The 56756-nt window shown below is 35.4% G+C and carries 36 protein-coding genes and 1 CRISPR repeat array (1 of these 37 only partly in view); of the genes, 22 read left to right on the forward strand and 14 right to left on the reverse strand.

What is annotated here, in order from left to right:
* The 3 genes from V7P73_RS03780 to V7P73_RS03790 all read right to left on the reverse strand — a co-directional run.
* Nucleotides 1–2289, reverse strand: the 5' portion of a protein-coding gene (locus V7P73_RS03780; RefSeq protein ID WP_333851631.1) for an efflux RND transporter permease subunit. The gene continues 903 nt to the left of window position 1, outside the view; the window shows 2289 of its 3192 coding nt (coding positions 1–2289); its start codon is at nt 2287–2289; the stop codon falls past the left edge of the window.
* 91 nt (nt 2290–2380) lie between these two features.
* A complete protein-coding gene (locus V7P73_RS03785) occupies nt 2381–3466 on the reverse strand; it encodes an efflux RND transporter periplasmic adaptor subunit (RefSeq protein WP_333851632.1) in 1086 nt (361 codons plus the stop codon).
* A 233-nt stretch (nt 3467–3699) separates the two neighbouring features.
* On the reverse strand, nt 3700–4077 hold the full coding sequence (locus V7P73_RS03790; RefSeq protein WP_333851633.1) for a hypothetical protein: 378 nt from the start codon (nt 4075–4077) through the stop codon (nt 3700–3702).
* A gap of 145 nt (nt 4078–4222) precedes the next feature.
* On the opposite strand from V7P73_RS03790, the gene V7P73_RS03795 reads away from it, so the two are divergent.
* Nucleotides 4223–4834 (forward strand): 4'-phosphopantetheinyl transferase family protein, encoded by a 612-nt coding sequence (locus tag V7P73_RS03795; RefSeq protein WP_313100869.1) that lies wholly within the window; start codon nt 4223–4225, stop codon nt 4832–4834.
* Here the strand turns inward: V7P73_RS03795 and V7P73_RS03800 are convergent.
* The 3 genes from V7P73_RS03800 to porU form a co-directional block, all read right to left on the reverse strand.
* Complete coding sequence (locus tag V7P73_RS03800; protein WP_333851634.1) at nt 4810–7068, reverse strand: FUSC family protein; 2259 nt, start codon at nt 7066–7068, stop codon at nt 4810–4812. The two genes, V7P73_RS03795 and V7P73_RS03800, sit on opposite strands and share 25 nt — an antisense overlap.
* Nucleotides 7069–7210: 142 nt before the next feature.
* Nucleotides 7211–8341 carry a type IX secretion system outer membrane channel protein PorV gene (gene porV / locus V7P73_RS03805; protein ID WP_333851635.1) on the reverse strand — a complete coding sequence of 377 codons (1131 nt, stop codon included), beginning with the start codon at nt 8339–8341 and terminating at the stop codon, nt 7211–7213.
* Between the two features lie 44 nt (nt 8342–8385).
* A complete protein-coding gene (gene porU / locus V7P73_RS03810; RefSeq protein WP_333851636.1) occupies nt 8386–12408 on the reverse strand; it encodes a type IX secretion system sortase PorU in 4023 nt (1340 codons plus the stop codon).
* 159 nt (nt 12409–12567) lie between these two features.
* Here porU and gldJ point away from each other — a divergent pair, with 159 nt between their 5' ends.
* Nucleotides 12568–14175 carry a gliding motility lipoprotein GldJ gene (gene gldJ, locus V7P73_RS03815; RefSeq protein ID WP_333851637.1) on the forward strand — a complete coding sequence of 536 codons (1608 nt, stop codon included), beginning with the start codon at nt 12568–12570 and terminating at the stop codon, nt 14173–14175.
* A gap of 85 nt (nt 14176–14260) precedes the next feature.
* Complete coding sequence (locus V7P73_RS03820; protein ID WP_333851638.1) at nt 14261–15532, forward strand: UDP-N-acetylmuramoyl-tripeptide--D-alanyl-D-alanine ligase; 1272 nt, start codon at nt 14261–14263, stop codon at nt 15530–15532.
* Between the two features lie 15 nt (nt 15533–15547).
* On the opposite strand, the gene V7P73_RS03825 is transcribed toward V7P73_RS03820, so the two are convergent.
* Nucleotides 15548–16159, reverse strand: coding sequence for an NUDIX hydrolase (locus V7P73_RS03825; RefSeq protein WP_333851639.1), 612 nt, complete (start codon nt 16157–16159; stop codon nt 15548–15550).
* Between the two features lie 36 nt (nt 16160–16195).
* Between V7P73_RS03825 and V7P73_RS03830 the strand changes: the two genes are divergently transcribed.
* On the forward strand, nt 16196–16582 hold the full coding sequence (locus tag V7P73_RS03830) for an SRPBCC family protein (RefSeq protein ID WP_312751150.1): 387 nt from the start codon (nt 16196–16198) through the stop codon (nt 16580–16582).
* A 1-nt stretch (nt 16583) separates the two neighbouring features.
* Here the strand turns inward: V7P73_RS03830 and V7P73_RS03835 are convergent, their stop codons facing one another.
* From V7P73_RS03835 to V7P73_RS03845, 3 genes are all read right to left on the reverse strand, one after another.
* A complete protein-coding gene (locus tag V7P73_RS03835) occupies nt 16584–17630 on the reverse strand; it encodes an anhydro-N-acetylmuramic acid kinase (RefSeq protein ID WP_333852119.1) in 1047 nt (348 codons plus the stop codon).
* 65 nt (nt 17631–17695) lie between these two features.
* Nucleotides 17696–18292, reverse strand: a complete 597-nt coding sequence (lptC, locus tag V7P73_RS03840; protein ID WP_442896956.1) for an LPS export ABC transporter periplasmic protein LptC — start codon at nt 18290–18292, stop codon at nt 17696–17698.
* 20 nt (nt 18293–18312) lie between these two features.
* The gene (locus V7P73_RS03845; protein WP_333851641.1) at nt 18313–19590 is read right to left on the reverse strand and encodes a hypothetical protein; all 1278 of its coding nucleotides are present in this window, start codon (nt 19588–19590) and stop codon (nt 18313–18315) included.
* 209 nt (nt 19591–19799) lie between these two features.
* On the opposite strand from V7P73_RS03845, the gene V7P73_RS03850 reads away from it, so the two are divergent.
* From V7P73_RS03850 to V7P73_RS03875, 6 genes are all read left to right on the forward strand, one after another.
* Nucleotides 19800–20906, forward strand: coding sequence for a DNA polymerase III subunit (locus tag V7P73_RS03850; RefSeq protein WP_333851642.1), 1107 nt, complete (start codon nt 19800–19802; stop codon nt 20904–20906).
* A 214-nt stretch (nt 20907–21120) separates the two neighbouring features.
* Nucleotides 21121–21750, forward strand: a complete 630-nt coding sequence (locus tag V7P73_RS03855; RefSeq protein WP_313101752.1) for a TetR/AcrR family transcriptional regulator — start codon at nt 21121–21123, stop codon at nt 21748–21750.
* Between the two features lie 31 nt (nt 21751–21781).
* On the forward strand, nt 21782–23080 hold the full coding sequence (locus V7P73_RS03860) for a TolC family protein (protein ID WP_333851643.1): 1299 nt from the start codon (nt 21782–21784) through the stop codon (nt 23078–23080).
* A gap of 22 nt (nt 23081–23102) precedes the next feature.
* Complete coding sequence (locus V7P73_RS03865) at nt 23103–24218, forward strand: HlyD family secretion protein (protein WP_333851644.1); 1116 nt, start codon at nt 23103–23105, stop codon at nt 24216–24218.
* A 78-nt stretch (nt 24219–24296) separates the two neighbouring features.
* Complete coding sequence (locus V7P73_RS03870) at nt 24297–25877, forward strand: DHA2 family efflux MFS transporter permease subunit (RefSeq protein WP_333851645.1); 1581 nt, start codon at nt 24297–24299, stop codon at nt 25875–25877.
* A 110-nt stretch (nt 25878–25987) separates the two neighbouring features.
* Nucleotides 25988–26389 carry a hypothetical protein gene (locus V7P73_RS03875; protein ID WP_333851646.1) on the forward strand — a complete coding sequence of 134 codons (402 nt, stop codon included), beginning with the start codon at nt 25988–25990 and terminating at the stop codon, nt 26387–26389.
* A 66-nt stretch (nt 26390–26455) separates the two neighbouring features.
* On the opposite strand, the gene V7P73_RS03880 is transcribed toward V7P73_RS03875, so the two are convergent.
* On the reverse strand, nt 26456–27562 hold the full coding sequence (locus V7P73_RS03880; RefSeq protein WP_333851647.1) for a leucine-rich repeat domain-containing protein: 1107 nt from the start codon (nt 27560–27562) through the stop codon (nt 26456–26458).
* Nucleotides 27563–27650: 88 nt separating this feature from the next.
* Between V7P73_RS03880 and V7P73_RS03885 the strand changes: the two genes are divergently transcribed.
* The gene (locus V7P73_RS03885) at nt 27651–28211 is read left to right on the forward strand and encodes a sugar O-acetyltransferase (protein ID WP_333851648.1); all 561 of its coding nucleotides are present in this window, start codon (nt 27651–27653) and stop codon (nt 28209–28211) included.
* 149 nt (nt 28212–28360) lie between these two features.
* Here the strand turns inward: V7P73_RS03885 and ligA are convergent, their stop codons facing one another.
* A complete protein-coding gene (gene ligA, locus V7P73_RS03890) occupies nt 28361–30364 on the reverse strand; it encodes an NAD-dependent DNA ligase LigA (protein ID WP_333851649.1) in 2004 nt (667 codons plus the stop codon).
* Nucleotides 30365–30566: 202 nt separating this feature from the next.
* On the opposite strand from ligA, the gene V7P73_RS03895 reads away from it, so the two are divergent.
* From V7P73_RS03895 to V7P73_RS03920, 6 genes are all read left to right on the forward strand, one after another.
* Nucleotides 30567–31313 carry a glycerophosphodiester phosphodiesterase family protein gene (locus tag V7P73_RS03895; RefSeq protein ID WP_333851650.1) on the forward strand — a complete coding sequence of 249 codons (747 nt, stop codon included), beginning with the start codon at nt 30567–30569 and terminating at the stop codon, nt 31311–31313.
* Nucleotides 31314–31637: 324 nt separating this feature from the next.
* Nucleotides 31638–34616 (forward strand): SusC/RagA family TonB-linked outer membrane protein, encoded by a 2979-nt coding sequence (locus V7P73_RS03900; protein ID WP_333851651.1) that lies wholly within the window; start codon nt 31638–31640, stop codon nt 34614–34616.
* Nucleotides 34617–34627: 11 nt separating this feature from the next.
* The gene (locus V7P73_RS03905) at nt 34628–36082 is read left to right on the forward strand and encodes a SusD/RagB family nutrient-binding outer membrane lipoprotein (protein WP_333851652.1); all 1455 of its coding nucleotides are present in this window, start codon (nt 34628–34630) and stop codon (nt 36080–36082) included.
* A gap of 24 nt (nt 36083–36106) precedes the next feature.
* Nucleotides 36107–37690 (forward strand): calcineurin-like phosphoesterase C-terminal domain-containing protein, encoded by a 1584-nt coding sequence (locus tag V7P73_RS03910; RefSeq protein WP_333851653.1) that lies wholly within the window; start codon nt 36107–36109, stop codon nt 37688–37690.
* 162 nt (nt 37691–37852) lie between these two features.
* Nucleotides 37853–38566: a 3-ketoacyl-ACP reductase gene (locus V7P73_RS03915; RefSeq protein ID WP_312763167.1), complete on the forward strand. Its 714-nt coding sequence runs from the start codon at nt 37853–37855 to the stop codon at nt 38564–38566.
* A gap of 512 nt (nt 38567–39078) precedes the next feature.
* Entirely contained in the window at nt 39079–40647 is a 1569-nt protein-coding gene (locus tag V7P73_RS03920; protein ID WP_333852120.1) for a M20/M25/M40 family metallo-hydrolase, read from the forward strand.
* 448 nt (nt 40648–41095) lie between these two features.
* On the opposite strand, the gene V7P73_RS03925 is transcribed toward V7P73_RS03920, so the two are convergent.
* Nucleotides 41096–42550, reverse strand: coding sequence for an FAD-dependent oxidoreductase (locus tag V7P73_RS03925; protein ID WP_333851654.1), 1455 nt, complete (start codon nt 42548–42550; stop codon nt 41096–41098).
* 424 nt (nt 42551–42974) lie between these two features.
* Complete coding sequence (locus V7P73_RS03930) at nt 42975–45098, reverse strand: Tex family protein (RefSeq protein WP_333851655.1); 2124 nt, start codon at nt 45096–45098, stop codon at nt 42975–42977.
* Between the two features lie 427 nt (nt 45099–45525).
* Between V7P73_RS03930 and V7P73_RS03935 the strand changes: the two genes are divergently transcribed.
* The 5 genes from V7P73_RS03935 to cas2 all read left to right on the forward strand — a co-directional run bounded on the left by V7P73_RS03935 (nt 45526) and on the right by cas2 (nt 52640).
* Nucleotides 45526–45795, forward strand: a complete 270-nt coding sequence (locus V7P73_RS03935) for a hypothetical protein (RefSeq protein ID WP_333851656.1) — start codon at nt 45526–45528, stop codon at nt 45793–45795.
* 331 nt (nt 45796–46126) lie between these two features.
* Entirely contained in the window at nt 46127–46768 is a 642-nt protein-coding gene (locus V7P73_RS03940) for a DUF6266 family protein (RefSeq protein ID WP_333851657.1), read from the forward strand.
* Nucleotides 46769–47079: 311 nt separating this feature from the next.
* Nucleotides 47080–51360 carry a type II CRISPR RNA-guided endonuclease Cas9 gene (cas9, locus tag V7P73_RS03945; protein ID WP_333851658.1) on the forward strand — a complete coding sequence of 1427 codons (4281 nt, stop codon included), beginning with the start codon at nt 47080–47082 and terminating at the stop codon, nt 51358–51360.
* Nucleotides 51357–52250, forward strand: coding sequence for a type II CRISPR-associated endonuclease Cas1 (gene cas1, locus V7P73_RS03950; protein ID WP_333851659.1), 894 nt, complete (start codon nt 51357–51359; stop codon nt 52248–52250). The genes cas9 and cas1 overlap by 4 nt, the downstream gene beginning before the upstream one ends.
* A 51-nt stretch (nt 52251–52301) precedes the next feature.
* Nucleotides 52302–52640 carry a CRISPR-associated endonuclease Cas2 gene (gene cas2 / locus V7P73_RS03955; protein ID WP_333851660.1) on the forward strand — a complete coding sequence of 113 codons (339 nt, stop codon included), beginning with the start codon at nt 52302–52304 and terminating at the stop codon, nt 52638–52640.
* A gap of 57 nt (nt 52641–52697) precedes the next feature.
* Nucleotides 52698–56748: direct repeats of the CRISPR family, unit length 47 nt; unit sequence GTTGTGTTATATCTCAAAGATACTCAAAAATGAAAGCAATTCACAAC.
* Nucleotides 56749–56756 lie beyond the last annotated feature (8 nt).

Here is a 56756-nt window from a genome sequence, read left to right on the forward strand (position 1 = left end):
TCTAATGAAACTCGTTTCGTAATTGGATCCAATCAAAGTCGAAAGATTGTCCATTGCTTTTTCTATCGTTACACCTTTTTGTTCTGCCAAATCATTATCAACTTTCAACATATATTGAGGAAAACTCGCAGAATAGAATGTGAAAGCTGAACCTAGTTCCGGACGTTTTTTTAATTGTTTTACAAAATCATTGCTGACTTGTTCCATTTTGTGATAATCTCCACTTCCAGCTTTGTCCAAAAGTCTTAATTCAAATCCTCCTGCGGCACCATAACCAGGGATTGACGGTGGTTGGAAGAATTCGATATTCGCACCAGGAATTTCTTTGGCTTTTTGTTCCAATTGTTCTATGATTTCCGTAGCTGATTCTTTTCTTTCATCCCAGTTTTTAAGATTAATCAAACAAGTTCCAGAGTTAGAACCCGTTCCTTCTGTCAAAATCTCATAACCTGCTAAAGATGAAACAGACGAAACACCATCAATATCTTCAGAAGCTTTTTGAAGCTGCAAAGCAATTTGATTCGTTCTTTCCAATGTTGAACCTGGTGGCGTTTGGATAATTGCGTAAATCATCCCTTGGTCTTCACTTGGAATAAATCCAGAAGGCAATTTGTTACTCAAGAAAAAAGTTCCTATACAGAAAAGGACTAATAACGGAAGTGTTACCATTTTTCTCGTTACAACTTTAGTTAGTAAATTATGGTATTTTCCAGCTCCAACTGTAAATAAGTTGTTGAAACCATCCAAAAATCTCGTAACAGGAGTTTTCTTTTTCTCTTTTCCGTAATTGTTTTTCAGAATGATTGCACATAAAGCCGGTGTCAATGTCAAAGCCACAACTCCCGATAATATGATTGAAGAAACCATCGTAATTGAAAACTGACGATAGAAAACCCCAACCGGACCAGACATAAACGCAACTGGAATGAAAACCGAAGCCATTACCAAAGTGATTGCGATAATCGCTCCGCTGATTTCGTGCATTGCTTCTTCCGTTGCTTTGAGTGGCGACAGATGTTTTTCTTCCATCTTGGCGTGGACGGCTTCTATCACGACAATCGCATCATCGACGACAATACCAATTGCCATTACCAACGCAAAGAGTGAAATCAAGTTTAAAGTAATTCCAAAAGCGGACATTATTGCAAATGTTCCTATTAATGAAACCGGAACCGCAATTGTTGGAATCAATGTAGAACGCCAGTCTCCTAAGAATAGAAAAACTACGATTGCTACTAATATAAACGCTTCAAATAATGTATGAACAACTTTTTCAATTGATGCATCCAAGAATCTTGAAACGTCATAACTGATTTCATAATGCATTCCTTTTGGGAAGGTTTTTTGCAAATCAGACATCAACACTTTTACATTCTTGATAACGTCACTTGCATTAGAACCATAAGATTGTTTCAAAGTAATTGCGGCAGACGGTTTTCCATTTAAAGTAGAGTAGATGTCATACATAGATGAACCGAATTCTATATCCGCCACATCTTTCAGTCTTACAAATTCGCCATCAGTTTTAGCTTTTAGAATGATATTTCCATAGTCTTTTTCATTATTGAAACGACCTGGATATTTCAAAATATATTCGAATGACTGAGAACGTTTTCCGGAACTTTCACCTGTTTTTCCTGGAGAAGCTTCCAAACTTTGGGCATTCAAAGATTCCATCACTTCATCAGCAGAAATTCCGTAAGCTGTCATTCTATCAGGCTTCAACCAAATACGCATCGCATATTCGCGGGTTCCTAAGATATCAGCAAAACCAACTCCACTTACCCTTCTCAATTCTGACATTACATTAATATCAGCATAATTGAAAAGGAATTTTTGGTCCGCTTTCGGGTCATCACTGTAAAGGTTGATATACATTAGCATATTTGGTTCTTCACGAGTGATTTTCACCCCTTCACGAACTACCAACGGAGGTAATTTGTTAACAACAGACGACACACGGTTTTGAACGTTCACAGCAGCAACATTCGGGTCTGTTCCTAAATCAAAAACGATTTGGATGGAACACTCACCGTCGTTTCCAGCATCAGAAGTCATATATTTCATTCCTGGAACACCATTTAATCCGCGTTCCAACGGAATTACGACAGATTTAATAAGCAATTCGTTATTAGCTCCAGGATATTCCGCCGTGATGTTCACTTTTGGCGGAGAAATAGCAGGGAATTGTGTGATAGGAAGTTTTACCAAAGACAAGACTCCCATAAATACGATAATCAAAGAGATTACTATAGACAGAACTGGTCTGCGAATGAATTTCTTAAACATAAAAAATTATTTTTTGAGATAATAGATAATAGACGAATAGATAATAGACAAAGAATTAGAATCATTTATCAATCATCACTTATCATATATCTTAGTTGGCTTGTAATTTTAATGAGCTCAAGACTTTTTTCGGATCTTGGAATTTGGTTTCCACTTTCTGGTCGTCTTTCACTTTTTGAACCCCTTCTAACAAGATTTTGTCATTAGAATTAAGCCCTTCGGAAACAACATATATGTCGGGAAGTTCGTAAGCAACCTTGATATTTTTTGATCTGGCAACGCCGTCTTTTCCAACCACGAAAACATATTTCTGATCCTGGATCTCGTAAGTCGCTTTTTGAGGAATGATCAAGGCATTTTTAAGAGGAAGCGTCATTTGGATTTTTCCTGTTTCTCCATTTCTTAATAATTGATTTGAATTCGGGAATTTTGCTCGGAAAGCGATATTTCCAGTTTCATTATCGAATTCACCTTCAATGGTTTGGATGATTCCTTTATTTGGGAAAGTTTCTCCATTCGCCATTATCAAAGAAACTTGATTGTTTCCACGTTCTGCAGAATGCGTCTGATAATTAAGATATTCTGGTTCAGAAACATTGAAGTAAGCGAAGATTCCACCGTTGTCGGAAAGGCTTGTCAAAAGATCTCCTTCATCTACCAAACTTCCCAATTTAAGAGGAAGACGGTCGATAATTCCTGAGAAAGGTGCTTTGATTGTAGTGAAAGATAAATGTGTTTGAGCTAAGTTCAATTCAGCTTTTGCAGCGTCTAATTTAGCTTTCGCCATTCTTTTTTCATTAATGGAAACAACATTGCTCTTTGCCAAAGTACTTGCATTCTGTAATTCAATTTCAGCCTGTGCCACTTCTGCTTTAGCTTTCAAAACATCAGCCTGATAAAGTTGTGGCATAATTCTGAACAAAACTTGTCCGGCTTGTACGTGCTGACCTTCATCAACATATATTTTTTCTAAGAATCCTTTTTCCTGAGCTCGGATTTCGATATTCCTTTCGGATCTGATTTGGGAAACAAATTCTTTGTTGATCACAGTGTCCATTTTTACTGGAGACGTTGTTGGGTAAACGACAGATTCTTCTTTTTCTTCTTTTTTGTCTTTGCAGCTTAAAATCATCAATAATGTGCTGAAAATAAGAGTAAGTGTGACTCTTTTGTTCATAATCTAATATTTTTTTAGAGGAATTAACAAACCTTGCGGTTTCATTTTAAATAATTTTTTTTTGATTGTGTGTTGAAAGAATAATCGTTTTAAAACTGGACTTTAGAATCTAATTTTAGAATTAAAACCGTAGCAAATGATTATTCGAAATATTGAATAGGGAAGTTTTCAAAAACAACAGAGATTGTTACCACTTTGGAATAAGGGTAATTCTGTTTTCGAAAAAGTAAATTTTAAATTCGGATAGAACGCAGCAGAATAAATCTTTTGACCGAAGAAAGAATAAGTTTCGGCTCGTGAAAAGTTGGTGTTCTTTGTCTGAAATATAAATGTAGAAGATAACCAAACCCGAATGTCGCTACAATTGCAACAAAATTAAGAGCATCGGAAAAATTCAGATTACTTTCTTCGGGAGAATCTAGAGAATCATTGATTTGTTGTAAAGATGTTTTCTCTAATGAATGATTCTTGTGGTGTTTTTTAGCAAAAGAAAGAACTTGCAACGAGATATTCTGATTTCCAAAATCTTGTTGGAAATCAAGAGTTTGCTTGTTTTCTGCTGTAAATAACAGAAACACAAACATTAGAATATATACGATTGAATTTTTCATTTTGATACTGCAAATTTACATCACATAATTGTTAAAATAATCTTAAAGCCTCATTTTTAAGGCATTTTTAAGTTCTGACAATCAGGATTGTAATTTTTGAAGTCGTCTTTTTTTATTAATTTTAAGCATTCAAAAAAAATAATTGATGCCACTTTACAAAGATCTTTCCGATGATATTGCTCAAATTCTGATTTGGGAATTTGATGAAAATGAAGAATTGGACTCTGATCTTTTGCTGGAACCAGAAAATCAGGCTAAAATTCTTGGCTATCATCCGAACAAAATCTCGGAGTTTTTGATGGTGAGGAAAATGTTGAAAGTATTGCTTCCTAATCACAAAATTCTTTATCGAGAAAATGGCGAGCCTTATCTTTTTCCGCAGGATTTTCATATTTCAATCAGTCATTCTTATCCGTTGGCGGCTTTGGCTATTTCTAAAAAGAGAGTGGGAATAGACCTTGAAAAACGTAAAGAAAAGATCAAAAATATTCGGCACAAATTTATTCTTCACGAAGATGCTTATATTGATAATTCTGAGGAAGTTGATTTTTTAACGGCAATCTGGTGTGTGAAAGAGGCGCTTTACAAAATCCATCACAGCAAACATTGGTCTTTGAAAAAGCATTATGATGTTTTACCTTTTGAATTACAAGAGGAACTGATTGTGAAAAGCAGAGTTTATGATTTGGAGAATGAAGATTTTTACAAGGCCAAAATTTCTTTCTTTGATAACTATTGTTTCGCAGTTGTAGATTGATGAATCAAATATTCCTCTATAATTTTCCGTTGATCTTTTGCAACATCATAGATCAATTCCAGTAATTCTTTGATGTTTTTGATCTCTGTCAAATGACTTACAGTAAAGGTTTTTCTCTCATCGAAAAAAACTTGATTTTCTAATTCTGCTTTTCTTTTTTCTAATAAATCAAACACCTGATCTTCCGGTTTTATGTGACTTTCGGAACGTATTTGTTCATCCAGATCTTGTTGATAGAGTAGGGAAGATGTTCGCAATAATTCTGCAGAGATTTTGATTTTCCAATTTTGAAAATCGATTTCCGGAAACTCGTGACCAGATTTGGCGTATTGTGATAAAGAAGCTGTGTAAGCTGTAATCAAATGTGATGTGGTTACAAATTGATGAACTGCTTCCAGTTTTCTTTGTTGATTTTTTGGGTCAGAAATCATCCTTTGAAAGTTATCAGAAAGATTCGCCAAATCGATGATTGCGTTTTTTCTTTTCAGTCGGAAATCCTGATCTTCCGGCTCATTTTTCAAGAAATGATCCATTACCAATCGGAAATAATCGAGATTGCTTTTGGAAGATTTTTTCATCAAAGCCAGATTCTGAGTATGTTCCCAAACTGGTAAAATAAAGTAAGCGACCAAGAAAGTTACAATTCCTCCAATCGCTGTATCCAGCAATCTGTCTTTGAAGATGAGGTTGATATTTCCGGGTCTTAAGAAATTGAAAGACAAGAAAATATAAATCGTCATAAACAAAACTGCCCAAAAATAATTGGACTTCAATAAACTAAAACAGATAATCATACTGACTAAAAGTATCATCAGCAAAGTCGTGGGCTCATCAACAAAATGTAAAATGATATAAGCGATGGTCGCACCAGCCAAAGTTCCGAAGAATCGCAGAAGATTCCTGTGTTTTGTGGTTGAATAAGCTGGTTTCAGAATGGCAATAATGGTAATCAATATCCAATAAGAATGTCCAATCCCGAGAATCTCAAATCTGGAAACAATATAACCAATCAGCAAAGCGATTGTTACTCTTACAGCGTGTCGAAAATGTCCAGAATTAAGAGAGAAATTGGAGAATAAAACTTTGAGATTCAGTTTTTCTTCTTTCGGTAAAAATTGAGAATAATCTAATCCTGAGGATAAACTTTTTGCCAATTTCTTATCCTGAGAATTGACTTTCAAAATAGTTGTCACTTCATCCGTGATCTCAGTAATTCTCATCAGAACCAGACGCAACATCATAAAATCTTCTAATGTTTCGGAAGAAAATTTCTTGGAACGATGATCGAAAAATTCATCGTAGATTTTCTTCAGTTCATTATCAAAATTAGTCACTTCTTTATAAGGTAAACCACTTTGTAGAGAAATTCCGAGATTGGTAATTTCGTCCGCCATTACCAAAAGATAATCGTGGATATTTTGAAGAAGTTTTGTTTTCCCAAAAACCTGATTCATTCTTTTGTAATCGTTTTCTGAGGTTAGAAGCTTATCATAAAGGTCAATGGAATTGAGAAACATCAACATTAGAATTCTACTTTGTGTGGTAGATTCGTTGACGATTTGTCTGGTTTTGAAGACAATTTCTCTGGTATCTTCCTGAAGGTTTTTAATCTTAACTTGCTGAGAAATTAATTGATTTAATAATGAATCAAAATCTGGATTTTTGGTATAATGTCTGGCTTTGATTCTTAGATAATCTGCCAACTCCAAATAGTTCTCCCCAACAACCTGACTGGCTAATTTGTAGGGCTGTAACTTGGAAACAACCAAAAAAACGATAAAAAACCAGAGACAACCAAGGAAGAATATGAACGAACTTTTAAAAATATCATCTCCTGTCAAATGTCCATCAATAAAGATACTTAAAACAACAAGGGCGATGGAACCAAAGGTTGCCAATCTCATCCCATAAACGCCAATCATCGAAAAGAAAAATCCGAAAATGATGATTTGTAAATAAACTGCAATGGGGAATCCTTTGAGTAAACTTGCCAAAAGTGCAATCAGAAAGAAGGAAAAAACAGAAAGTATTAGTGTGTTTCTTCTTCTTATGAAAGGTCCTTGTTGATCCGTTAGTCCTACGAAACTTGTTCCGAGTGGGAACAGAAAATATTCCTTAAGCAAACCAAAATGCGCCAAGATGATACTTGGAATCACTATCGCTAGAGCAATGCGAGCTCCGGAATAGATGTATTGGCTGGTTAAGAATTTTTTGAGTTCGGAACTGTAGTTCATTTTGCAAATTTACAGAAAGTAATGATTTAATCGGATGATCAGGATGAGATTAAACGTAAAGTTAATTTTAAATTTAATCAAAAAAAAATGCCAAAGCAGAAAGCTCTGGCAAAATTTTATAATTATTTATTAATTCAGAAAATTAATAATCTTGAGCGTTATAAGTTTCGCTACCAATGTTCCAAGTCAATCCAAATCTCAAAGTATTATCTAAAGCTGAATTGATTTTTGAAGTATTGATTAAATAAGAAAGATCTAAACCGAAAGAAGCATATTTGAAACCAACACCAACAGTTGCATATTGTCTAGCTCCTTGCTCTGGTGCTTCTGTGAAATATCCAGCTCTAAGAGCGAACGTCTCGTCATAAGAATATTCTGCAGCTCCACTGAACATAATACTTTTCTTGTTGCTGAATGATTTTCCAATTCCTTCCATTACTCCAACATTTGGAACGTTACCCGTTGCATCTGGACCAGGAACTAAGATTTTGGAAGCTTCACCGCTTAAACTGAAACGGTTTTGATCATCAATTAATAAATCATAACCCAAACCTAATCTTGCCATTGTAGGAAGGTAAGATCTAGATTCTTCATCTCCTGTATAATCTAGTCTAGGACCTAGATTTTGAACAGCCCAACCAGCTTTTACACGCCCTTCATATCCACTGATGCTTTCGTGTTTCGGAGACATATAGTAACCGGAAACATCTACTGCAAAAGTGTTAGCCGGCTTCAAAGTACTGTTTGAGTTGAAACCTCCACCAATATCAGATCTAATGAATCTACCAGTAACCGCCATAGAGTAGTTATCACTCAATTTCAAACCGTATGCAACGTCAATTGAGAATTCATTAGGTTTTGCTGTTCCACCTTGGATAACCTCATTACCTACGAAATCTGTTAAATCTACATCACCCATGTTGAAGTAATAGATACTCGCACTCAAAGTAGAACGCTCATCATCCCCTAAAAAAGTATAGTAAGAACCGTAAAGCAAGAACACATCATTTGTAAGCTTACTCATATATGGTGTATAGTTAACCCCAAATCCTGAAGAAACTTTTGCAAAAGGATATTTTGCAGCATTCCAAAACTGTGAAAAAACATCCGTAGATGTCACAACCCCCTGATCTCCCATACCACCAGCTCTTGCATCTGGAGATATTCTCAAGAATGGAGCGCCCGTCAATACTGGCTGAACATTGCTTTGAGAAAAGGCAAAGGCACTAACGCCGATTCCTAATCCTAAAAATAATCTTTTTGTTAAATTCATTTTTTTTCTTTTAAGGTAAAAGTTTTACCGATATATTATTTTTTTTATTTTAATAACACCATTTTTTCTACAGCAGTTGCGCTTCCTGAACATTTTTCCTGATTCTGACTGCGTGCAAATATCTTAAAAATATATGTACCTTTTGCAACCGTATCTCCAAAATCATCTTTTCCGTCCCATTCTATGGCTTGTCTTGGCGTTCTGAAGCCTTGTAGAAATGGTTCCGCAGAAATACTGGTAGATAATGTTCTAACAATTTTCCCTGTAATTGTATAGATCTGAACATTGACGTCCAAGATATCATCACAATTATGCTCAAACTGAACATAAGTTTTATTAGTAAATGGATTTGGCCAATTAAGAAGTCTATTAACAGTCAGTTTCTTTTCAGATTCATCTTTTACTACAAAGTTTAACGTAGAAGACGTCGAATTATTATTAATATCCCAAACTTTAAAAACTAATTGATGTTCGCCAGGAGTTAAATTTCTGAAAGGGAACGTTACATATCCTTTTTGATAATCTTGTAAATCTCCAAAGCTACAACCATTGCCATCACCGGAAGAGAAATAATCATTAAGAGCAGTGGTGTTGACAATATCTCCATCCAGCACTACAGTAATATCATGTCCGATACCTGCTCCGGTTGAGTTGATTCCTGTATTATCTTTGACACAAGCTAAAAGCATCGGGTTTTGATCTGTAATACCACCATTGGCAAAATTGGTGTTGTTCATATAAAGATTAGCAACAGGAGGTTCTGCATCATTTATACCATCTGGGTTAATGTCTCCTACAACCTGTGTTTGATTATTAAATACATCGAACGCCACCGTGCCTTTCTTTTTAGCATCTTCGAAGTTTTCAGCATATGCAAGAATCCTTCCTTTTACAGGTTGATTTGTATCAGGGTCAATTGGAATTTCATAGTTGATATCTTTCGGGACATAAAATTCTACCGTGTAAACACCATTTTCAACTTTACCAGAAGTTTTAACAATGGCGCTAGGTTCTTCCTTATATTTCATCACCTCTGCCAATGTAGGAAGATTGTCATTGTTCAAAGTTGTTTTTTGAATCTTTTTATCAAAAACATTAATTACTGCACGACCATTATAAGTGTTATCTAGATTTCCATCAGCCTTTAGAACTCGTCCCTGAACTTTAACAAAATCTAAAGCTCTGATTTTATTAGGAACTGGTGTAATGATATTATCTATTGTTAATAATTTCTTTGGACGGCTCATTTTCATTGCTGGATCACCAAGAAAATTTACCTTGAAAGGTTCAGACGAAGCTCCATAGGCAGCGGTGATGTAATATTCTTTTCTTGCAGCCAAGTGTGCATCGCCTATTGTATTAAAATCATTTGCAGAATTCAGTGTGAATAAGTTTTTCGTGAAGATAGGCGTGAATTTTCTTCCGTAGTCCACAGAAATTGCACGACTTGAGGTAATCATTGTAGAAGCACCGCCTGTCGCAAGTTTTATTAATTGTTCACCTACAGAGTTCGTGTTAGGCTCATCCCATAATGTAAATTCACAAGTAATTGTAGATACAAACGGAAATCGGCTATAAACTGCAGTATAATTGTTGAAACCCTGAACTTCTGTCGACGTTAAAACTCTTTCCTGTGCCCATCCATTGATTCCCCCATGTCCAAAATAAAACAAATACAAAGAATTTCCCACATCATTGGTTATCGCCTGGTTGATTTGCGGATATCTTTGCCCTCCGGCGCTTGTTACTGCAGGGAAAGCATCCAGATAAAGTTTTCTTATGTTGTACTCTGGCTTTTTGCTGTCAGAAAAATTTTCGGTTATTGCATAGTCCACAAGATAATGAAAAGGGCCTTTGATTCCTAGAGGTATATTGGCACCTTCAAAATCATCATCAGCAACAAAATCAAGTTTCATTCTCCATTCTCCAAAGGGATTGGATTGATTAGGCAAACCATTATTATACGCAAGGGTTTTGTCAATCATTATTTTTGCTTCCTGAGTATTGTCAGCAGGTAATCTGCCAATAGGAATATCTGGCAAAATACTGGCAAGGCTTGTAGTGGTTTGAGGTTTAGTCATTACAAAGTAATCATCTGTAACGTAAGATGATTTTACATCAGCACTATATTCACTTTGATAACTTGGGATGATATCTGTGTTATTAGCTATTCTGTTCTTGAAATCGTAAGAAGTATCTCCCAATAAAAAAACATATTTTAAATTACCATTAGTTGTATTAAGTCTTGTAATAAAATCTCTGATTGCTGTGATATCTTTACTCCCACTACTGAACTCGTTATAGATCTTGTTTACATCGACAACTTGAACATTATAGCCATTCGTGCTTCTATGATATGCTGCTAATCTTTCGGCTTGGGACATGTATGCAGGCTGAGTAATCATCAGATAATCAACATCTCTAAGTGATGCCAAGTCTTGATTTTCGATTCGTCCAACAAAACTTGGTTCAAATGCTGCCGAGCTTTTGAATGCCGTGAATTCATTATTAAAATATGGATTGTTAGCCGGATATCCAAAATTAAACGTAGAGCTTTCTGTATTTTTGTTGGTTAGCTTTTTAGCATTGGTAATATCAGAAACATCCCATATTTGTTCAATTTCCGATGCATTCTTTACAGAAAAACCATATAAATCTCCTGAACCAGTTGCGATATCAAAGTCCCGAAAATTCATTTGCGAATTGTTGAAATTCAAATCCTCTTTATATTGTACTTCTGCATAATCAAAATAGTACAGACCGTTGGGATTAGAACTTGTGTTTGGTGTGTAAGTGAATTTTATGCTGTTTCCAGTTTGATCGAGTAAAAATCCTTCTTGTCCCAAATGCTCATAAAATGTTTCCGCATTTGTATTTGTGGTTCCACTATATTGAGCATTATTAATATCAAATTTTATACTAGTAGATTGTGCATTGAAAGCAACAACCTTCGTTTTGAAACGAATAACATCATCGGCATGTATAGGTGATTTTGTGTTGAACGTTACTTCTTTGCTTCCAGAAATCACATCCCCAGTCCATATTCTTCCTAATTTTACAAGATTAAATTTTTCTTCGTTAATGAATTGGTAATCATCATAACGGGTTATTAATTCAGAGGGTAAATTATTATCTACAGTTTGTACTCTTTTTCCTTCGCCCAAATCAAAATTGATAAAGTAATAGGAATAATCTTCATATATATTCACTACGTTATTAGGTGTATCAGATCTTGTCTCTACCCTTTTTTTTCCATTTCCATTATTATTGTTATAAAGATTATAACCATTTGGCCCCTGAGCATAGAATAGTGCATAATCATTCTCATTCCAAACTCCATCTTCTTCTCCGATGATTTGGATTGCATTTTCTTGCAGCGCACTATATTTTAAATTAATATAGTTGGCTCCGTTACCTGGATTGGTATAATTCTCTTGATTGAACTCCGGCAACATGACACCACCATTTCCGTAAATTCTAAAATTTTTCGGATTGACGTTTGATGGATTAATTCCGTTTTGTTGCAGGAATTGTTTTGTAATTTTAAAAATACCGGATTTGTCCACTTTTATTTTGTAAAAGGTTCCGGATTTTAGAGGATTGTCAGTAGTTCCAATTTTGTTACTGCCTTTATATAAAGAAGATATTTTAGCTGTATTTTGGGAAATAGTAAATGATACTAGTTTGTATATTTTATTATTTTCAACCTTCAAAGCTTCAACACTGATATTAGCATTTTGAGCGCCTTCTGATTCATTTAAAAAATAATTAACATTGGCGTCCGGCGTGGCTGAAAGTGCGTTCATTTTTAAACCGTGAACATCCTTTGCAGGCAATATTTCCCATTGAAACTGCTCCAGTTTTATCTGATTATCCGTTTTTATATTTAGATTAATAAAAATGGAATTGGTATCTATAAGATAACTATGATTTGTAAAGAAAGGATAGGTAATTTTCTCTGTACCATAATCCATTTCTTTTGTGCCTTCCCAGTTTAGATTAATCCTTTGCGCAAATCCAAAAACAGACATAAAAAAGAAAACGAAAGTATAAAATTTGAATTTCATCAATGTTATTTATTAAGATTACAAAATAAACGATTTTTTTAAAAAAATGGTATATAATAAAATTAATTTAATTGCGTTCTATCAAAAAAAAGGAAACAATATTTGATTAATTAAAGAATTTCCTTTTTCTTTGTACTTTGAAAATTTCTATATCAGATTATGAAAAAAATAAGGTTGTTTTCGATCATTACTTTAAGCTCAACATTACTATTGGTAGGTTGTGGAGGCGGAGGGAACTCGAAGAAAGGTGGTGGTACTAAAGGTTTTGTGAGCAAAACCGGATGGAAGCCCAACGAAAAAGACGGGTGGTTCTTCTCAGGTAAACAGCAAAAGCCTAAAGCTTGGCCAGGAATGGTCTATGTAGAAGGTGGAACTTTTACAATGGGGCTTGTGGAAGATAATGTAATGCATGATTGGAATAACACACCAAGAAGAATGCAGGTCAGTTCTTTCTTTATTGGTGATACAGAAATTACCAACTCAGAATATAGAGAATATACAACTTGGCTTAAGTTTGTTTTCCCTTCTTCTGATCCTAGCTTCAAACATATCTATACAGGTGCTTTACCAGATACTTTGGTATGGAACAACAAGTTGTCGCGTAACGACTATGCGGAGACTTATTTCAGATCTCCAGAATATGATTATTATCCGGTTGTAGGTGTTTCTTGGTTACAGGCAACAAAATATTGTGACTGGTTAACTGATAGAGCGAATGAGAAAGCGTTGATGAGACAAGGTGTAATATCGAAAGATGTTTATACTGCTGACAAAGCTTCTACTGCTGGTACAACGTTCAATATGGACAAATTCAAATCCAATGATGCGGAAATGGATGCTTATATTGATAAGAAAAAACTACAACAAAGAAGCGGAATCAAAACTTCTAACGAAAAAATTGCTGCTGCTAACAGAAATGCCGCATCAGGTGTAGTTGAGAAATTCAGACTTCCGACAGAAGTTGAGTGGGAATTTGCAGCTTTGGGACTTCAAAAAGAAAGAGAGTATAATAATTACTTAGGTAAGAATACTCAAATGGATAAAATTAAAGGTAAAAAGGGTAGAAACCGCGGGATGTACCTAGAAAACTTCAAACAAGGTAGAGGTGATTACTCTGGTGTAGCCGGTTGGAAAAATGATGGATCTCCCACAACTGCAGATGTGAAACAATATCCATCTAACGATCTTGGTATCTACGGAATGTATGGTAACGTTGCAGAATGGGTAGCTGATATCTACAGACCAATGATTGATGAGGAATTTAGCGACTTCAACTATTTCAGAGGAAATGTTGTAGTAGAAGCGGTTAAAAATGAAGACGGATCTTATAAAAAAGTGGGTAATATGGAGATCAAGTACGATACATTAGCAGATGGTCGTTTGGTTTACAAAGGTTTACCTGGTGAGTTTGAAAGAAAAGTAGTAGAAGATAACAGAAACTACAGAGATGGTGATTATCAATCTTCATTAGACGCGGGCGGAACGCCTCCAAGTGATAGTTCTGAGTATAATATGTACAACTCTGTAAAACCAACTTTCGTAGTTAACCAAAATGGAACTGTAGCTCTACAAAAAGATAAAAAGAAAGCAACTTCTCAAATCAATGATTACAGTAGAGTTGTAAAAGGAGGTTCTTGGTTAGATTCTGCTTATTGGTTGGATCCGGGACAAAGAAGATTTAAAAATCAGATGAAAGGTTATGGCTGGATTGGTTTCCGTGTTGCACAGGATGCTAAAAACGCCAAGACAGGACGTACAAAAAGATAATATCAAACTATTATGATATAAAAAAACAGCAGAATTTTCTGCTGTTTTTTGTTTTTATATAGAAGCATTTTAATATTTTTGAATTATGAATATCAGTGAGTTTTACCCAATTTTCTTGCAAAGCAGAAATGTCGTTATAGATAGTAGAAAAATAGAGGATAGAAGTGTTTTCTTTGCCTTCTCTGGAGAAACTTATAATGCGGCGGAAAAAGCCAACGAAGCAATTGAAAAAGGAGCTTTAGCTGTAATTATAGAAGATGAGGAATATTCCAAGCCGGAAAATAATATATTTTATGTTCCTTCTACATTGATGTTTTTACAACATTTAGCAATATTTCACAGAAATCAATTGGATATTCCATTTATTGGGTTGACCGGTAGTAATGGTAAAACGACCACCAAAGAATTAATCAGCAACGTTCTAGCTGAGAAATTTAAAGTTCAATATACTTTCGGAAATCTTAACAATCATATTGGAGTTCCTTTGACTATTCTGTCCATCAGACAAGAACACGAGGTTGCTGTCATAGAAATGGGCGCCAACCATCAGAAAGAAATTGAATTCTTATGTGAAATTGCAAAACCCAATATCGGTTACATTACCAATTTTGGAAAAGCTCACCTCGAAGGTTTTGGCGGTTATGAAGGCGTAATCAAAGGAAAATCTGAGTTGTATGATTATCTTAAAAATCATCAACAAAAAATTCTGGTTAATCAGAATGATGAGATTCAGGAAAAGAAAACGGCTGATTATTCACCGAAAATTACGTTTGGAAAATCAGATTCAGATTATTATTTTTCGCCGGTTTACAAAGACCATTTTGTGGGATTGGATTATCAAAGAACTGAGATTTTTTCTAATCTTACTGGGAAATATAATTATGATAATATCTCTGCAGCGGTTGCTTTAGGTTTACATTTTGGGCTCGATATTTCTGTAATTAAAAACGCAATAGAAAATTATGTTCCGTCTAATATGCGTTCGCAAATCCAAAAGAAAGACGATAAAACATTAGTTTTAGATACTTACAATGCCAATCCAAGCAGTATGCAGGTTTCATTAGAAAACTTCAAAACTTTTGAAGGAACTAAGACGATTATCATTGGCGATATGTTGGAACTTGGAGAAGAAAGTTTGAAAGAACATCAGACCATTTTAGACTTCGCAAAATCTTGTGGATTCGATGAAATAATTACAGTTGGTCCGAATTTTAAATTAGTTAATCATTCAGATAACGCTTTCGAAAATACTTCAGAATTGATTGAAAGATTAAAAGCTAATCCAGTTAAGAGTGAGAATGTCTTATTAAAAGCTTCACGCGGAATTGCTCTCGAAAAAATTATTGATTTTATATAAAAGAAAAACCTCAAATTATTGAGGTTTTCTATTTTTGAAATCGTTCAAAATTAATTTAATATTTTGAAATGTAGAAGGCAGAATTTGCGATTCGATTTCTACATCATTTTTCCAGCCAACTTCATTGATGCCTTCCTCTATTTGTGGTTTCGGCTTTTCATTTCCTGCATAAAACATCTCAAACCAATAAGTTGTTTTAAGGATTTTTTTTCCGTCTCTTTCCGTATAAATATGATAAGTAGAATTGATAAAATCCTTCAGTTCGAGATTGAAAATGCCACATTCTTCTTCTACTTCGCGTACTGCAGCCACTTCTCTGGATTCGCCTTTTTCAATTTTACCTTTGGGCAAATCCCACTTTCCTAATCGATGGATAAAGAGAATTTTATTTTCTGGATTGATGACAACGCCGCCGGCAGCTTCTATATTTTTGAAGTAATTTCTGAAATCGGCCCAGAGTTCTTCTACATTATTATGATAAATATTAAGGCCTTGCGACGCAGTATTTTCTAACAAGTCAATAGCAAAGTCAAAACTATGCGACCCATCGTAATTCAGTGTTTTAGGACTATCTTGAGGCTCAGAACTCAAAATTAATCTTTTCTCATTGATAAAAACTTTATACATTTGTAAGGCTATTAATATTAATACAAAAATATAAAAATGAATTTAGAAGGACGAAAAATTGTTGTAAATAAATCTTCATCAGAATTGGCGGGAATGCTTAAAAATCCTGAGGATTACAAAGATTTGATGCCAGAAGGTCTGCAAAGTTTCGAAGCTAGAGAAAACGGTTTCAAATTCGGGTTGAAGGGTATGCCGGAAATTGCTTTGAAAATTGATAATGTTTCTGATAAAGAAGTAGTTCTGAAATCTGCAAGTTCAAGTTTGGATTTCGCTTTGACAGGCGCAATGAATCCTCTTAACGAAAATCAAACAGAAGTTCAGTTATTATTCGAAGGGAAATTCAATCCATTTATCAAAATGATGGTAGAAAAACCACTTCAAAATTTTATCAATTCTTTGACGGATAAAATCGAACAACTTTAATCTAGCAAACCAAACCAGAAGAATGGTCGTACAAACTTCCAGTTGCGGATGACAAAACATTATTGAGATTCTGTAATCTCAAAACGCTCATAAAAGCAAAAATCAAAGCTTCTTTGTATTCAATAATTTCCTTTTTTGGAATTTGGATTTCGGTTTTGGTCTTTGCTTTTATCTTTTCAATAAGATAACTATTGTAAGTTCCACCTCCTGTAATTAAGATTTTTTTTACCTCAAATTCATCCAATATTTTAGCAATTTGAACAGCAGAATGTTCTGTGAAGCTTGCCAAAAGATCTTCTGTTTTTTGAGTTTTTATTAATGGTAAAACTTGTTCGTTAATCCATTCTATTCCCAAAGATTTTGGTGCTTTTTCCTGATAGAATTTGAGTTGATTTAATTGATCAAGAAGTTCATAATCAATTAATCCATTTCTTGCCAGATCTCCATTGTCGTCAAATTTTTTCCCGAGTTTCAAAGCCAAATCATTCAGAATAATATTGACGGGACAAATATCGAAAGCGATTCGTTTTCCATTTCGTTTCAAAGAAATATTAGAAAATCCGCCAAGATTAAGACAAGCATCAAATTCCGAAAACAACAGTTCATCACCAATTGGAACCAAAGGCGCTCCATTTCCTCCCAGAATCACATCTTGACTTCGGAAATCATAGACAACCGTTTTATTGGTTTTTGATTTAATAGCTCTTCCATCTCCAATTTGTAAAGTGAATTTGTTTTTTGGCTGATGAAAAACCGTGTGACCGTGTGAAGCAATCAAATCAAGATTGATGATTTTATGTTTTGAAATGAATTCTGAAGTTTTTTCTCCAAGATAAAATCCATAATCAACATTCAATTTTAGAACTTCCTCGCTGGAGAGATTCACGGCATTTCTCAAAGATTGTTCCCAATCAGAAGAATAAGGAAGTGTTTCACAATTCAGAATTTCGAAGTTCCAGGCAGAATCTGTTTGAGTAAATTTTGCATAACAAATATCCAATCCATCCAAACTAGTTCCAGACATTAAACCAATGGCGTAAAAATTCAGTTGTTCCAAATTTGTATAGATTTATGGTGAAAGCTATCGACAAAATGCCATCAGCTAATCGCAATTTACTTGCTGGCTGCAGGCAAATTCGAAGAGGTGAAACTTCCGGAATTGTTGAAAAAAGTATATTCGGAGAAGTCATCTTTAGCAACCATTCCGTGAGCGCCAACAAGAATGTTTCCGTCTTTATCCGAAACAAAAACAGTGTCTTTGGTGTACATCGTATGTTTGTTTTGATCCCAGTTAATGGTTTCTGTCACAAAAGTTTGACCTTCAGTTGTTATGATTTTCACTCGTCCTTTTGCGAAATAGAAATTCTTTTTGATATCGTTTCTGGCATATTTTGCCCAAATTTTTCCTGGCTCTTTTGACTTTTTATCAAAAAATTCCAGATAAATTCCTTTTTTAGCTTCTACATAAGGCGAGTCTATCAACTCATATTTTTCTATCAAAGGCGCACGGAAGTTAACCTTAACTTGCCCAGAATCTTTCTGGATAATATTGCCGTTGTAGATAACCTGAGATGCAAAATTGGTCTTTTTCTTTTCGTTACTAACCTTCGCAATATCTTCTTCGCAAGACTGAATAAGAAAAAACATCAGCAACAAAATGAATCGTTGTGATGTTTTAAGTTTAAATATTTTTGAATAATAATCCTTCATAGATTATCAAAGTACTTTCATTAGTTGTATAGGCGCTTCGCAAACCACTTGTCTGCAAAGTTGATCCCAATCCTCAAATTTATGAAATTTTGTCGAATTAAATTGTTATCCAGAGTTCCTCTTTTTCCAACCTCAATTCCAAGATCGATGCTATTCATACGGTTGATAGTACTTTTCTGGAAAGGAAGTGTAACACCCGCAGTGATCGCATATTTGTTGATGTTGGTTCCGTTCAACTGTAAACCTCCTTTTTCATAGTAAGCACCGTAGCGGTAGATAACTCTTGAGAAATATGAACGGAAGTTATTATAATTTGGTAAATACCAACCTCCGACAGAATATCTGTAAGAGTCCTGATAGAAAATTGGTGAACCAAGGAAGTTGATGCTTTCACCTTTTTTATAGTCTAGCTGTGCACTCAAAAACCATTTGGTATCTTTACCATAACCTAAACCAAGAGAAGCTTCTTGAGGAAGGAATTTCTTGTCATAATTAACCTGTTCATCTATAATAGTTTCACCAGCTTTGGTTTCTCCAAGTAGATAATAATAGGTACTGTTAGTATAAGTGTTTTTCAAAGTTCCACTGTTACCAATAGTATAAGTGGCACCAACCGTCAGCTTATGATTGTTTTCCAGCTTTTTCTGGTAAGTTGTTCCCAATGTAAAATTGAACGCACTCACTCTATAGCTATTAGAATAACCACTGATTAATTCTGCTCCAGTAAAAGCAGATTCTTCTATATCATACAACTTTCCGAAATAGAAATTAGATCTAAGACCTAACGCAAATTCTGAGTTGATTTGATAAGAAAGTGCTGCCTGAATAGTATTCAAAGAACCTTCTCCGTGGAAATTGGTCACTTGTGTTACTTCGCTATTTGGTAAAGCTTGGCTTTTTACGATATCATAACTTTTAGAGCTAAAAGGCTGGAAACCCATCCCGAATTTCACCTTTCTGGAAATAGGGAAAGCTATCGATATATTAGATAGATATGTCGAATGTTTGTTCGATTTTATATTATTAAAGTCAGATCTGTAATAATTATTTTCGTTTGTGCCCTCTACTTTCAAAGTGGTAAGTTCCAAGTTGGTATTCGCAGCTGGGTTTCGGAAATTAAAATTATTATTAAAGTCCCAAATGTAAGCCGTGGAAATGCCTCCCATTGAACTAATATCGACTGTGTTATCATATTTTACATCTCCAATTCCGTAAGCTCCGTATGGCGAATTACCTATACTTTGAGCGTTTAGGAAATATCCAGCTACCAATGATGATAAAACAAAAATTCTCTTCATCCTTTAAAATTTCAATGCGCAAATATCTTAATTAATAATGAATTGCAAAAATATATTTGGGTTAAAGTTTGTTAAGTACCTTCGATAGATTAATGTTATTTTCCGATAGTTGGTAAAGATTATTAGATTACCTCGTTTTTTAACAGATTTGCCGAAAAACTTCTGACATCTGGCACCCGACTTCTAACGAAAATATTATCTTTGCTCGTATGAAATGGGAACAAGTTATCGGTCAGCAAACTATAAAGAATCTACTAAAAGATAGTATTCAGGATTCTAGAGTAGGGCACGCACAGCTTTTCGTAGGAGAAGAAGGTTTTGGTGTTTTACCTTTGGCTTTGGCAATGGCTCAGGAGATTTTTGAAAAAGAAAATCCAGCATCTGTTCATAAGGTTGAGAATCTTAACCATCTCGATCTGCATTTCAGTTTTCCGGTTTTTACAGAAAATAAAAACTCTCTTAGCAAAAGACTTTTTGATCAATGGAGAGAATTTATTTTAGAAAATCCTTATTCATCTTTTGATGATTGGACAAGTTTTTTGGAATCAGAGAACAAACAGTTTTTTATTTCTGCAGACGAAGCGGAAGAAATTGGACAAAGATTCAACCTGAAAAGTTTTGAAGGTGGAAGTAAAATCCTGATTGTCTGGAGAGCGGACAAAATGAACGATGCTGCTGCTAATAAAATTCTGAAATTCTTGGAGGAACCTCCAAAAAATACATTTATCATTCTTTGCGCACCAAGTACCAATGATATCTTACCAACGATTTTATCAAGATGTCAAATCGTCAATATTCCAAGAATTAATGATGAAGATATTTTAGAAAAACTTAGAAGTCATAATTCTGCAAAAGAAATTGCTTATCAGGCACAAGGCGACTGGAATTTGGCTAAATCATTGTCAGAAAATAACGAAGGCGCGTCGGAATTCGAAACTTTATTTATCCAATGGGTTAGGAATGCTTTTCAGGCAAAAAAGAAACCCGAAGTTCTACGCGAAATTGTAAAATGGGCGCGCCAAATCTCCGAATGGAACCGGGAAAAACAAATGAAATTCCTCAGTTATTGTATTGAGGTTTTTCGTCTGGCGATGCTTCAAAATTACGGAAATGATAATCTAGTTTATAAAAAATTGAATAAAGGAAACTTCAATTGGCAATCTTTTTCCAAGTTCATTCACGGTGCTAATATCGTTTCGATTGTCGAAGAAATCACAGATGCATCTTACCATATTTCCAGAAATGCCAATTCTAAAATTGTGTTAACGGATATGGGGATTAAATTGACTCGATACATTCATAAAACTGCTTCTTAACCGAACTGATTTTTTTTCACATTTCTTATCAATCATAATTGATGATATGTTTTCTTGTACAAATATTTTCTTTTAAAATATAGTTGTAATCTGCCTCTATTCAATGTTTTGAGATTATAGACAAATTCAATAAACTTTTAATGAAAAATTAATCAAACAAATGTTTGATTGAATATATTTTTTGATTTAACTTTGCCCTGTCAAAAAATCAATTATGCCAACAAAAGAAGAACATATTATGATGGTTGCGGAGAAACTCTTCGCTGCCAATGGTTATAATGGGACTTCGGTGAGGGATATTGCAGCCAAAGCAAAGGTCAATGTTTCTATGATTTCTTATTATTTTGGGTCAAAAGAAAATCTGTTAGAAGAACTTTTCAAATGGAGAATGGATGAAGGATTAAATTTTGCTAAAAATATTTTAGAAAATGATGAACTGAGCGAAATCCAGAAACTTGAAAGTTTTGTAGATAATTTTGTGAGCCGCGTTCAGAGGCTCAGAGATTTTTTTCTTCTGGTACATACTCAGCAGGTTATTAGCCATAATAAAAGCATTCAGAATTTTTTGAAGGATTATAAAATCAATTATATAGAAATCAATCAAAAGATTATTGAACAAGGTCTGGAAAAAGGGATTTTTACAAAAAAACCTTCTTATCATCTTTTACAATGTACCATTTCGGGAACTATTTTCAATGCGATGCACGGGATGAAGATGTATAAAGAATATCTAAAGAAACAGAAGTCTGATTTTGACGAGAAACATTACGAGAATCAATATTTCCAAGAAGCATCTGACCACGTAAAAACGATTATCAGAGCGCTGGTTGGTTATCAAGGATAATAATTACACAACTATAACAATAATTACTAAAGTGAATAAATTTTTTGCAACAGTATTCTTAATAATGACTTTCGCCTCAGTTTCTGCACAGGAAAAAAGAGTTTTGAGTCTGGAAGAAGCTGTGAAATTAGGAATAGCGAATAGCAAAAATCTAAAAATAGATCAAGCTAAAATAGAAGAATCTACGGCCAATCTATTGGCAGCGAAAAATAGACAGTTACCGGAACTGACGGTTTCTGGAAGTTATTTGTATTTGCCTTTTGAACCGAATGTAGATTTGAAAATTGCAGGAATGTCTGGAGGCGGACCAAAAGTGAGCAATGTGCTTTATGGTTCTGCTAATCTATCGGTGCCAATCTATTCTGGAGGAAGAATCAAGTACGGAATCCAGTCTGCGGAATACCTTGTTGAAGCTTCGAAACTAACTTCTGAAAACGACAAGAACGCGATTGCGTACAATATTTCTCAGGCTTACAATAATCTTTTCAAAGCAAATGAAGTGGTGAAATTGTTGAAGGAAAACTTGGCGTCTTCACAGAAAAGAGACCAATCTTTCTTCAAATTAGAAAACAATGGCGTGATTGCAAGAAATGACCGTTTGAAAGCACAGCTTCAGACTTCTAACATCGAATTACAATTGATGGAAGCAGAGAACAATTACAACATTGCCAATATCAATATGGATTTGCTTCTTGGACTTCCTGACAATACAGAAATCGAGGTTGATTCTAATTATATCGGAGCAGATGACCTTGGGAAACCGGATGATTATTATTTGAATTTAGCCAGAGAAAACAGAAATGATTTGAAAGCAATAGATTATCAAAGAAAAGCAGCGGCGCTTGGAACCAAATCTGCAAAAGCAGAAAACCTTCCTTCGTTAGCTTTCACAGGTGGTTACGTTGCAGCGGATATTCCTAAACTTTTGACAATCACAAATGCCGTGAACGTGGGTGTTGGAATTCAATATAATCTTTCTAATATTTGGAAAAAGAATTCGAGTTATGTTCAATCGAAAGCCAAAGAACAGGAATTGGCAGCAACGAATGATTTGCTAAATGATAATGTAACATTAGAAGTAAAACGTGATTATCAGAATGACTTGTATGCACACAAGAAAATCGATGTTTATCAAAGAGCATTGGAGCAGGCGGAAGAAAATTACAGAATCACGCTTAATAAATATAACAATGGTTTAGAAACCATTACCAATCTTTTGGATGCTGATACTGCGAGAATCACAGCAAACGTTAATGTGGTTACTTCTAAAGCGGATGCAGCGCTGGCTCACAAAAAATTATTACAAACTACTGGAATTATCAATAACTAATTATATATAAACTATAAATAAAATGGCACAAGACAATATAAAATTCGAACAAGGAGAAATCCCTGTTAAAAAGAAAAAGAGCCCTGTATTCTACGTTGTAGTTGCGGTTGCGGTTTTAGGAGCTGCTTTCTTTGGTGTTAGAGAATACCAATATAGTCAGACTCACGAAGAAACTGATGATGCTCAAATCGCAGCAGATGTAAGCCCAGTGATTTCTAAAATCTCTGGTTATATCTCAGAAGTTAAAGTTAAAGACAATCAATTTGTTAAAAAAGGAGATACATTAATTATCCTTGATAACAGAGATCAATCTATGGCGTTATCTCAGGCAGAAGCAGCTTTGGGAACAGCTCAGAGTAACGTTTCTTCAGCTCAGGCAGGTTCAGAAGCTGCAAAATCAGGAATTGGTAATTCCAGAGCGGCTGTTCAGACTGCTAATGCACAAATCGAAGCAGCAAAAGTAAACGTTTGGAGAACAGAGCAGGATATGAAAAGATATTCAGAATTGGTAAAAGACCATTCTATCACTCAACAACAATATGAGCAAGCAGTTGCTGCTTATCAAACAGCTCAAAAACAATTACAAGTTTTAGCTGACCAGAAGAATCAAGCGAGTGTTCAGACAGGCGTTGTGACTTCTCAATCTAACGCAACTTATCAAAATATCGGCGTTGCCAATTCTCAATTGAAGCAAAGACAAGTAGATGTAGAAAATGCAAAATTGAATCTTTCTTATACTGTGATTACAGCTAAAGAAAATGGTTATGTTTCTAAAATCCCTGTGCAGGTAGGTCAGTTTATCCAAGCTGGTTCACAATTGTTCAGTATTGTGTTGAGTAACCAAAAATGGGTTGTTGCGAATTATAAAGAAACTCAGGTTGAGAAAATGGTTGAAGGTCAGAAAGTAGAAATCGAGATTGATGCTTATCCGGGACAGAAATTCCAAGGGACAATCAGTTCATTCTCTCCGGCTACTGGTTCTGCGTTTGCATTGCTTCCTCCGGATAACGCTAGTGGTAACTTCGTAAAAGTAGTTCAGAGATTGCCTATCAAGATTACGTTTGACAACCTTAATGAAGATATTATGAAGAAACTTCGCGTAGGAATGAACGTTCAAACTGTAGTTTCATTAAAATAAAAATAAGGAAGCTGGAAGTCGGAAATGTGAAGTTTTAAAACCTCCATCCTCCAACTTCCATCTCCCAAATCAGAAATTATGCAAGACGATTCATTAGTAGAATATGGATTTCGCAGGGTAATTGTTACCATTACCGCTATCGTTTGTGCGCTTCTGGAAATTGTGGATTCCACGATTGTGAATGTAGCACTGAACGAAATGAAAGGTAATCTGGGGGCAACGTTGTCCGAAGTAGGCTGGGTAATTACCGCTTACGCCATCGGAAACGTGATTATTGTTCCGATGACGAGCTGGCTGTCTCAGCAGTTTGGACGCCGAAATTACTTTGCTGCATCCATCATTATATTCACAGTTTTCTCTTTTCTCTGCGGTAATGCGACCAACATTTGGGAACTCGTATTTTTCAGATTGATGCAAGGGATTGGTGGTGGAGCACTTTTGGTAACTTCACAAACCATTATTACAGAATCTTACCCTATCGAGAAAAGAAGTATGGCTCAGGCTATCTATGGTTTGGGTGTTATTATTGGTCCAACTTTGGGGCCGCCGTTGGGTGGTTACATTGTAGATAACTACAGCTGGCCGTTTATTTTTTACATCAATATTCCGTTGGGGATTATCGCTACATTACTGACTTTGCAGTTTGTCAAAAGTCCGCGTTATGCAGAAAAAAGGTCAGCATCCGATGTCGATTGGCTCGGGATTGCGCTGTTGGCAGCGTTTGTAGGATCTTTACAATATATTTTGGAAAGAGGTCACGAAGACGATTGGTTTGACAGCAAAGCGATTGTTGTGCTAACCATCACTGCCGTTGTAGGTTTTATACTCTTTATCTGGCGGGAACTAACCTTCAAATATCCTATTGTGGAACTTCGGGTTCTCAAAAATGGTAATTTGAGAATTGGTACGGTGATGTCCTTTATTTTAGGCTTTGGTTTGTATGGCTCTACCTTTATTGTTCCGCTTTACACGCAGAGTATTCTGGGGTGGACGGCTTTACAGTCCGGTGCATTGATGATTCCTGCTGCGTTGACCACTGCTTTTATGATGCCAATCATCGGAAAACTTTTGACCAAAGGTGTTAAGCAACAGTTGTTGGTAGCATTAGGATTATTAATATTCTTCATTTATAGTTTCTGGGGTTACAAAATCATCACGCCGGACACCGGGAAAGATGCTTTCTTCTGGATGCTGATTGTTAGAGGTATGGGACTCGGGTTATTATTCATCCCGATTACATCACTATCATTGAGTACACTGAAAGGCCCTGAGATTGGACAAGGTGCAGCATTCACTGGGATGATGCGTCAGTTGGGTGGTTCATTTGGTATCGCAGCAATTACAACGTTCATTGCCAATAGAAGTCAACTTTACAGAAGTAATCTTGTCGCGCATTTGGATGTTAACGATTTGGACGTTCAGCAGCGTATCGCAGGACTCAAAGCCAGCTTTATGGCAAAAGGGATGTCAGCGGACAAAGCACTTCAATCAGCTTATAAAATCCTTGATTATGGCGTAACAAAACAGGCAACAGTATTATCATATATGGATGTTTTTCTCTATTTGGGATTGATGTTCCTGATATGTATTCCGTTTGTATTGTTCGTGAGAGAAAGAAAAGGCAAAGGCGAGAAAATCGACCTAAGCTCAGTACATTAATATTTATTTTATAGTTATTTGTGGAAACTCAGAACCTTTATTGGTTCTGAGTTTTTTTTTGGCATCGATTTTATTGTTTACTGCTAAACAATCCACTAAAAATCAAACTTATGCTACCATTGTTATCCCAAATAATTCATTTGTTTCTCATTGCCATTCCAGTGGCGTGTATTGCCTGGACGGTCACACACGAAGAAATATTTCGCGAGCCTAGAGAATATTGTCAGAAAATATGTACCAATACACCATCTATCGCAAAAAGAAAATTCTTTTACCTTTTCACTTGTGAATATTGCTTCAGTCATTATATCAGTATCCTCTTTTTGATGATAACCAATTTCCAGCTCTTGTATGATGGATGGCGTGGCTATTTATTGGCGTTTTTTTCAATCGTGTGGATTGCCAATTGGTATATGAGCCTGTTCGGTTACCTGAGACAAAGCTTGAAAGTAGAGAAAATTGAGGCAAAGATGAAGGACAAAGATCTGAAAGAGATGGAAAATATGGATTAAGCTATCTAGCCATCACTAGTGTGGTAATGGTTGCATTCTCATTTTGCAAATCTTGGTACTGGAAAACTATTTGAATTCTAATTCTGCATTTGGTAATAAATTCTTCATTCTCTCTTGTTCTGACTTATCAAAATTATTTCCGTTTAACCAAAACGTTTTTACCTGAGTTAACTTTTCAAATCCTTGTGGCATCTTTGATAATCCTGATGACGGCAGTCCAATTCTTTTTAAACTTTTAATTTTTGAGATTATTCCGAAAGTTTCAGTCCAATTAAAATCTTTTAATGAAACAAGTCCTAATTGTTCCAAATTGGATAGTTGCGAGATACTGACTGGAACAGTTTTCAAAGGGTTAACGCCAATTGAAAGCCTATTAAGCTTTTTTAGATTTGAAATTTCTGTAGGTATTTCAGCGATTTTGTTTCCTTCTATCTCTAATTCTTTTAGGTTGGTCAATTGCCAAATTGGTTTTAAATTTTCTGTTTCCAGTTTGTTATTCCTCAATGATAATTTCTCAAGATTTTGTAATAGTGATAATTCATTTGGTAAAGACTTTATTCTATTACCTTCAAGATTTAAAACTTTTAGATTTGTTAAGTTCATAATTTGTGGAGAGATATTTTCAACTTTACTATACCACATAATTACATATTTAAGATTTTTCAGTTTTGATAAATCGGTTGGAAAATCAACTAAATTATTGTAACTTAAATCAATTGATTCTAATCTCGGTAAATCAAATTCATTGAGATTTAGATTCGATATTTTATTACCAAATAGTCTTATATATACAAGATTAAGATTTAAAATACTTTTAGGAATTTCTGTAAAATTGTTATCATCCAACCAAATTTCTTTGAGATTTTTAAGTTCTGCAATATTATTTGGTAAATCTGAAAGATTGTTTTCTTGGAGATAAATCGTTTTAAGTTTTTTGTTGTTTTTGAGAATTGAAAAAGATTGAACTAAATCTAAATTAGGATTATGTCTCAAATCGATTTCTTCTAGATTAATATAAGCAGAAATTTCCTCTGCTAGGATATTTAGATTTTTATCTGATAAATCTAGATTTTTAACTTTTTTAGGATTTTTATTAGCTTCTTCCAAAGAATTGAAATCTTGTGATATAACTGATATATTAATTAAGAAAAAAAATAATAGAATTACTTTCATTTAATTTTAAGTTTAAAATGGTTATTAATCAGTATTGATAATGTGTGGGAAAGCCATTATTTTTGTTTTGTCATAATGTAAAAATACAATGAATAATCTAAACGAAAAAGAGAAAATGCTCTCTGGGGAATTATACGACGCAGGCGATGCAACTTTGGTAGAGGAAAGACAAAGAAGCAAAGATTTGTGCTTCCGTTACAATCAGATTCAGCCTTCTAAAATGAAGGAGCGAAAAGGCATTATCAAAACACTTTTCGGCAAAACTGAGAAAATGTTCCTGATAGAGCAACCATTCTATTGCGATTATGGTTATAACATAGAAATCGGAGAAAACTTCTACACCAACGTGAATGTTGTGATTCTCGACTGTGCCAAAGTAACTTTCGGAGATAATGTTTTCATTGCCCCAAACTGTGGATTCTATACCGTAAATCATCCTCTAGATGTAGAAACCAGAAACAAGGGTTTGGAATATGCACTTCCTATTACAGTTGGAAATAACGTTTGGATTGGTGCTGGTTGCAGCATTCTTCCTGGCGTTACAATTGGCGATAATGCAGTCATTGGAGCTGGAAGTGTAGTTGTAAAAGATATTCCTGCTAATGTTTTAGCCGTGGGAAATCCTTGTAAAGTCATCAAAGAAATTTAGAAAATCAACCACAAAAGTCACAAAAGTTTTACAATTAAAAAATAAAATCTATGATTTTAAAACCTTAGTGTCCTTTCTATAGTCTCAAAATTAATTTAAAAACTTAAGTGTTTATTTTTGTGTATTTTGTGGTTTTATTGTTTTAAGTTTTATCCAATCAAATCCAAAAACTGCTGTTCATCCAGAATAGTAATCGTTCCGATATCCTGCGCTTTTTTTAGTTTGCTACCGGCTTTTTCGCCAACAACCAGATAGTTGAGGTTTTTAGAAACGGCAGAAATGTTTTTTCCATTATGTTTTTCCACCATTTCTTCCGCCTGTTCTCTTGTGAAAAGCGATAATTTTCCAGTGAAAAGGAACGTTTTTCCTTCCAAAACATTAGACAAAACTTCATTCGTATTTTCGCCTTTTTCTAACTGAACGCCATAAGATTTCAAACGTTCAATCATCAGGATATTTTCGCTATTCTGAAAAAAGTGTGTGATGCTGACTGCGATTTTCATTCCGATATCTTCAACCTGACAAAGTTCTTCTGCGGTTGCATTTTTCAATTCGTCAATAGATGAAAAATTCTTTACCAATTTCTTTGCAACTGTTTCCCCAACGTGTTTGATACCAATTCCGAACAATACTTTTTCAAACGGAACTTCTTTGGATTTTTCAATGCCGTCCAAAATATTCTGAGCCGATTTTTCAGCCATTCTTTCGAGTGGAAGAAGCTGTTCTTTTGTCAAAGTATAAAAATCAGCAGGATTTTCAATGAGTTTTTCTCTGTAAAGTTGTTCGATAGTCTCTCCACCAAGATTCTCAATATTCAACGCTTTTCTGGAAACATAATGAATCATCCTTCCCACAACTTGTGGCGGACAATGCAATTCATTTGGACAAAAATGAATCGCTTGGTCTTCGATTTTTACCAGTTCGGTTCCACATTCAGGACAATTTTTAATGTATTCGATTGGCGTTTGTAGAAGCGTTCGTTTCTCTGTGTTCACGCCAACAATCTTCGGAATGATCTCGCCACCTTTTTCTACATAAACAAAATCGTGGTCGTGCAAATCCAATTTTTTGATGATATCTTCATTATGAAGAGAAGCTCTTTTTACGGTTGTTCCGGCCAACAAAACTGGTTTCAGATTGGCAACAGGCGTTATCGCTCCGGTTCTTCCAACTTGGTAAGAAACACTTAAAAGTTCCGTTTCCACTTTTTCTGCTTTGAATTTGTAAGCCATTGCCCAACGTGGCGATTTGGCTGTAAAACCCAACTGTCTTTGTTGTTTCAATGAATTAACTTTCAAAACAATTCCGTCAATTTCAAAAGGTAATTTGTGTCTTTCCGTGTCCCAAAACGTGATGAATTCTTTTACTTCATCCAATGTTTTACACAACTTCGCTTGGTCTTCTGAAACTCGGAAACCCCAATTTTTGGCTTTTGCTAAGATTTCCCAATGCGTATCTGCAGGGAATTCATCCGAAATATATTGATACAAAACTGCCGAAAGTCCACGTTTTCTTACCTCTCCCGAATCTTGCATTTTCAAACTTCCGCTGGCAGTATTTCTAGGATTCATAAACAAATCCAAACCTTCTTCCTCACGGATTTTATTGATTTTATCAAAGTTTTTTCTTGTTAGATAAATTTCGCCTCGGATAAAAAATCGATTCGGAAAATCGCCTTTCAAAGTCAAAGGGATATCGGAAATTGTTCTCACATTATTAGTGATTTCATCGCCCTGAAAACCATCGCCACGTGTTACAGCCTGAGATAATTTTCCATTTTCATACAGAATGGAAATCGAAGCACCGTCATATTTTAATTCAGCAACAAATTCAACCGGTTCATCAATGGTTTTGATGATTCGTTTTTCCCAATCTTCAAGGTCATCAAAATCATAAGAATTGTCCAAAGAATACATCCTGTATTGATGTTGAACGGTTGGAAAATTCTTCGTGATTCCACCTCCAACACGCAAAGTCGGAGAATTGGCATCAAAAAATTCCGGATGCGCTGCCTCCAAATCCTGAAGTTCTTTCAATTTCTCATCAAATTCAAAATCAGAAATTGTATTATTATCAAGAACATAATAATTGTAATTATGCTGATGAAGTTCTTCTCTCAGAGATTCTATCTTTTGCTGAATGTTTTCGGACATTGTGGGAAATATTTAACGCAAAAATAACTAAAACAAGCAGAAAGACTGAAAATAAAATGAGTAATTTGGCTCAATAATGAAACCCCATAGGCACATAGATTTTATTTTTTTTAGCTTTGTTAAGTTTCACGCCTTTGTGAAGCTGTAATACTGTTTAATAATCAAAAAAACTTTGTGCGCTTTATGTTAAAAATTTATAAAAATGAAGAAAATATTTTGTAGTTTAACCTTTGTTACGGCTATGTTTATCAACGCTCAAACTCAGATTATTGCCCATCGTGGTTTTTGGAATACACAGCCGAAAACGTCTGAAAACTCTATCAAAGCTTTAGAAAATGCTCAGAGATTAAAAATTTACGGATCCGAATTCGATGTCAGAATGACGAAAGATGGGAAATTGGTTATCAATCACGATGAACATCACGGTAAAATGATTATTGAAGAAACCGATTTCAGGGATCTGAGGAAATTAAAGCTTTCGAATGGTGAAAAGTTACCGACTTTAAAAGATTATTTGAGACAAGGAAAGAAAGATCCGTCTTTAATGATGATTATCGAAATTAAGCCCGTGAAATCACAAGAAAAGGAAAACGAGATTGTGGCAAAAACAATCAGGATGGTGCAAGATATGAAGCTTGACTCCCAAAGCGAATTCATTTCCTTTAGCTTGAATGTTTGTAAAGAAATTAAAAAAGTTGAACCAAAATTCAAAGTACAATATCTTAATGGAGAATTGTCTCCTGATCAAATCAAAAATGAAGGTTTGGACGGATTGGATTATCATTACAGTGTGTTCCAGAAAAATCCGGCTTGGATCCAGGAAGCAAAAGCTTTAGGACTAATCACCAATTCCTGGACGGTAAATGATGTAAAAATTTATAACGAATTAAAATCTCAGGGAATCGGATTTATTACAACCAATATTCCAGATCAGCTGAAAGGGAAGTAATTTAATTACAAATATTCTAAATATAAATCTGTCTTGCTTGGGGCAGATTTTTTTTTGTCTAAATAAATGAAATTTTAAACAAATAAATGTTTGTGGTGGTGGGGTATCTTTATTTTATCGGGAAAAGACAATAAAGTTAGATAAATTAAGTCGCGAATTAACATTAAAAATCATTCATGTTTTTAAACAACTGTTTATTAAAAGTTTATGTGTTGTTGTTAATCATAAATTAATATGTTATTTAAAAATTCTTTAAAATATGTTAAAATCGTGTTAAAGCTATGCTTATTATAGCGATATAATTTTGCGCAAACAAAAAAATGTATGCGTAAAGAGACTCAAAAACTGCTTCTATTATCCATTCTCGGATTGGTTAGCGTCCAAATGGCGGCTCAACAGCAGGTGAAAAAAGACACGGTGAAAACCATTGATGAAGTTGTGGTAACGGCTTTAGGAATTAAAAGACAGAATAAAGCTTTGGGATATTCTACCGAAACCATCAATTCCGAACAGCTTTTGAGAACCCAGAATAACCACTGGACAGGTGCTTTGGAAGGGAAAGTTGCCGGATTGAAAATTCAGACTGCAGGTGCAGGTCCATTAGCAACTCCAAGAATTACGTTAAGAGGAGATGTTTCGATGAATGGTTTTGATGACCAGGCTTTGATCGTTTTAGACGGAGTTCCGATGAATTCCAGAACCGTTGGAACAGGAACACCTGCTTATGGTGCAGGCTCTGGAGGTGATGTACCAATTGATTACGGAAATGACCTGAACAGTATAAATCCTGATGATATTGAAAGTATTACGGTTCTGAAAGGGCCGACAGCTGCTGCATTATACGGTTCCAGAGGAGCTAAGGGGGCAATCATGATTACCACAAAGTCAGGGAAGACTAAACAGGGCAGAATTCAGGTGTCTTTGAACTCTTACACAAGTTTCGATTCTGTATTAAAATGGCCGGACTATCAGTATGAATATGGGCAGGGAACAATGCAGAAAAACCAGCAGGGAGAATATTTTTATTCTTACCAAGCTTCAGCTGACGGGGTAAATACAGGTTCTACAAGCAGTGCTTTCGGTCCAAGATTTAGTGGACAGAGCTATTTTCAATATGATCCTACCGTTCAGGGGCAGAGCAAAGAAAGACAGGCGTGGAGACCTTATACAAATAATATCAAAGATTTTTGGGAAGTTGGAACAACATACTCCAATAATCTTTCAATAGAAAGCTCAAATGATAAGACAGCTTTCAGAACATCACTTTCTTATCTTAATAATGAGTGGATGATGCCTAATACAGGACTTAACCGATGGAGTGCAGCAGTATCAGTAGATCATAAAATCAATGAGAAGCTTAAAACAAATGTAAAATTATCGTATAATCAGACGAAGAGTGATAATCTTCCTGCAACAGGGTATAATAACCAGTCTATTTCTTACTTTATGATTTTCCAGAATCCAAATGTAGATTTAGCATGGTATAAGCCCATCTGGAAAACGGGGCAGGAGCAGGTGGACCAGATTCATCCGTTCAGTTCATATATTGATAATCCGTACCTGATTGCTTATGAAATGACCAATAGTCTGAATAAGAAAAACATCACCGGAAATATCAGTTTAAACTATCAAATAAATAAACATTTTGATGTACTATTGAGATCCGGAATGATTTGGAATGATGAAATACGTACCCAAAGAAGACCGTGGAGTTCGGCCAATTACCTACAAGGGTATTATCGCGAACAATATGTAAACGGACTGAATTTCAATAATGATCTCATGATCAACTATAAAAATACATTCGGAGCAATTAATTTTTCAGCAACTTTGGGAGGAGGTTCACAATATGAAGAGCAGGTTACCAAAGATTATTTTGCTTTAGGATTAAAAAAAGCTGGTGTGTATAATCTCACCAATGCCGTGACTCAACGTTTTGATATTCCGACACCTTTTGATAAACAGGTAAATAGTGCATATGGTTTAGCTACTTTTAGCTATCAGGATAAGATCTTTTTAGACGTTACAGCCAGAAACGACTGGAGCAGTACGCTCCCGAAAGCCAATCGTTCTTATTTTTATCCTTCTGTGGCATCATCATTTATTCTTTCAGATATTTTTAATCTTAAAAGCAATAAATTCAATTACTGGAAGCTTAGGGCTTCATGGTCAAAAGTAGGAAATGATACTAATCCTTATCAGCTTCAGAATTATTACAATCCAAGTTTATCGTTTCCGGGGTCAGTTGAATTATCAAGCAAGTTCCTGAATCCTAATCTGAGACCCGAGATGATTACCAATGTTGAAGCAGGAATGGATGTCAGTCTTTTCAATAACAGATTGAACTATAATATTACACTATATCAGAGTAATTCTGTAGACCAGATAATCAGGAATGTACCTGTTCTATGGGAAACCGGATATTCACAAAGAGTGATAAACTCGGGTGAAATCAGAAACAGAGGGGTAGAAATGATGCTGAATGCTTATCCTGTAAAAAATAAAAATTTCTCATGGAACATTTCTGCAAACTGGTCTCTGAACAGAAACGAAATTCTTTCCTTACCTGAAGAATTTCAGGGAGAGCCTTATGTGATGGGAAGTGTAGGCGGAGCGGTTTATTACAACGCTGTTGTTGGAGGTTCTATTGGTGATATGTATGGTTATGGGCTTATGTACTCGCCGGATGGACAGGTTATTTACGGAGCCGACGGACTTACCGCAAAACCCTCTCAGATGAAAAAGATAGGAAATGCATTTCCGAAATGGAGAGCAGGTCTTCAGAATGAATTCAGATACAAAAATATTACCCTGAGCTTTTCGTTCGACGGTCAGTATAAAGGAGTTGCTTATTCACAATCGCATCATAAGATGTCGGAGCAGGGTAAACTTATGCACACTCTGGAAGGAAGAGACAATCCGGGAGGTTTAATTATTGGGCAAGGTGTTGTTCAGAATGCAGACGGTTCATATTCGCCTAATACGAAAGGGATTTTAGCTTCAACATATTATGGTGATTATTACAGAAGAGCAAACGTAGAAACCAATACTTTCGATACTTCGTTTATTAAATTAAGAGATGCGAGAATCTCTTATTCATTCCCAAGATCAATTACGGAACCTTTAAAAATAACAGATCTTACACTTGCTCTTTTCGGAAAAAATCTTTGGATGTGGACGAAATTTCCATTGTTTGATCCGGAGGTTGCCACATTGGATAATGCTACAATTACTCCCGGAGTAGAGATGGGGCAATTGCCAACCGCAAGGACTGTAGGCTTTCAACTTAATGTAAAATTCTAATTTTTTTAAACATGAAAAAATCAATATTTAAATATTTCATTATGGCGGGTTTAGCTTTTACGGCAGCTTCCTGCGACAGAAGCTTTGATGAAATAAATCTTGACGACAGTAAAATCTATGAACCGGAAGTTTCGGGTTTTTTAGCTCCTGTTCAGTACAATATGGCTTCGGTAGGATACTTAAGGGCTAATGATTTTACTTTTGATATCATGCAGGTGTCTCTGGATTTTCCTAACGAAGGAAACACACTGAGCAGATACAATATTACAGAAAACACAGGTGCCGGTTTTTGGAACAATAGCTACAAGTGGATCAAGCAGGTTTATGATATGAGAAAGGCAGCTGTTGAAAGTAATGACAAGAATTATGAAGCAATTGCTCTGATCTTGAACGCATGGATCTATTCTAACCTTACAGATACTTATGGTGATGTGCCTTTTTCTGAGGCGTCCAGACTTGATGAAGGAATTTCCCAGCCAAAATTTGATCAGCAGAAAAACATTTATATACAATTACTGGATGATCTGAAAAAAGCAAACTCTCTATTTGTTACAACAAAACCCATTACCGGAACGGATCTTTTTTACAATGCCGGAAACGATACAAACGGAATCAGCAACTGGAAAAAATTCGGGAATTCTCTTTCTTTAAGGCTGCTTACAAGGATTCTGAAAAGAAACGGGGAAATAAACGTACACGAAAGAATTCAGGAAATTATTAATAATCCTTCTACCTATCCTATTTTTCTGAGTAATGCAGAAAGTGCCAAGGTAAACATCACCGGAGCTGCGCCTCTTATGCCTCCGATTGCAAGACCCCAAGATTTTACAACAGGAAGAGCAGCTTCAGAATTTTTTGTAGAAACACTGAAAGCGAATAACGACCCTCGTATGTCAATGTTTTTTAGTCAGGCTAAAGATCTTGTACCTCCTCAGGCAAATATCGGATACAAAGGTGCACCTTCAGGATATGCCTACGGAACTGTTTTCAATTATCAGCCATCCAATATGAATCAGAATCTGGCAAAAGGACCTTTGAATATCTTGATTTTACCATACGCAGAAGTTCAGTTTATTCTTTCAGAATTAGCTTTTAAAGGAATAATTTCCGGAAATGCTCAGACTTTTTACGAAAATGGGGTAAAAGCAACCATCGAGCAATGGGGATCAACGATGCCTGCAAATTATTTTGCAAATCCGAATGTAGCCTACAACGGAACATTGGAAAGAATAATGCTTCAAAAATATGTGGCTTTATTTTTTGTAGACCAGCAGCAGTGGTTCGAAAAAAGGAGAACAGGTTATCCGGTACTTCCAAATAACGGGGGACTTCTAAACAATGGGATAATGCCTTCAAGGTTAATGTATCCTCCCAATCCCAGAGTTCTGAATACAACAAATTATCAGGCAGCGGTTCAGCAGATGGGTGGTGATAATATTAACATAAAAATGTGGTGGAATCAATAATCTTTAATCTAAAATATAATTGTAATGAAATTTAAACTCATCATACCTTCATTGTTTATTTCTGCGATGGCTTTTTCTCAAACATCGGTTTCAGGATACGTTTTTGAAGATATTAATAAAAATCAGAAAAAAGAAAACCAGGAAAAAGGAATCGCAGGAGTAGCAGTTTCCAACGGTGCGCAGGTAGTTTTGACGGATAAAAAAGGAAAATATAGCCTGCCGATTACAGATGGACAAACAATTTTCGTGATCAAACCATCGGGTTATATGGTTGCTTTAAATCAGAATAATTTACCGCAATATTATTATCAGTACAAGCCGAATGGCTCCCCCACAGATTTTAAATATAAAGGTTCTGCACCAACGGGAACACTCCCAAAGGAATTAAATTTTGCATTGTATAAACAAAACGAAAGCAAAAATTTTGATATTCTGGTTTTTGGTGATCCACAGCCTTACACAGAAAAACAGCTTGACTACTTCAAAAGAGCAATTGTAAACGAAGTAAAATCTACAAAAAATAATGCTGTTTTCGGAATCACTTTAGGAGATTTGGTAGGTGATAATTTGAGTTTGCAGAAACCTTATGCAGACGTAATGAAAGAAATAGGTCTTCCGTGGTACAACGTGATGGGAAATCATGATATGAATTACGATGCCAAAGAAGATGCTCTTTCAGACGAAACTTTTGAAGCTAATTTTGGTCCTGCCAACTATTCTTTTAATTACGGAAATGTTCATTTCATTGTCTTAGATGATATTCTTTATCCGGATCCTAGAGACGCTAAGGGCTATTGGGGAGGTTTCCGGGAAGATCAGATGCAATTTATAGAGAATGATTTAAAATATGTAGATAAAAACAAGTTGGTTGTAGTTTCCTTCCACATTCCATTAGACCATACAAATGAAGATAACTTCAGAAATGCAGACCGCCAGAAATTATTTGATGCATTAACACCATTTAAAAATGCTTTACTGCTTTCTGCGCATACCCATATTCAACAGCAGATTTTCTACGGAAAAGTTCAGGGTTGGAACGGTTCAAAAGATCTTCATGAATACAATGTAGGAACAACTTGCGGCGATTGGTGGTCCGGGACATCGGATGAAATCGGTTTGCCGACTTCCACTATGAGAGATGGTACAGCAAAAGGATATTCTTTTATCAGTTTTAATGATAATCAGTATCAAGTAAGATACAAAACGGCAGGAAAACCTGAAGATCATCAGATTCAGCTGTACGTTCCAAAAGTAATTCCTTTCCCATCCAAAACGTCTGCCAAGATTTTGGCTAATTTCTTTATGGGAAGCAAAAAAGATAAAGTACAATACCGAATTGACGGTGGAAAATGGGAGGAAATGGAATACAGCGAAACCATCGATCCGAACTTTGCAAATGCTGTTTTCAAATGGGACGCTACAGACAAGCTTTTCCCGGGAAGAAGGCCTTCAAATCCTGAACAGTCAAAACACATCTGGATCGGAGGGTTTGGAAATAAACTTTCTTTAGGCAGGCATAAAGTTGAGGTAAAAGCACAGGATATGTACGGAAACGAGTTTACTGCTTCAGAAAATTTCGAAGTGCAGGATCAGATTATTATTCCATAAACTAATTTTCAATTTTTATATATTACTTTCAAAAACCAGCTTATTCGTAGGCTGGTTTTATTTTAAATAGAATTTTTCAATGATTAATTTATGTTAAATCATAACCTATAATATTGCTGTTAAACAATCCTTTGGTAAATTTGTGCCTCGAAATTAAAGAATATGAATTTAAAAGGTAAAAACGCCATCATCACAGGTGGTGGAAGAGGTCTTGGAAGAGCTGTTGCTCAGGCATTAGCGAATGAAGGCGTTAATATAGGGATCACAGGAAGAAACGAAAATTATCTTAAAATAGCAGCCAACGAACTGAAAGAAACTGGTGTAAAAGTCGCTTACGCCGTTTTCAACGTCGATAACGAACTGGAAGTAAAAGCCGGAATCGAATCTCTTGCAAATGAATTAGGAGGAATCGACATTCTGGTTAATAATGCAGGAGTTGGTGATTTTGGTTCTATTGAAGAGATGCCGTCTGAGACTTGGGAACAAGTTATCAAAACCAATCTTTTTGGTGTTTATTACACAGCCAAAGCCGTTTATCCATTTTTGAAAGAAAAAGGACAAGGTGACATCGTGAATGTCGCTTCCACAGCAGGATTGAAAGGTGGACCTAATATGTCTGCCTACGCGGCTTCAAAAGCAGCAGTGGTTTCACTTTCGCAATCGATGTTGGCGGAATGGAGAAAGCAGAATATCCGTGTGATTACACTGACTCCAAGCACGATAGCTTCAGAAATGAGTATTAATGGCGGTTTGACAGATGGCAATCCAGACAAAGTTCTTCAGCCGGAAGATTTTGCAGAATGGGTGAGAGACATCCTGAAAATGAACCGCAGAGCAATGATTGCTAATGCATCTATTTTCTCGACCAATCCGTAAAATAAAAATTATTAGGGCAGCTTAATCCGCCTTCCGCTCCCAATCTTTTTTGCAAACGATTTCAGTTTAAATAGAACTTGAAGCACACGCAAAAAAGGATTTCCGCTCAAGTAGGGCTGCAGTTTCGCCATAGAAGAAGAGTATTTTTCCAATATAATATTTGTCATTCCATAGGAATCTAAGAAACTTTTAGATGCCAATGGAATGACATTTTTATTTAATATTAAATCTGGAAAATTAGCCAAATCAGCGTGATATTAACAGATCGCACCTACGGAGCTTTAATTTTTTATAATACTTCTAAACTATTAACAGTTATGCTCCTGTGGAAGCTGTATATAGTCTCAAAGAGACGTTCTGCTAATAGAAAAATATACACCTCAAATAACAAAGCTCCGTAGGAGCGACCTGTTATTTGATCCCTTAAACATTAAATTCTTAATCTGTTTTATTCTTTTTATCGGGCAACAATGATTGATAATCTTTATCTTTATCAGAATCAAATCAAAGATATGAAGAGAAACTCATTTTTAGCAATGTCTGCAGTTTTCTTTGCAGCCCAAATCACTTTAGTCAACGCTCAAAACAAATCCGAAGAAAAACTCAATCCAATCGTTCAAAGTTTTGTTAATGAAGCCAATGATAATTCCCAGTTGGAAAATATGGCTTTCGAACTTTTGGACGGCATCGGACCGCGTCTTGTTGGAACACCTGAGATGTTGGCTGCAAACAATTATACGGCTGATAAACTGAAATCTTGGGGAATCGATGCTAATCTTCAGCAATTCGGAACGTGGAAAGGTTGGCAGCGTGGAACTACACACGTAGATTTGGTTTATCCAAGAACCAAAACCTTGTCTGCAACCCAATTAGCGTGGAGTCCGGCAACTAAAAAAGCAGTAGAAGCAGAAGTCGTAATTCTTCCAAAAGTATCTTCCAAAGCGGAGTTTGATAAATGGTTGCCTTCTGCAAAAGGAAAAATTGTTTTGATGGCTCAATATCAGAAAATCGGTCGTTCTGATGAACAGATTAAAGAATTTGCAACACCAGAATTATATGAAAAACTGAAAGCTGAAAAAGAGCAGGCTAAAAAAGATTTCGCAAATTATATCAAAACAATCGGTTATGATAATACAACCTTGCCAGAAGCTCTGGAAAAAGCAGGAGCTGCTGGACTTGCGATTTCCAACTGGACAGGAATTCACAGCACCAATCGTGTTTTTGGAGCTAAGACCAAATCAATTCCAATGTTCGATATCGATTTAGAAGATTACGGAATGTTGTATAGAATGGCAGAAAAAGGCGCAAAACCGAGAATCAAAGTAGATGCACAATCCAAAGTTTTACCAGAAGCTAAATCCTTTAACACCATCGGAATGATAAAAGGTTCGGAAAAACCGAATGAATATGTGATTCTTTCTGCTCATCTCGATTCCTGGGATGGCGCACAAGGTGCGACTGACAACGGGACAGGAACTCTGACAATGCTGGAAACAATGAGAATCCTCAAAAAATATTATCCCAATCCAAAACGTACCATTGTTGTTGGACTTTGGGGAAGTGAGGAACAAGGTCTGAATGGTTCAAGAGGTTTTGTTGCTGATAATCCGGAAATCATCAAAGGTGTGCAGGCGGTTTTCAATCAAGATAATGGAACGGGTAGAGTAGTAGATATCAGTGGACAGGGTTTCAAAGATTCTTATGCTTATATCGGAAGATGGCTGGATGCAGCACCTAAAAAAGTGAAAGACCAAATCAAAAGTACTTTTCCGGGAATGCCGGGAGGTGGCGGTTCCGACCACGCATCGTTTGTGGCAGCAGGAGTTCCAGGATTTTCTTTGAGTTCGCTTAACTGGGGATATTTCGGTTACACTTGGCACACGACCAAAGATACTTATGACAAAATCGTTTTTGATGAGTTGAAAAATAATGTGATCCTGACAGCGACTTTAGCTTATATGGCGTCGGAAGATCCAGAATTCACGAGCCGTGAAAAACGAGTGATGCCGAATGATGATAAAGGTGCTGTGACCAAATGGCCAGAAGCAAGAGAGCCAAAAAGAAGCAGTAAAGACTATTAATCTTATAAAAATTAGAAGTTAGAGTTTAGGAATTAGACTTGGCTTTGAAGTAAAAAAGAAAGCGACAATCATTCGTCGCTTTTTTAGTTTTGTTAGGTTAAGGATTTAATTAAAAATATTTAATCAGTGGACTATTACTTTTACGTTTGTATTCTGAGAGTAGCTTCAAAACAGAAGTAATACAACCCCAATCCTGGATAATATAAAATCGAACGATGATACTTGGTAAAGTTCAGAAAAGACATCACTGTTTTCACGAAAGGATCCTGTACAGATCCATCGATAGTTTCGCCATAGATAATAAACCTCGAATAATCAATATTAAAATTAAGCTTGATAATCCTAAAAGATTGAGCATCTTCATTCGTTTTGCAGATGTCACTTGATTACTGAAAATCAGTCATGCAAAATACCCGAGCATAATCACGCCAATCCACGGGAGAATGGGTTATTCCAAAGAATCTTTCCTTTTCAAAACCTTCCCTCTTGGCTCATTTGCTTCATAGAGCGCTAAGTCCGTGTGAAGAAATTGAGCAGCTGCCGCAGAATCTTCTACTTTTACGGAACTTCTTTCAATCATTTCTGCTTCGAATTGGTTTAACACACTTTCTCGGATACCTTTTGATTTCCAATCAGAATGTGGCGTACATTGTTTTGAAATAAAACGAGCGAGAGATAAAGCATCCAGCAAAGCCTGATTAGCGCCTTGACCTTTGAACGGACTCATCGGATGGGCAGCGTCGCCGATTAATGTGGCTTTTCCTGCGTTTAGTAATAGATCAGGATTCAGTAATTCTCTGTCATAAACTGGATATCCAGAAACTTGACTGGCTAGAGTCGCTTCCATAATCTGCGGAATAGGAGCGTGCCAAGGCGTGCGTTGGATGGCTTCTGCTTTCAGAGCTTCAGCTCCTTTTGAACTCAAAGTTTTGGCATCTTCTTCTGATATTGGGAAACTCAGTTGCCACATTATCGATTCTTTGTTGAAAGGCATCATATAAATCCTTTCATTCCCATTGGCCGTCTGAAAGACCGTTGCCGAATCGAGCAGAGAATGGTCGTTGTTTTCTAAGGCGCTCAAAGGGCAAATTCCTAAAATTACAATACAGCCTAAATATTGCAACGGCGCATTCTCCTCGCCAATCAGGATAGTGCGGACAGCGCTTCGTATGCCATCTGCACCCACAATCAAGTCGGCTTTTTCGGTTTTTGATTCGCCATTGACTTGGAAGTTGAGGTCTAATCCTCCATCTTTGTTTTCATTAAAATCAATGAGCTGATGTCCCCATTGTATTTTACTGGTACCACCTAATTGTTGGATAAAAGTAGAACGCAATGCTTGTCTGGCAATATGGATATTGGTTTTTTTAGGACTGGCTTTTGTGGCGTGTTCCATCCACTTTCGCATTCCCCATTCGGCAACTACAGTTCCATCGGGCGTGTGGACGAGGTGTCTGGTAGAAACTACGCCTTGTTCCAAATTAGAAATCCCGAATCCGTCAATCACTTTGCTGGCTTGTTGAAGAGTGAGACCATAGCCTTGTGAACGCTCATTGAAACTGTTATCCCGCTCGTAAATCGTAAAAGGAATGCCACGATGCAGACACGCTACAGCCAACGCCACGGCACCAATCCCACCACCAATAATGGCAACGTGTGGGAGATTATCGGTATCTGGAACTGGAAATTCATCAGCAGAAATCAACCCTGAGCCTGAGCAAGTAGGACAAATATACAAATGAGCCTCCGGACGAACAGGAACAGTACTTTCCCCATTCGTTTTTTCAAAGTTTTCAAGCTCAGATTGGTAGCGAAGTTTCAAACTTTTCTTGATTCTTCGCTTCTTTTTTCCAATGCCGCCACAGTCTTTACAGATAGTGAAACAAGGTATTTTGATTGACATTATTAAGTTTGTTCTTGCTGACTTAGTACCGTTTTAAGCCCGCGATCAAGTTATTAATTATTTATTAATACTAATAGAGGCGTTCTTCAGCCCCTTTGTAAATGAAAATTTTTCATAGGCTTCAGTCTAAACTTCTGAAAGCTTTGGCTAAAGCCATTAAGTTACTTCTATAAATCATCGGACTAAAGTCCGACGCAATTAATACTAATTCAAAAAGAGATAAAAAAATATTTAAGCATCAAAAGTTACAAAAGGAAAGCTATAAATAAAACAATACGAAAGAAAAAAATATAAGAATACTTAACGCATTTTATCTTTTTTAAATTGGTGAAAAGTTCAAATTAGACTACAACTTTTGTGACTTTTGGGGTTACAAAATTAATTTGAAATAATATTTAATTTCAAATTTTATTGGATATGCTTATTATAAAATCATCGTCAACTGAATCCTTTTCCTTGCCTCATCCACCTCCGTGATTTTAACTTGCACGTGCTGATGAAGCTTCACTACCTCATTCACATCTGAGACAAAACCATCCTTCAGCTGGGAAATATGAACCAATCCGCTTTCCTTGATTCCCAAATCTACGAAACAGCCAAACGCAGTGATGTTATTCACTATCCCTGGAAGGATCATCCCAGGTCTTACATCTTTGATAGATTTTACATTAGGATCAAACTCAAAAACCTTGGCTGCTTTTCTTGGATCCAATCCTGGTTTTTCCAATTCTTTCAGAATATCTCTGATGCCGAGAATCCCAATATCAGCCGTTACATATTGTTCAGGATGGACAGAAGCTATTTTTTCTTTATTTGAAATCAAATCTTCAGTTTTCAAGCCAAGATCTTTCGCCATTTTTTCTACAATTTTGTAAGCTTCGGGATGCACTGCAGAATTGTCCAAAGGATTTTTTGCATTTTTGATTCTTACAAAAGCGGCTGCCTGCTGATAGGCTTTTTCGCCTAATCTTGGAACTTTTTTAAGCTCTTTTCTTTCGGTAAATGCACCATTTTCCGTTCGGTAATTCACGATGTTTTCTGCCATTTTTTCTCCGATTCCCGAGACGTAACTCAATAAAGATTTACTTGCTGTGTTGAGGTTAATCCCTACGGAATTGACCGAGCGGATGACGGTGTTGTCCAGTTCTTCTTTCAGTTTGGTTGGATCCACATCGTGTTGATACTGTCCCACACCAATAGATTTAGGATCTATTTTCACCAATTCTGCCAAGGGGTCAGATAATCTTCTTCCGATGGAAACAGCACCACGAACGGTTACATCATAATTTGGGAACTCGTCTCTCGCAATTTTGCTGGCAGAGTAAACCGATGCACCGGCTTCTGAAACCACAAAAACCTGAATTGGTTTGTCGAATGTTATTTTCTTGATGAAGAATTCGGTTTCACGGCTGGCGGTACCATTGCCGATAGAAATCGCTTCTATGTTGTAAGCATTCACCATCGATCGTATTTTTTTCATTGCCATTCCGCTTTCGTTTTGCGGTGCGTGTGGGTAGATGTTTTCGTTATGAAGCAGGTCTCCTTTTTCATCCAGACACACGACCTTGCAACCACTTCTGTAGCCAGGGTCTATTGCCAAAATCCTTTTCTCTCCCAAAGGCGAAGCAAGAAGCAACTGCTGCAGGTTCTCTGCAAAAACATCAATCGCCTTGATATCCGCTTTTTCTTTGGCGTCTTGCAAAGCTTCGTTGGACAAAGCAGGTTCCAGCAATCGTTTATAAGAATCAGCGATCGCTAATTCGATTTGTTTTGTAGAGGAGTTGTTACTTTTGATAATTGCATTTTTGATGAGGTCAAGCGCTTCATTTTTATCCATATCAATGGAAGTTTTCACAAAACCCTCGTTCTCTGCGCGGAGCATCGCCAGAAGTCTGTGAGAAGGCGTGCGGTGCAAAGGCTCTTCCCACTCAAAATATTGACTGAATTTTTGTGCGCCCTCTGTCTCTTTTTTTGTTTTCACTACTTTGGACGAGATCAATGCTTTTCTTTGAAACAGGCGTCTCAAGTTTTTTCGAACGTACAGATTTTCATTAATCCATTCTGCAATAATGTCTCTTGCGCCTTTCAGAGCTTCCTCTTCATCAGCAACATCTTGGTTGATGTATTTTGAGGCCAAAAACTCGATATCATCAGACCGCTGGCTCATAATGATTTTAGCCAAAGGCTCTAAACCTTTTTCTCTTGCAGTATCGGCTTTGGTTTTCTTTCGTTTTTTATAGGGTAAATAAAAATCTTCCAACTCCTGCAAATCAAAGCTCTGCTCAATTTTTTGTTTTAATTCTGATGACAAAGCATTTTGTTCCGCTATAGATTTCAGGATACTTTCCTTGAGCTTGGTAAGATCCTCAAACTGTTTGTAGAGCTTGGAGATATTCTCTATCGCTACCTCATCCAGATTGCCGGTTTTGTCTTTTCGGTATCGGGAGATGAAGGGGATAGTACAATCCTCTGCCAACAGCTGAAGTGTACTTTCTATATTTTTGAATGGAATATTAAGTTGTTTCTGGATAAATTCTGAAGCCGTCATTACACTATTTTGAACAGCGAAAATAGTGTTTTTGGAATAAAATAGAAGTCTATAACAGCGGGATTATGAGCAAAAACAAAATCAACAGAATAATCTCTTTTTTTTGACAAAATGATAACAAGAATGGTCACATGTGTTTTAATTTGTCTTTCCTCTACAACGCAAAAAATAACATCTAAGACTGGGTAGCGACCACCAATAACTCTGAACCAAATGCCCCTATCAATAAAAGTGATATCATAGCAGATTATCTTCATCAAATTTAAAATGATCTCTAATATCTTTTTGAAGTAGATATGCTAAATCAGAAAATAGCAACCATATTATAATATGTTCTAATTGTTTGTAACCTGCTGTTTTTTTGACGTTTATTTTTTTGTGGATTGTTTTTTTATTGGTAATTTATGGTTGTTTAAAAACATATATTATGAAAAAAAATAACAATCCTCCAATGGAAGAGTTGCTAACAGCTATCGTGGTCTATCAGCAAGAAACAATCCAAATGCTGCAAGCCATTTTGCTGGCTATTACACCTCCTGAAGTACTCGTTCGCAAAGACTCGGCAGAAACCAAAAAAGAACTTAATGTAAGTGACAGCACCCTATACCGCTGGCGAATCCAAGGTTATATAAAATTTGAGAAAATCAAGGGTAAGATCTATTATTTCATCAATACGTTGCGCAAAAAAGACAAGTAATCCAAAAGCAATCTTTGCAAAAAATTTGTAATCTACTATGAAATAAAAGTACTACAAAACCGAAAAATGAATAAGATCCGGTGGCTTAAAATAATTAGAGTCACCGGATTTTCTTTTGGTCTTCTTCGGGTCTTGTTCGGATCGGCTTCGGAAAAAACATCTTTTTTCCGAAGAAGACCCGAAGAAAGGTGGTAGATGATCCGAAGAAAGGAAAAGGCATTCGGTCATTTCCAGTCAAATCAAGTCAGTTTCGGTCAAAACCAGTCAGGGGTGTACAAGCTATGCTTTTGTATAATAACTTCGTTTTACCAATCAATTAAAACTATTAGATATGGCAACATTTAACAAAGGAATCCTAGGAGGATTCTCCGGAAAATTAGGAACTGTAGTAGGCGCTAACTGGCGTGGCAAAGACATCATGCGAAGTCTGCCCAAACCATCAAAAAAAGAACCTACCGAGAAGCAACTGCTCCAACAGGCAAAGTTTAAACTGGCGATAAGTTTTCTGCAACCGCTAAAACCAATCCAGTCTCAATACTTTGGGTCGGGTAGTGGGGTGAAGTCCAGAGTAAATCTTGCAACATCCTACACCATCAATGAAGCGATGCAAGTAGTAGCAGATGTTCCGGAACTGGTTTACAACAAAGTGCTAATCACTAAAGGTGAACTGACAGGTTTCCAAAATGCTGTGCTTACAACGCAGGTGGGTGGAGTCTTAAGTCTGGAATGGGAAGACAACAGCACTCAAGGTAATGCGTCTGCAACAGATCAGGTAAATCTGGTCTGCTACTGCAAGGAGCTGAAGATTTTTGAAATCTTTGAAGGCATCGTGATGCGTTCTGACCTGATGCTGGATGTCAGGCTCCCAAACTACTGCATTGGGAAAGCTGTGGATGTCTATGCTTACCTCAACAATGTAAGGCAAACGACCGCGAGCAACAGTATCTATCTGGGCGAGCAGATGGTAATCTAAATGAAGGAATCCACTTGAAAGAGTGGATTTTTTTGTTTTAGTATAGTGATATAAAAAAAAGTGAGTTGTCCCACCTTGAATGTTTTGTTCTTCCCTGTCTATTGTTTTAAAAGGAATCCACGAAACATTTAAAATAAAAAATGCCCCACAGGTAGGCGAGGCGCTAAATGTTTTCACAACGGAATAATCCTTATTGTGAATTGCTTTCATTTACAAATGTAGAAATAATATTTTTAATACATTTATTCTTTTCCGTATTTGTATGAAAAAATTTCTTTTTAATTTTAAGAAATTTCAAAAAACTGATAGTTATGAGTAAACATATACTTGGATTAGACTTAGGAACGAACTCGATTGGATGGGCACTGATTAATCAAGATTTCGATAAGAAAGAAGGAAAGATTCTTGGGATGGGAAGTAGAATTATTCCAATGTCCCAGGATATTCTTGGGGAATTTGGAAAAGGTAATTCAGTTTCCCAAACAGCTTCCCGTACGGGATATCGAGGTGTACGAAGATTACGGGAAAGATTTTTACTGAGAAGGGAAAGACTTCACAGGATTTTGAATCTTTTGAAATTTTTACCTGAGCATTTTGCCTCTCAGATAGATTTTGAGAAGCGGTTTGGTAAATTTAAAGAAGAAACCGAGCCTAAATTAGTTTATGACAAAAACGAATTTATTTTCAAAAAATCTTTTGAAGAAATGCTTTCTGATTTTCAGAAACATCAACCTAAGCTTTTAGAAAATGATAAAAAAGTTCCTTATGATTGGACAATCTATTATTTACGTAACAAAGCTTTAACTCAAAAAATTGAAAAAGAAGAATTAGCTTGGATACTTTTAAATTTTAATCAGAAACGTGGGTATTATCAATTGCGCGGAGAAGATTTTGAAGAAGAAAAAGATAAAACCTTTGTACGTCTAAAAGTTGAAAGGATAGTTGATTCTGGAGATAATATTAAGGGCAAAATATTATATGATGTGTATTTTGATAATGGTTGGAAATACGATAAACAAATTGTAAAAACTGAAGATTGGGTAGAACGTGTAAAAGAATTTATTGTTACTGAATCATTCTTGAAAAACGGAGATATAAAAAGAACTTTTAAAGCAGTTGATTCTGAAAAAGATTGGATTGCTATTAAGACTAAAACAGAGCAGGAAATTGATAATTCAGATAAAACCGTAGGAACTTACATTTATAATGCACTCCTTCAAAATCCAAAGCAAAAAATCAATGGAAAATTAGTTCGCACTATTGAGCGAAAATTTTATAAAGAAGAACTTAAAAAGATTTTAGAAACGCAACAATCCTTTCATCCGGAACTGAAAAATGATAATTTGTATAACGATTGCGTTCGTGAGTTATATCGAAATAATGAAGCACATCAATTGACATTAAGCAAAAAAGATTTTGTACATCTATTTTTAGAAGATATTATCTTTTACCAAAGACCTTTGAGAAGTCAAAAGTCGTCTATCTCTAATTGCACACTAGAATTTAAAAAATATGTAGATAAAGATGGCGTAGAGCATACGCAATATCTTAAGGCGATTCCGAAGTCAAATCCTTATTATCAAGAATTTCGCATCTGGCAGTGGATTTACAATCTTAATATTTACAGAAAAGATGATGACGAAAATGTAACTAAAGAATTTCTTAATTCTTATGAGGATTTAGAAAATCTATTTAAGTTTTTGGATGAGCGAAAAGAAGTAGATCAAAAAGCATTGCTGAAATGCCTTTTAGAACAGAAAGACTTTAAAGGAAAATTGTTAACAGCAGAGATTGAAAAATACCGTTGGAATTATGTAGAAAGTAAACCATATCCTTGTAACGAAACCAAAACAATGATTTCATCAAGATTAGATAAAGTTAAAAATATTGCTGATGATTTTTTTACGAGAGAAATTGAGCAGAAGATTTGGCATATCATCTATTCCGTTAATGATAAAGTGGAGTATGAAAAGGCATTAAAATCTTTTGCAAACAAAAATAATTTGGATAAAGTTTCTTTCTTTGAAGCATTTAAAAAATTTCCGCCTTTTAAAAGTGAATATGGTTCTTTCTCCGAAAAAGCGATTAAGAAACTGTTGCCTTTGATGCGAGTAGGAAAGTATTGGAGTTATGATAATATTGATGAACATTCAAAAGCAAGAATTGACAAAATTATTACCGGAGAATATGATGAAAACATCAAAGATAAGGTAAGAGAAAAAGCAATTAATCTGACAACTGAAAATCATTTTCAAGGATTGCAATTGTGGTTGGCTCAATATATAGTGTATGGCAGACATTCTGAAGCATCATTAATTGGGAAATGGAATTCTGCAGATGATTTGGAAGAATTTTTAAAAGAGTTTAAGCAACATTCGCTTCGCAACCCGATCGTAGAGCAAATTATTACGGAAACGCTCCGTGTTGTAAAAGATATTTGGGTGAAATATGGCAATGGCGTAAAAGATTTCTTTGATGAAATTCATATCGAATTAGGAAGAGAAATGAAACAGACAAAAGATGAAAGATTAGATGCAACAAAAAGAATTACAGAAAACGAAAATACCAATCTCCGCATCAAAGCCTTATTGGCTGAAATGGTGAATGACAGTTCGGTGGAAAATGTTCGTCCGTTTTCTCCGATGCAACAGGAAATTTTAAAGATTTATGAAGATGGAATTCTGAAATCAGATATTGATATTGAGGATGATATTTTGAAAATCAGTAAAACAGCACAGCCATCACCTTCAGATTTGAAAAGATATAAACTTTGGTTGGAGCAAAAATATAAATCGCCATACACAGGACAGATTATTCCGTTAAATAAATTGTTTACACCGGAATACGAGATTGAGCATATTATTCCACAAAGCCGATATTTCGATGACAGTTTTAGTAATAAGATTATTTGCGAATCTGCGGTTAATAAACTAAAGGATAACTACATTGGTTTAGGTTTCATCAAGCAATTCCACGGTTATAAAGTATCAGATAAAGTTAAAATATTTGAAGTCGAGGAATATGAAGATTTTGTTAAAAAACATTATGCGAATAACAGAGGGAAAAGAACTAAACTTCTTTTGGAAGAGATTCCTGAGAAGATGATTGAGCGCCAGTTGAATGATACCCGCCACATCAGCAAGTATATTTCGGGTGTGCTTTCCAATATTGTTCGTGTAGAAGATGGTAGCGATGAAGGAGTAAATTCTAAAAACATTGTTCCAGGAAATGGAAGAATTACTACTCAATTAAAACAGGATTGGGGACTGAATGATGTTTGGAATGAATTGATTTTACCACGATTTGAAAGAATGAATCAGTTGACAAATTCAACAGATTTCACTGTCTGGAATGAAAATCATCAAAAGTTTCTTCCGACAGTTCCGATTGAGTTCTCTAAAGGATTTTCAAAGAAAAGAATTGACCATCGTCATCACGCTTTGGATGCCCTGGTAATTGCTTGTGCGACGAAAGACCACGTAAATTTACTCAACAATCAATCTGCAAAATCGGATACGAAACGCTATGATTTGAAAAGGAAATTGATGAAGTTTGAAAAAGCAGTTTATAACCATCCGCAAACCGGTGATAGAATTGAAAGAGATGTACCGAAGCAATTTCTAAAACCTTGGGATAATTTTACGGTTGAAGCTAAAAATAATTTAGAAACCATTATTGTAAGCTTTAAACAAAACCTACGTGTCATCAATAAAGCCACCAATTATTATGAAAAATGGGTAGGAAAGGATGGCATGAAAACAAAAGAAAGAGTAGAGCAGAAGGGTGTTAATTGGGCGATTAGAAAGCCGATGCATAAAGAAACCGTTTCCGGAAAGGTGGATTTGCCGAGAATAAAAGTTCCGAAAGGTAAAATCTTAACAGCTACAAGGAAGAGTTTAGATACATCTTTTGATTTGAAAACGATTAACTCTATTACAGATACAGGAATTCAGAAAATACTTAAAAATTATCTGGAATTTAAAGGCAATCCAGAGCTGGCATTTTCGCCAGAAGGAATTGAAGATTTGAATAATAATATTGAAAAATATAACGACGGTAAAGCGCATCAGCCCATTAATAAAGTCAGAATATATGAATTAGGAAGTAAATTTCAAGTTGGACAAATTGGAAATAAGAAAAATAAATATGTAGAATCGGCAAAAGGAACTAATTTGTTTTTTGCTGTCTACGAAGATGAAAAAGGTAAAAGAAGTTATGAAACAATTCCTTTAAATATTGTTGTCGAAAGACAAAAACAAGGATTGTCTGTTGTAGATTTAAAAGGAGTAAATGATTTCTATTTGTCTCCAAATGATTTAGTTTATATTCCTTCTGGAGATGAGAGTGAAAATGTAAATAATATCGATTTTGAAAATTTTTCGAAAGCAAAAATTGGAAATATTTATAAAGTGGTAAGCTTCAGTGGTAATCAATTGTTTTTAGTAAGGCAAGATATTGCTACTTCAGTAGTTAACAAAGCTGAATTTTCTACATTAAATAAGATGGAACGAGCAATTGATGGTTCTATGATTAAAGAAAGTTGTATTAAATTAAAAGTTGATAGGCTCGGAAAAATATCTAAAAACCTATGATAACCCGCTCCATCTACATTGGCAACCCTGCCTATCTCAAACTAAAAGATGAGCAGATGTACATTATGGAACCCTTTACCAACGAGATGAAAGGGAAAGTTCCTGTGGAAGATTTGGGATTATTGATGTTGGACCATTTTCAAATCACAGTTTCACATCAATTGATACAAAAAATGATGGGAAATAATGTGGTGGTTGTGAGCTGTGATGCCCATCATATGCCACACGGGATTATGTTGCCACTGTATGGACATACAGAACATTCGGATCGGGTAAAAGACCAACTGGAAGCCAGTGAGCCTCTTAAAAAACAACTATGGAAACAAACCATCGAGTGCAAAATTGAGAATCAAAAAGAGGTTTTGGTCAAATTAGGGAATTACTATGAACCAATGTTGGAGTATCAAAAGAATGTGAAATCGGGTGATATTACCAATATGCAGGGCATCGCAGCGCAACATTATTGGAAATATCTCATCAGCTTAGATTTTCTGAGACAACGTTTTGGAGATTCGCCGAATCAGTTTTTCAACTTTGGCTATGCAGTTCTCAGAAGTATTGTTGCAAGAGCGATTGTGGAAACTGGTCTGCTTCCAGTACTGGGTATTTTTCATAAAAATAAATACAACCCCTACTGTCTTGCAGATGATTTGATGGAGCCTTACCGCCCGTTCGTGGATTTATTGGTAATGCAATGGCTGAAAGCGTATCCAGAGATTGAGGAATTGACAAAAGAATTCAAAGCGCATATTCTTCAAATCGCAACCAAGGATGTGAGGATTGATGATAAAACAAGGCCATTGTTGGTGGCTGTGAAAACAACAGCTTCTTCGCTTTACAAATGCTACACGGGAGAAAAACGAATGATTTCTTATCCTGAATTGACTTAAGAAAATGGATTAATTTTATTACTTTCTACATTGTATATAATACAGCAATAAATGGATGCTGAAAGGTTTAACGCTTATCGAATTATGTGGGTTCTAGTATTATACGACTTGCCGACGGAGACCAAAGCCAATATGAAAGATGCAAATCGTTTTCGTAAAAGCTTGATCGATGATGGTTTTACCTTGTTTCAGTTTTCGATGTATGTGCGCCATTGTCCGAGTCGGGAAAATGCTGAGGTACATATCAAAAGAGTGAAGTTTATGTTGCCAAAAGCGGGTAAGGTTGCTATAATGTGCATCACAGATAAGCAATTTGGTGACATCGAAATCTTCTTCGCTAGAAATAAAGAAGAACCGCCACCGACTTTCCAACAACTCGAATTGTTCTAATTTTTGAATGCTAAATAAACAAAAAATCCACTGATATACAGTGGATTAACTTTTGAGGTTGTGTTATATCTCAAAGATACTCAAAAATGAAAGCAATTCACAACGAGGGCAAGAAAGGAGAATTTTTTCGCGCTGTTGTGTTATATCTCAAAGATACTCAAAAATGAAAGCAATTCACAACGGATTTTTGATTGACTTTTTTTAACTGAACGTTGTGTTATATCTCAAAGATACTCAAAAATGAAAGCAATTCACAACACTTTGATCTTCCAGACCCGGGTGATCTCTGTTGTGTTATATCTCAAAGATACTCAAAAATGAAAGCAATTCACAACATTCTTGCTTTGTCATAGTTTAAACGTTTTGTTGTGTTATATCTCAAAGATACTCAAAAATGAAAGCAATTCACAACGGAACAACGAATCAAAGAACTTCGGAAAATGTTGTGTTATATCTCAAAGATACTCAAAAATGAAAGCAATTCACAACATAAAGTGAAACACAATAATATCCATTATTGTTGTGTTATATCTCAAAGATACTCAAAAATGAAAGCAATTCACAACAGTAGTCCGAATCGTTCGGAAAGTGCTCATGTTGTGTTATATCTCAAAGATACTCAAAAATGAAAGCAATTCACAACACTGGCGAAATAGAGAAATTTGATACTACAGTTGTGTTATATCTCAAAGATACTCAAAAATGAAAGCAATTCACAACAGGACTTCGAAACTGTATTCAATAAGTGGGGTTGTGTTATATCTCAAAGATACTCAAAAATGAAAGCAATTCACAACATTATAGGTAAAAATATCAATCCCAACTCAGTTGTGTTATATCTCAAAGATACTCAAAAATGAAAGCAATTCACAACTTGAAAATCACATCATAAAACTTGCAGAACGTTGTGTTATATCTCAAAGATACTCAAAAATGAAAGCAATTCACAACACTTAGATCATATTATTCCAATTTCTTTCGGTTGTGTTATATCTCAAAGATACTCAAAAATGAAAGCAATTCACAACATGGAGCGTTTCCAAAAAATATAGGGTTATGTTGTGTTATATCTCAAAGATACTCAAAAATGAAAGCAATTCACAACTGATAAGCTTTTTGAAAGTACCAAGAAAACGTTGTGTTATATCTCAAAGATACTCAAAAATGAAAGCAATTCACAACTATATTTGGTAAATATATGGATGATAGTATGTTGTGTTATATCTCAAAGATACTCAAAAATGAAAGCAATTCACAACTTACAGACTGACGAATTTTATAGGACAAAAGTTGTGTTATATCTCAAAGATACTCAAAAATGAAAGCAATTCACAACTAGGAAGTCCTTCAAATAACGGAGTAATTAGTTGTGTTATATCTCAAAGATACTCAAAAATGAAAGCAATTCACAACAAAACGATAATGGAGTAAAGAAATCACTAAGTTGTGTTATATCTCAAAGATACTCAAAAATGAAAGCAATTCACAACACCCGCTGACAGTAATTTTTTAAAACTATCGTTGTGTTATATCTCAAAGATACTCAAAAATGAAAGCAATTCACAACTGTTATCAATACCATTTTAATAATAATCGGGTTGTGTTATATCTCAAAGATACTCAAAAATGAAAGCAATTCACAACCAGATGTACTTCTTGAATTTCCGCTTGCATGTTGTGTTATATCTCAAAGATACTCAAAAATGAAAGCAATTCACAACGATTTACCTTTATAAGATTTGTTTTATAAGGTTGTGTTATATCTCAAAGATACTCAAAAATGAAAGCAATTCACAACTGACTACTTCCATATCCCATTTTGTAATCTGTTGTGTTATATCTCAAAGATACTCAAAAATGAAAGCAATTCACAACTGTTATCAATACCATTTTAATAATAATCGGGTTGTGTTATATCTCAAAGATACTCAAAAATGAAAGCAATTCACAACGAATCGTGCAATACTCCGAAAATGAATATGGTTGTGTTATATCTCAAAGATACTCAAAAATGAAAGCAATTCACAACTTTATAAGCATCAAAAAACAATGGGTATATGTTGTGTTATATCTCAAAGATACTCAAAAATGAAAGCAATTCACAACAGCATCAGGAATCATTTTATTAAGCGTATCGTTGTGTTATATCTCAAAGATACTCAAAAATGAAAGCAATTCACAACAAGCAAACTGATTTCCTTTTGGTGCTGACAGTTGTGTTATATCTCAAAGATACTCAAAAATGAAAGCAATTCACAACAGAAATAGCAAATCAGCATAAAACTGAATTGTTGTGTTATATCTCAAAGATACTCAAAAATGAAAGCAATTCACAACTAGTCCGTTAAATTCAAATTCAGCTATAACGTTGTGTTATATCTCAAAGATACTCAAAAATGAAAGCAATTCACAACAAAAAGGCTGCTTTGCCAATATCCATAAATGTTGTGTTATATCTCAAAGATACTCAAAAATGAAAGCAATTCACAACGGAAATCCTAGAAGCTATCCAAACGGGTAAGTTGTGTTATATCTCAAAGATACTCAAAAATGAAAGCAATTCACAACAGTGATTTAAGTTTAAACATTTATAGTTTTGTTGTGTTATATCTCAAAGATACTCAAAAATGAAAGCAATTCACAACATGTTGGATTTGCTCTGTTACAGAAAACAGGTTGTGTTATATCTCAAAGATACTCAAAAATGAAAGCAATTCACAACAGAGCATCTGATGGGACACTTGCGCCTTTAGTTGTGTTATATCTCAAAGATACTCAAAAATGAAAGCAATTCACAACTAGAAGTTCTTTCTGAACCAAAAACGATTCGTTGTGTTATATCTCAAAGATACTCAAAAATGAAAGCAATTCACAACTCCTCGCTGTACCACTCCTGCGGGTTTACCGTTGTGTTATATCTCAAAGATACTCAAAAATGAAAGCAATTCACAACGTTGAGAAAGTTGCTGCAATGCATATGACTGTTGTGTTATATCTCAAAGATACTCAAAAATGAAAGCAATTCACAACGCACCGTCTTTGGAATCGAACTCCCGCAGGGTTGTGTTATATCTCAAAGATACTCAAAAATGAAAGCAATTCACAACGACAAGAAATTTATCTTAAAATCTCTTTAAGTTGTGTTATATCTCAAAGATACTCAAAAATGAAAGCAATTCACAACTGACATCCTCGAAGCTATTCAAACGGGTAAGTTGTGTTATATCTCAAAGATACTCAAAAATGAAAGCAATTCACAACACGCCCTGATTGTTGAATTTCCTGTACTGCGTTGTGTTATATCTCAAAGATACTCAAAAATGAAAGCAATTCACAACATCGGCATTGTTCTCTGTTCACTAAGATACGTTGTGTTATATCTCAAAGATACTCAAAAATGAAAGCAATTCACAACAAGGATTTTAATGTCTAAGGCGTACTTTTCGTTGTGTTATATCTCAAAGATACTCAAAAATGAAAGCAATTCACAACAGGGATTATCAAATATTATTACAACCCGAAGTTGTGTTATATCTCAAAGATACTCAAAAATGAAAGCAATTCACAACAGGCAATAAAACAGATAACTATGCAAAAAAGTTGTGTTATATCTCAAAGATACTCAAAAATGAAAGCAATTCACAACAGGAACTAAAGGGAACCTACACTTCAAAGAGTTGTGTTATATCTCAAAGATACTCAAAAATGAAAGCAATTCACAACGGTAAAAAAATAGCTTCTGATAATCATTATGTTGTGTTATATCTCAAAGATACTCAAAAATGAAAGCAATTCACAACAATCTCATCCACCAAAACAATATTGCCCTTGTTGTGTTATATCTCAAAGATACTCAAAAATGAAAGCAATTCACAACGTCAATGTCTTCACGGTCGAGTTACGCCCGGTTGTGTTATATCTCAAAGATACTCAAAAATGAAAGCAATTCACAACAGGGTGACCAAATTAACCCATTAGCAGGATGTTGTGTTATATCTCAAAGATACTCAAAAATGAAAGCAATTCACAACCCACGCCCCCAACAGAATCACAGTTAACAAGTTGTGTTATATCTCAAAGATACTCAAAAATGAAAGCAATTCACAACAGGGTGAC

This window comes from Epilithonimonas sp. (genome assembly GCF_036780765.1).
In the GTDB taxonomy this organism is placed as follows: Bacteria; Bacteroidota; Bacteroidia; order Flavobacteriales; family Weeksellaceae; genus Epilithonimonas.

What these genes read in the sequence shown, in the direction of transcription:
- V7P73_RS03785 (WP_333851632.1), bottom strand. Translation starts at nt 3,466, where the DNA reads ATGAACAAAAGAGTCACACTTACTCTTATTTTCAGCACATTATTGATG.
- V7P73_RS03790 (WP_333851633.1), bottom strand. Translation starts at nt 4,077, where the DNA reads ATGAAAAATTCAATCGTATATATTCTAATGTTTGTGTTTCTGTTATTT.
- V7P73_RS03795 (WP_313100869.1), top strand. Translation starts at nt 4,223, where the DNA reads ATGCCACTTTACAAAGATCTTTCCGATGATATTGCTCAAATTCTGATT.
- V7P73_RS03800 (WP_333851634.1), bottom strand. Translation starts at nt 7,068, where the DNA reads ATGAACTACAGTTCCGAACTCAAAAAATTCTTAACCAGCCAATACATC.
- porV (WP_333851635.1), bottom strand. Translation starts at nt 8,341, where the DNA reads ATGAATTTAACAAAAAGATTATTTTTAGGATTAGGAATCGGCGTTAGT.
- porU (WP_333851636.1), bottom strand. Translation starts at nt 12,408, where the DNA reads ATGAAATTCAAATTTTATACTTTCGTTTTCTTTTTTATGTCTGTTTTT.
- gldJ (WP_333851637.1), top strand. Translation starts at nt 12,568, where the DNA reads ATGAAAAAAATAAGGTTGTTTTCGATCATTACTTTAAGCTCAACATTA.
- V7P73_RS03820 (WP_333851638.1), top strand. Translation starts at nt 14,261, where the DNA reads ATGAATATCAGTGAGTTTTACCCAATTTTCTTGCAAAGCAGAAATGTC.
- V7P73_RS03825 (WP_333851639.1), bottom strand. Translation starts at nt 16,159, where the DNA reads ATGTATAAAGTTTTTATCAATGAGAAAAGATTAATTTTGAGTTCTGAG.
- V7P73_RS03830 (WP_312751150.1), top strand. Translation starts at nt 16,196, where the DNA reads ATGAATTTAGAAGGACGAAAAATTGTTGTAAATAAATCTTCATCAGAA.
- lptC (WP_442896956.1), bottom strand. Translation starts at nt 18,292, where the DNA reads ATGAAGGATTATTATTCAAAAATATTTAAACTTAAAACATCACAACGA.
- V7P73_RS03845 (WP_333851641.1), bottom strand. Translation starts at nt 19,590, where the DNA reads ATGAAGAGAATTTTTGTTTTATCATCATTGGTAGCTGGATATTTCCTA.
- V7P73_RS03850 (WP_333851642.1), top strand. Translation starts at nt 19,800, where the DNA reads ATGAAATGGGAACAAGTTATCGGTCAGCAAACTATAAAGAATCTACTA.
- V7P73_RS03855 (WP_313101752.1), top strand. Translation starts at nt 21,121, where the DNA reads ATGCCAACAAAAGAAGAACATATTATGATGGTTGCGGAGAAACTCTTC.
- V7P73_RS03865 (WP_333851644.1), top strand. Translation starts at nt 23,103, where the DNA reads ATGGCACAAGACAATATAAAATTCGAACAAGGAGAAATCCCTGTTAAA.
- V7P73_RS03870 (WP_333851645.1), top strand. Translation starts at nt 24,297, where the DNA reads ATGCAAGACGATTCATTAGTAGAATATGGATTTCGCAGGGTAATTGTT.
- V7P73_RS03875 (WP_333851646.1), top strand. Translation starts at nt 25,988, where the DNA reads ATGCTACCATTGTTATCCCAAATAATTCATTTGTTTCTCATTGCCATT.
- V7P73_RS03880 (WP_333851647.1), bottom strand. Translation starts at nt 27,562, where the DNA reads ATGAAAGTAATTCTATTATTTTTTTTCTTAATTAATATATCAGTTATA.
- V7P73_RS03885 (WP_333851648.1), top strand. Translation starts at nt 27,651, where the DNA reads ATGAATAATCTAAACGAAAAAGAGAAAATGCTCTCTGGGGAATTATAC.
- ligA (WP_333851649.1), bottom strand. Translation starts at nt 30,364, where the DNA reads ATGTCCGAAAACATTCAGCAAAAGATAGAATCTCTGAGAGAAGAACTT.
- V7P73_RS03895 (WP_333851650.1), top strand. Translation starts at nt 30,567, where the DNA reads ATGAAGAAAATATTTTGTAGTTTAACCTTTGTTACGGCTATGTTTATC.
- V7P73_RS03900 (WP_333851651.1), top strand. Translation starts at nt 31,638, where the DNA reads ATGCGTAAAGAGACTCAAAAACTGCTTCTATTATCCATTCTCGGATTG.
- V7P73_RS03905 (WP_333851652.1), top strand. Translation starts at nt 34,628, where the DNA reads ATGAAAAAATCAATATTTAAATATTTCATTATGGCGGGTTTAGCTTTT.
- V7P73_RS03910 (WP_333851653.1), top strand. Translation starts at nt 36,107, where the DNA reads ATGAAATTTAAACTCATCATACCTTCATTGTTTATTTCTGCGATGGCT.
- V7P73_RS03915 (WP_312763167.1), top strand. Translation starts at nt 37,853, where the DNA reads ATGAATTTAAAAGGTAAAAACGCCATCATCACAGGTGGTGGAAGAGGT.
- V7P73_RS03920 (WP_333852120.1), top strand. Translation starts at nt 39,079, where the DNA reads ATGAAGAGAAACTCATTTTTAGCAATGTCTGCAGTTTTCTTTGCAGCC.
- V7P73_RS03925 (WP_333851654.1), bottom strand. Translation starts at nt 42,550, where the DNA reads ATGTCAATCAAAATACCTTGTTTCACTATCTGTAAAGACTGTGGCGGC.
- V7P73_RS03930 (WP_333851655.1), bottom strand. Translation starts at nt 45,098, where the DNA reads ATGACGGCTTCAGAATTTATCCAGAAACAACTTAATATTCCATTCAAA.
- V7P73_RS03935 (WP_333851656.1), top strand. Translation starts at nt 45,526, where the DNA reads ATGAAAAAAAATAACAATCCTCCAATGGAAGAGTTGCTAACAGCTATC.
- V7P73_RS03940 (WP_333851657.1), top strand. Translation starts at nt 46,127, where the DNA reads ATGGCAACATTTAACAAAGGAATCCTAGGAGGATTCTCCGGAAAATTA.
- cas9 (WP_333851658.1), top strand. Translation starts at nt 47,080, where the DNA reads ATGAGTAAACATATACTTGGATTAGACTTAGGAACGAACTCGATTGGA.
- cas1 (WP_333851659.1), top strand. Translation starts at nt 51,357, where the DNA reads ATGATAACCCGCTCCATCTACATTGGCAACCCTGCCTATCTCAAACTA.
- cas2 (WP_333851660.1), top strand. Translation starts at nt 52,302, where the DNA reads ATGGATGCTGAAAGGTTTAACGCTTATCGAATTATGTGGGTTCTAGTA.